General features: G+C 49.5%; 50 protein-coding genes and 2 riboswitches (1 of these 52 running past the window's edge). Of the genes, 13 read left to right on the top strand and 37 right to left on the bottom strand.

The features are described 5' to 3' along the window. The 5 genes from PCH05_RS12160 to PCH05_RS12140 all read right to left on the bottom strand — a co-directional run. Positions 1–1206 carry the 5' portion of a WD40/YVTN/BNR-like repeat-containing protein gene (locus PCH05_RS12160; RefSeq protein ID WP_127602663.1) on the bottom strand. Its footprint begins 87 nt before the window's first position, so only the first 1206 of its 1293 coding nucleotides appear in the window; it begins with the start codon at positions 1204–1206; the stop codon falls past the left edge of the window. Between the two features lie 175 nt (positions 1207–1381). Next, positions 1382–2767, bottom strand: a complete 1386-nt coding sequence (bcaP, locus tag PCH05_RS12155; RefSeq protein WP_127602662.1) for a branched-chain amino acid transporter BcaP — start codon at positions 2765–2767, stop codon at positions 1382–1384. Between the two features lie 248 nt (positions 2768–3015). Further along, positions 3016–3618, bottom strand: coding sequence for a nitroreductase family protein (locus PCH05_RS12150; RefSeq protein ID WP_127602661.1), 603 nt, complete (start codon positions 3616–3618; stop codon positions 3016–3018). 300 nt (positions 3619–3918) lie between these two features. Next, positions 3919–4596 carry an SOS response-associated peptidase gene (locus PCH05_RS12145; RefSeq protein WP_127602660.1) on the bottom strand — a complete coding sequence of 226 codons (678 nt, stop codon included), beginning with the start codon at positions 4594–4596 and terminating at the stop codon, positions 3919–3921. Between the two features lie 85 nt (positions 4597–4681). Next, a complete protein-coding gene (locus tag PCH05_RS12140; RefSeq protein ID WP_127602659.1) occupies positions 4682–5593 on the bottom strand; it encodes a tyrosine-type recombinase/integrase in 912 nt (303 codons plus the stop codon). A 398-nt stretch (positions 5594–5991) separates the two neighbouring features. Between PCH05_RS12140 and PCH05_RS12135 the strand changes: the two genes are divergently transcribed. The 4 genes from PCH05_RS12135 to mgtA all read left to right on the top strand — a co-directional run bounded on the left by PCH05_RS12135 (position 5992) and on the right by mgtA (position 11368). Then, positions 5992–6531, top strand: a complete 540-nt coding sequence (locus PCH05_RS12135; protein ID WP_127602658.1) for an NADPH-dependent FMN reductase — start codon at positions 5992–5994, stop codon at positions 6529–6531. Between the two features lie 174 nt (positions 6532–6705). Continuing rightward, positions 6706–7326, top strand: coding sequence for a sporulation-specific diadenylate cyclase CdaS (cdaS, locus tag PCH05_RS12130; protein ID WP_127602657.1), 621 nt, complete (start codon positions 6706–6708; stop codon positions 7324–7326). 32 nt (positions 7327–7358) lie between these two features. After that, positions 7359–7979: a diadenylate cyclase gene (locus tag PCH05_RS12125; RefSeq protein WP_127602656.1), complete on the top strand. Its 621-nt coding sequence runs from the start codon at positions 7359–7361 to the stop codon at positions 7977–7979. Between the two features lie 231 nt (positions 7980–8210). After that, a riboswitch (M-box (ykoK) riboswitch) is annotated at positions 8211–8384 on the top strand. Positions 8385–8731: 347 nt separating this feature from the next. Further along, the gene (mgtA, locus tag PCH05_RS12120) at positions 8732–11368 is read left to right on the top strand and encodes a magnesium-translocating P-type ATPase (protein ID WP_127602655.1); all 2637 of its coding nucleotides are present in this window, start codon (positions 8732–8734) and stop codon (positions 11366–11368) included. Between the two features lie 109 nt (positions 11369–11477). Here mgtA and PCH05_RS12115 read toward each other — a convergent pair whose 3' ends face one another. Continuing rightward, positions 11478–12173, bottom strand: a complete 696-nt coding sequence (locus PCH05_RS12115) for a Crp/Fnr family transcriptional regulator (RefSeq protein WP_127602654.1) — start codon at positions 12171–12173, stop codon at positions 11478–11480. 107 nt (positions 12174–12280) lie between these two features. Here PCH05_RS12115 and PCH05_RS12110 point away from each other — a divergent pair, with 107 nt between their 5' ends. Then, complete coding sequence (locus PCH05_RS12110; RefSeq protein WP_164766632.1) at positions 12281–12934, top strand: HAD-IIB family hydrolase; 654 nt, start codon at positions 12281–12283, stop codon at positions 12932–12934. Between the two features lie 149 nt (positions 12935–13083). Here PCH05_RS12110 and PCH05_RS12105 read toward each other — a convergent pair whose 3' ends face one another. Then, the gene (locus PCH05_RS12105) at positions 13084–14421 is read right to left on the bottom strand and encodes a right-handed parallel beta-helix repeat-containing protein (protein WP_127602652.1); all 1338 of its coding nucleotides are present in this window, start codon (positions 14419–14421) and stop codon (positions 13084–13086) included. A gap of 240 nt (positions 14422–14661) precedes the next feature. Between PCH05_RS12105 and PCH05_RS12100 the strand changes: the two genes are divergently transcribed. Then, on the top strand, positions 14662–15327 hold the full coding sequence (locus PCH05_RS12100) for a DUF1697 domain-containing protein (protein WP_246049508.1): 666 nt from the start codon (positions 14662–14664) through the stop codon (positions 15325–15327). 98 nt (positions 15328–15425) lie between these two features. Here the strand turns inward: PCH05_RS12100 and PCH05_RS12095 are convergent, their stop codons facing one another. From PCH05_RS12095 to PCH05_RS12080, 4 genes are all read right to left on the bottom strand, one after another. Then, a complete protein-coding gene (locus PCH05_RS12095) occupies positions 15426–16598 on the bottom strand; it encodes a copper amine oxidase N-terminal domain-containing protein (protein ID WP_127602651.1) in 1173 nt (390 codons plus the stop codon). A 230-nt stretch (positions 16599–16828) separates the two neighbouring features. Beyond that, complete coding sequence (locus PCH05_RS12090) at positions 16829–17662, bottom strand: carbohydrate ABC transporter permease (RefSeq protein WP_127602650.1); 834 nt, start codon at positions 17660–17662, stop codon at positions 16829–16831. 20 nt (positions 17663–17682) lie between these two features. Then, the gene (locus tag PCH05_RS12085) at positions 17683–18573 is read right to left on the bottom strand and encodes a carbohydrate ABC transporter permease (RefSeq protein ID WP_127602649.1); all 891 of its coding nucleotides are present in this window, start codon (positions 18571–18573) and stop codon (positions 17683–17685) included. Positions 18574–18663: 90 nt separating this feature from the next. Next, a complete protein-coding gene (locus tag PCH05_RS12080; protein ID WP_174806258.1) occupies positions 18664–20115 on the bottom strand; it encodes an ABC transporter substrate-binding protein in 1452 nt (483 codons plus the stop codon). 501 nt (positions 20116–20616) lie between these two features. Between PCH05_RS12080 and PCH05_RS27905 the strand changes: the two genes are divergently transcribed. Next, on the top strand, positions 20617–25563 hold the full coding sequence (locus PCH05_RS27905; RefSeq protein WP_127602648.1) for a S8 family serine peptidase: 4947 nt from the start codon (positions 20617–20619) through the stop codon (positions 25561–25563). A 123-nt stretch (positions 25564–25686) separates the two neighbouring features. Here PCH05_RS27905 and PCH05_RS12070 read toward each other — a convergent pair whose 3' ends face one another. The 6 genes from PCH05_RS12070 to PCH05_RS12045 all read right to left on the bottom strand — a co-directional run bounded on the left by PCH05_RS12070 (position 25687) and on the right by PCH05_RS12045 (position 30781). Next, entirely contained in the window at positions 25687–26034 is a 348-nt protein-coding gene (locus tag PCH05_RS12070) for a hypothetical protein (RefSeq protein ID WP_127602647.1), read from the bottom strand. A 67-nt stretch (positions 26035–26101) separates the two neighbouring features. Next, the gene (locus tag PCH05_RS28090) at positions 26102–26458 is read right to left on the bottom strand and encodes a thioredoxin family protein (RefSeq protein WP_127602646.1); all 357 of its coding nucleotides are present in this window, start codon (positions 26456–26458) and stop codon (positions 26102–26104) included. Positions 26459–26695: 237 nt separating this feature from the next. Continuing rightward, complete coding sequence (locus PCH05_RS12060) at positions 26696–28288, bottom strand: amidohydrolase (RefSeq protein ID WP_127602645.1); 1593 nt, start codon at positions 28286–28288, stop codon at positions 26696–26698. A 179-nt stretch (positions 28289–28467) separates the two neighbouring features. Then, on the bottom strand, positions 28468–29358 hold the full coding sequence (locus PCH05_RS12055; RefSeq protein ID WP_127602644.1) for an aldo/keto reductase: 891 nt from the start codon (positions 29356–29358) through the stop codon (positions 28468–28470). 106 nt (positions 29359–29464) lie between these two features. After that, a complete protein-coding gene (locus tag PCH05_RS12050; RefSeq protein WP_127602643.1) occupies positions 29465–30241 on the bottom strand; it encodes an SDR family NAD(P)-dependent oxidoreductase in 777 nt (258 codons plus the stop codon). Between the two features lie 33 nt (positions 30242–30274). Further along, positions 30275–30781, bottom strand: coding sequence for a GNAT family N-acetyltransferase (locus PCH05_RS12045; RefSeq protein ID WP_127602642.1), 507 nt, complete (start codon positions 30779–30781; stop codon positions 30275–30277). 167 nt (positions 30782–30948) lie between these two features. Here PCH05_RS12045 and xerS point away from each other — a divergent pair, with 167 nt between their 5' ends. Next, positions 30949–32028, top strand: coding sequence for a tyrosine recombinase XerS (gene xerS, locus PCH05_RS12040; protein WP_127602641.1), 1080 nt, complete (start codon positions 30949–30951; stop codon positions 32026–32028). Between the two features lie 71 nt (positions 32029–32099). On the opposite strand, the gene mobB is transcribed toward xerS, so the two are convergent. From mobB to PCH05_RS12000, 8 genes are all read right to left on the bottom strand, one after another. After that, entirely contained in the window at positions 32100–32639 is a 540-nt protein-coding gene (gene mobB / locus PCH05_RS12035; protein ID WP_127602640.1) for a molybdopterin-guanine dinucleotide biosynthesis protein B, read from the bottom strand. 5 nt (positions 32640–32644) lie between these two features. Then, on the bottom strand, positions 32645–33919 hold the full coding sequence (locus tag PCH05_RS12030; protein ID WP_127602639.1) for a molybdopterin molybdotransferase MoeA: 1275 nt from the start codon (positions 33917–33919) through the stop codon (positions 32645–32647). Positions 33920–34117: 198 nt separating this feature from the next. Continuing rightward, positions 34118–34888: a DUF4247 domain-containing protein gene (locus PCH05_RS12025; RefSeq protein WP_127602638.1), complete on the bottom strand. Its 771-nt coding sequence runs from the start codon at positions 34886–34888 to the stop codon at positions 34118–34120. A gap of 94 nt (positions 34889–34982) precedes the next feature. Next, a complete protein-coding gene (locus tag PCH05_RS12020) occupies positions 34983–35495 on the bottom strand; it encodes a DUF4178 domain-containing protein (RefSeq protein WP_127602637.1) in 513 nt (170 codons plus the stop codon). A 49-nt stretch (positions 35496–35544) separates the two neighbouring features. Then, positions 35545–35949 carry a DUF350 domain-containing protein gene (locus PCH05_RS12015; protein ID WP_127602636.1) on the bottom strand — a complete coding sequence of 135 codons (405 nt, stop codon included), beginning with the start codon at positions 35947–35949 and terminating at the stop codon, positions 35545–35547. A gap of 118 nt (positions 35950–36067) precedes the next feature. Beyond that, the gene (locus tag PCH05_RS12010) at positions 36068–36736 is read right to left on the bottom strand and encodes a PspA/IM30 family protein (protein WP_127602635.1); all 669 of its coding nucleotides are present in this window, start codon (positions 36734–36736) and stop codon (positions 36068–36070) included. Positions 36737–36781: 45 nt separating this feature from the next. Next, positions 36782–37183 (bottom strand): prenylated flavin chaperone LpdD, encoded by a 402-nt coding sequence (lpdD, locus tag PCH05_RS12005; RefSeq protein WP_174806257.1) that lies wholly within the window; start codon positions 37181–37183, stop codon positions 36782–36784. 152 nt (positions 37184–37335) lie between these two features. Continuing rightward, positions 37336–38358 (bottom strand): NADH:flavin oxidoreductase/NADH oxidase, encoded by a 1023-nt coding sequence (locus tag PCH05_RS12000; RefSeq protein WP_127602634.1) that lies wholly within the window; start codon positions 38356–38358, stop codon positions 37336–37338. 214 nt (positions 38359–38572) lie between these two features. Between PCH05_RS12000 and PCH05_RS11995 the strand changes: the two genes are divergently transcribed. Then, on the top strand, positions 38573–39394 hold the full coding sequence (locus tag PCH05_RS11995) for a polysaccharide deacetylase family protein (protein ID WP_127602633.1): 822 nt from the start codon (positions 38573–38575) through the stop codon (positions 39392–39394). 80 nt (positions 39395–39474) lie between these two features. Here the strand turns inward: PCH05_RS11995 and PCH05_RS11990 are convergent, their stop codons facing one another. The 5 genes from PCH05_RS11990 to PCH05_RS27675 form a co-directional block, all read right to left on the bottom strand. After that, positions 39475–40131 (bottom strand): 3D domain-containing protein, encoded by a 657-nt coding sequence (locus PCH05_RS11990; protein ID WP_127602632.1) that lies wholly within the window; start codon positions 40129–40131, stop codon positions 39475–39477. Positions 40132–40138: 7 nt separating this feature from the next. Then, positions 40139–40290, bottom strand: a riboswitch (cyclic di-AMP (ydaO/yuaA leader). A 282-nt stretch (positions 40291–40572) separates the two neighbouring features. Beyond that, positions 40573–41295: an amino acid ABC transporter ATP-binding protein gene (locus tag PCH05_RS11985; RefSeq protein WP_127602631.1), complete on the bottom strand. Its 723-nt coding sequence runs from the start codon at positions 41293–41295 to the stop codon at positions 40573–40575. Continuing rightward, positions 41292–41942 (bottom strand): amino acid ABC transporter permease, encoded by a 651-nt coding sequence (locus PCH05_RS11980; protein ID WP_127602630.1) that lies wholly within the window; start codon positions 41940–41942, stop codon positions 41292–41294. Before PCH05_RS11980 ends, PCH05_RS11985 begins: the two co-directional genes overlap by 4 nt. Before the next feature lie 98 nt (positions 41943–42040). Then, positions 42041–42583, bottom strand: coding sequence for a transporter substrate-binding domain-containing protein (locus PCH05_RS11975; protein WP_246049505.1), 543 nt, complete (start codon positions 42581–42583; stop codon positions 42041–42043). Positions 42584–42588: 5 nt separating this feature from the next. Next, positions 42589–42855: a hypothetical protein gene (locus tag PCH05_RS27675; protein WP_246049504.1), complete on the bottom strand. Its 267-nt coding sequence runs from the start codon at positions 42853–42855 to the stop codon at positions 42589–42591. Between the two features lie 591 nt (positions 42856–43446). On the opposite strand from PCH05_RS27675, the gene PCH05_RS11970 reads away from it, so the two are divergent. Then, positions 43447–45198 carry an alpha-glycosidase gene (locus PCH05_RS11970; protein ID WP_127602629.1) on the top strand — a complete coding sequence of 584 codons (1752 nt, stop codon included), beginning with the start codon at positions 43447–43449 and terminating at the stop codon, positions 45196–45198. Positions 45199–45272: 74 nt separating this feature from the next. Here the strand turns inward: PCH05_RS11970 and glgA are convergent, their stop codons facing one another. Both glgA and glgB read right to left on the bottom strand, forming a co-directional pair. Further along, complete coding sequence (gene glgA, locus PCH05_RS11965) at positions 45273–46706, bottom strand: glycogen synthase GlgA (RefSeq protein WP_127602628.1); 1434 nt, start codon at positions 46704–46706, stop codon at positions 45273–45275. Further along, positions 46703–48805, bottom strand: coding sequence for a 1,4-alpha-glucan branching protein GlgB (glgB, locus tag PCH05_RS11960; protein ID WP_127602627.1), 2103 nt, complete (start codon positions 48803–48805; stop codon positions 46703–46705). Before glgB ends, glgA begins: the two co-directional genes overlap by 4 nt. A 185-nt stretch (positions 48806–48990) precedes the next feature. On the opposite strand from glgB, the gene PCH05_RS11955 reads away from it, so the two are divergent. Continuing rightward, positions 48991–50211: a glucose-1-phosphate adenylyltransferase gene (locus PCH05_RS11955; protein WP_127602626.1), complete on the top strand. Its 1221-nt coding sequence runs from the start codon at positions 48991–48993 to the stop codon at positions 50209–50211. Positions 50212–50291: 80 nt separating this feature from the next. Here the strand turns inward: PCH05_RS11955 and PCH05_RS11950 are convergent, their stop codons facing one another. The 5 genes from PCH05_RS11950 to PCH05_RS11930 form a co-directional block, all read right to left on the bottom strand. Next, on the bottom strand, positions 50292–51734 hold the full coding sequence (locus PCH05_RS11950) for a HAMP domain-containing sensor histidine kinase (RefSeq protein WP_127602625.1): 1443 nt from the start codon (positions 51732–51734) through the stop codon (positions 50292–50294). After that, on the bottom strand, positions 51731–52429 hold the full coding sequence (locus PCH05_RS11945; RefSeq protein WP_127602624.1) for a response regulator transcription factor: 699 nt from the start codon (positions 52427–52429) through the stop codon (positions 51731–51733). The genes PCH05_RS11950 and PCH05_RS11945 overlap by 4 nt, the downstream gene beginning before the upstream one ends. Beyond that, a complete protein-coding gene (locus PCH05_RS11940) occupies positions 52422–53753 on the bottom strand; it encodes a hypothetical protein (RefSeq protein WP_127602623.1) in 1332 nt (443 codons plus the stop codon). Before PCH05_RS11940 ends, PCH05_RS11945 begins: the two co-directional genes overlap by 8 nt. 40 nt (positions 53754–53793) lie before the next feature. Then, a complete protein-coding gene (locus tag PCH05_RS11935) occupies positions 53794–54519 on the bottom strand; it encodes a phosphonate ABC transporter ATP-binding protein (RefSeq protein ID WP_127602622.1) in 726 nt (241 codons plus the stop codon). A 71-nt stretch (positions 54520–54590) separates the two neighbouring features. Then, positions 54591–55778: an MFS transporter gene (locus PCH05_RS11930; protein ID WP_246049502.1), complete on the bottom strand. Its 1188-nt coding sequence runs from the start codon at positions 55776–55778 to the stop codon at positions 54591–54593. 118 nt (positions 55779–55896) lie between these two features. Here PCH05_RS11930 and PCH05_RS11925 point away from each other — a divergent pair, with 118 nt between their 5' ends. Then, entirely contained in the window at positions 55897–56814 is a 918-nt protein-coding gene (locus tag PCH05_RS11925) for an ArsR/SmtB family transcription factor (protein WP_127602621.1), read from the top strand. A gap of 14 nt (positions 56815–56828) precedes the next feature. Next, positions 56829–57596, top strand: a complete 768-nt coding sequence (locus tag PCH05_RS11920; protein ID WP_127602620.1) for an HAD family hydrolase — start codon at positions 56829–56831, stop codon at positions 57594–57596. Positions 57597–57671 lie beyond the last annotated feature (75 nt).

Here is a 57671-nt window from a genome sequence, read left to right as displayed (position 1 = left end):
GACCCTTGGCGAGGAAAACTGCAGCTTGACTACCTCCGGATATTCCACGAGCTTTTCCTTAATGACCTCGTTATCGGAAACGAGAGACCATGTTTTCCCCTGATCCAACGTATGATAGATCGTGCTGCCGATCAGTGCCCAGCCCTCGTTCGGCCCAATAAATGTGGGGAGAATATCCTGATTCAGCCCTTTACTGACACCGAGCCCGAAGTTGGCAAATTTCCATGTGGCTCCGCCGTCCCCGGTGAAATAGCCGTTGTATTTGGTTTCGTTTCCGTTTTTGCAGCCGATCGAAATCCAGCCGTTTTGGCGGCCAGCATCGAAAAACTGCGGACGGTCTGTCGTGTAATTCACGCAATTTTTCAGCTTTTCCCGGTTAAAGAACGACGGTCCCGATATCCATTTGTTTCCTCCGTCGAGAGTCTGGTACAGCTTGGGCTCTCCGAGCTCCTGGACCATCGCATAGCCACGTAGGGGATCTACGAAGGATACCCCGATGGTATAGCCAAGATGAGGGATCGGACTGGCCACGGTAGACTTTTCCGGATTATATACCGTATTTTGCATGACAACATTCCAGATAGAGCCGCCGTCATCGGTGCGGTACAGAACCTTCAGCTCTTTCCCCGTCGTGGAATCCGCCGTGGTCATCATCCAGCCGCGTTGCGGCGTGTTGAACGTAATGGCGGAAACTCTGTTTTTTTGGGGAATGGATGAAATATCCCAGGTTTCCCCGCCGTCACTCGTATGAAGAACGATCGTTTCAGCCATTCCTGACGGATCGCGTACAATCCAGCCGTTCATCGGATCTGTAAAATAAATATCTTTGCCATAACGCGGATTTGCAGGAAACTGCACATTCGCCGAAGGCGAAATATTGACCCAGGTCTGCCCGTTATTTTTCGTCATATACATGCGGAGTTCATTACGCGTCAATCCCCATGCGATGCCCTTCGTCTCGCTCAGGAGCTGAAAATCGGTAAGCTTGGTCTGGATTTGATATTTACCTGTATCCTTTGTGTTCGTTTTCACTGTATCCGGTGCTACCACGGTCAAAGTCTGACCTTGATCGGCTGTCTCTTCAGCCGTATCCTGCAACGCAGGAGCATTCTCGGGCGTTGCCGTTTGTTCCTCACGGGAAGAACAAGCACTCAAAAATATGCAGAACAATAATAAGATCGAAGCAAGCTGTTGATACCTTTTCATTCATGTTCCTCCTCTCCCTGAGGACAGCTTGTCCTGCAAAAAGAAAACCTCCAATTCAAATCATATAACATAAAGAGGGGTTTGCGCCAGTTCATGCTGGGGAAAGGAATGAAATGCTAAGTATTATCTTCATTTAGATTTACATAATTATATTTACGTAACTCATTTTGACATTCTACGACTGATCATGGTTCAGCAAGCTATGCCTTCTGCCGTACATAAAATAAATTAACAAACCGACTACCATCCACACCCCAAAACCGATCCAAGTCATCGCCTGCAGATTGATCATTAAATAAAGGCAAGCCGCCGCACTCAACAAAGGCAAAAAAGGTACCCAAGGCACTCTGAATCCGCCTTTCTTATCCGGATTGTTCTTTCGAAGCGCGATAATTCCAAGGGAAACGACCCCAAAAGCAAACAACGTTCCGATGCTGGTCAAATTGGCCAGCTTGCTCAGCGGTACGAATCCTGTCAGCAAAGCGATCAGCGTTCCCGTCACCCAGGTGCTCTGCGTTGGCGTCTGAGCTTTGCCGCTGACACGGGAAAGCTTGCTCGTAATCAACCCGTCACGGGAGATCGCAAAGAGAAGCCTAGTCAAACCGAACAGCATGACGAGCAGAACGGTTGTCATACCGGCAATCGCCCCCACCGATGTCAGGCCAGCCAGAGCATTCTGATTCACGAATCGCAAGGCAAAAGCGACCGGATCCCCTACATTCAGGGAAGTATAAGGCACCATCCCCGTCAGCACCAGCGACACCAATATGTAAAGCAGCGTGCAGATCGCAAGGGAGGCGATAATGGCAATCGGCAGGTCACGCTGAGGTCTTTTTACCTCTTCAGCCGCCGTGGATACAGCATCAAAACCGATATAAGCGAAGAATACCGTGGCCGCCCCGTTAATGACCCCACCCACGCCAAAAGGAAGAAACGGGGACCAGTTATCCGGCTTCACGTAAAAGGCGCCTACACCTATAAATAACAGCACGACAACCAGCTTGACGATGACCATAATGCCGTTGAATCGCGCCGTCTCCTGAACACCCCGGTTCAATAAATAGGTAATGACGAAAATAATGACCATCGCAGGCAGATCAACAATCGACCCTCTTGAAGCGTCATAAGCTCCGGAAATGGCAACCGGCAGATGGATTCCGAAACCATCGAGCAGTCCGGTAAAATAGGAAGACCATCCGCTTGCAACAGCCGCCGCAGCCACGCCGTATTCCAGAATCAAGTCCCAGCCCAGGACCCAGGCGATAATCTCTCCAAACGCAACATAGCTGTATGCATAGGCGCTTCCTGAAACCGGAACGCTGGAGGCAAACTCCGAATAGCACAGTGCCGACAGCACGCATGTCAAAGCCGCAATCGCAAACGAGATGATGAGCGCCGGTCCTGCATGTACTGCCGCTGCCACACCTGTCAGGACAAAAATGCCCGTCCCTATGATGGCCCCGACTCCCAGCGCTGTCAGATCCAGAGCACTCAACGTTCTTTTCAGCTTACCATCCGTTTCGTCCAAGCTTCCAACCGTTTTTTTTCGAAAAATATCCATAATGTCCTCTCCTCGTTGTCTCTCTCTTTTCCTTTAAACGGCTAAAGCAATTTAGTTTATGGGGTTTAATTATGAGCTTCGAGTATTTTGATGTCAATTTATCATTTCATGGAAAAATATTACTTATTCCGGTAAGTTCGCGCTAATGAACATGATCTCCACAACGTGAAAAACCTCCCAGAATCTTCGCGGCCTCATACGGCGTAAGAAGTTTTTGGGAGTTGTATCCATGACAAAAATAGATGTCGCTATTGGAACACCTTGACACGTTCTTCAATCGGCATGAATTCCTTCTCGCCTGCAGGCGCCGTCGGTTTGCCGAATGGCATTTGAGCGATTAGCTTCCAGGAAGACGGGAGCTTCCATTCGGACTGTACCTGCTCGTCGATCAGCGGATTGTAGTGCTGCAGTGAGGCTCCAAAGCCTTCCTCCTCCAGCAACGTCCACACGATCAGCTGGATCATCCCCGAAGTCTGGTTAGCCCATACAGGGAAATTATCCTTATAGAGCGCGAATTGCTCCTGCAGATTTTTCACGATGTCCATGTCCTCGAAGAACAACACCGTGCCGTAGCCGCTTTTAAAGGAGTCGATTTTTTGTTCGGTATTCTTGAACGCTTCATCGTTATTGACAACCTTACGCAGGGTTTCCTTCGTCATATCCCACAGCTTGTCATGATTCGCTCCGAGCAGCAGAACCACGCGGGAGGTTTGCGAGTTAAACGAAGATGGCACGTATTTGACCGTCTCTTCGATGATTTGCTGAATGTTCTGGTCGGTACTCACGTTTTCTTTGCTGATCCCATAGATGGAACGTCTCTTTTTGAGTGCCTCGATGATGTTATTCGACATCCCGTTCTTCCCTCCGTTTTCTGAACTGATGATCATATGTTAATAAGGACCGGATTTAGGTCGCCAAACATTAAAATCCCCCCGTATCGAACCAAATATGCTTCACCCTGTCTCGCCTTGGCTTCCAATATAAAACGGTTCTATATCGTTGGAGAAACGAACAGAACCGTGATCTTCTTCAATTATTCAATTTTGTACGGATCCAATTTCCCCGTTATATCCTCGGCAGTTACGCTTGCAGCTGAATGAACCGGGTGGCATGGCCCCGGATAAACTCGCCGGTTCGCTCCATAAGCAATCTCAACGCTTGACCCAGGCAGTGCGCAGGTCCATTTCCCGGATACACTCCAAATGGTCATGATCGTCATTGTCGATGAGCGGCGTGACCGGATAAGCCTCCATCTCGTCGTCATCATATGTTTGAAGCAGCGAACGAAGCGAATGGAATGACGTATTCTCCTCATTCAGCCAATCCTTAATGGCTTCCTGAGGCAGTATAGCCGGCATGCGTGTTTCCTCAAAGCCTCCGATCAGACGATTCGCATTCGCCATGACCAAGGTACAAGTGCGCAGCGGCTCGCCTTTATAATCCTTCCATATTTCATACAAACCCGCGACGCCGAACATCCCGCGATTTTTCAGCACCACACGCACCGGATGCATCTTTTTGCCTTCTCTTTTCCAATAATACAACCCGTTGCATGGGATGACGCAGCGCTGCCGCTCAATCATTTTGCGGTATGTCGGGTTTTCTTTCACGGTATGCAGATCCGCATTCACCGCGTCCTTTCCCCAGTAGGGAATAAACCCCCAGCGGAATTCATCCAATACGCGTTCTCCATTTTGCTGAAGCAGCACGGGAGCCGATTGGGTAGGGCTGATATTGTAGCGGTTCTTGTAATAATACATCACGCGGTCCACCTGAAAATGCTCTAGCACGACCGGCAGGTCTTCAGTCATTGAATAACGCTGGCACATGCAGCATCACCCTCCTCTATGTGACATTAATGTCCGCATAAAACAGGAAAATTATGCATGAACGCATTCACGGTCCCGAGTTGGATTAAAACGGAAGCACAACCTCAAGCCGCGAAATGGCTTCTTCTTTTTCTCTGCTGGTGACATGCGTGTACACCGTCGTCGTTTGGATGGACGAATGGCCCAGCAGCTCCTGTACCGTTCGCAGATCGGCTCCTTTACGCAGCAGCATCGTAGCAAAAGAATGGCGCAGCTTGTGGCAGGAGTATGGAAGACGCTGCCGCTCCGGCAGATCGGATTGGTAGCGGTCGAACGTGTCGGCGGCGATTTGCTGTATGTTGCGGATCGAAAGACGCTGCCCTTTTTGTGATATGAACAGCGCGTCTTCTTTTCTGCGCCAAGGCGTGATTCTCTCTTCGAGTGCCCGGTCCAGCATCGCTGCGACAGCGTCCGGTACCGGGAGCGTCCGCCACTTCCTGCCCTTACCGAACACATCGAGGGTATGCCTGTCCCTGTTATAATCCGTCAGATTCAACGTGTGTACCTCCCCGACCCGCAAACCCATATAGGCCATGAGCAAAAATACGGCTGCGTTCCGGTAGCGGTACTTGCCCTCGATGCTTTTCAAAAAAAGCGGCAGCTGCTGCTCGTCCAAATATACCGGGGTGCGGTTCTTGTCGGTCTTGGATTTTTTGATGCCGGCAGCCGGGTTGGTTCCCGCCATCTCCAGCTCCATCAACGCTTTGAAAAAGCAATTCACGGCCGCATGCTTCCGGTTACGCGTCGCATCGCTGACTCCCTGCTCCCTGACGGATGACAAATACGACATGACATGGATTTTTTTGACCTGCTCCAGCTTCTTGCCACCGAGCGAATCGAGAAACTGCGATACATCGCCGAGGTAGGATTTTTGGGTGTGCAGCGTAAAGCCCGCATCCTTCATCCAGATCAGAAACGCCTCGATGAATTCTTCATAGCTGTCATTCACTGTTCTCATACTGGAACCCTCCTCTATGCAGAATGAGCAGTATTTTTCATGCGACATCGCCAAAAAACATTTTTTGGCATAAACTGAAACATTTTGGGGTTCAAGCCCCTTCAAAAAAGGTGCATAACCCGACATCCCATGAAATAAAAGTCGTTTTAATTAAAAACTGCGTATAATTTATGTTATGCGCTGTTTTTTAGCCTGCTTTTATTGTAGCACAATCGCCCTTCCCTTGGGAAAATGATGCTTATTCGCCCCCACTATGGATAATCTTGTTCTTTGCTCAAAATCCATAAAAAATTTCTATTACAAACTTTTCGTAAGTAGATTGACAAAGCATACTAACTGTTATTATTATAATTACAGCAACCTACTTAATCATGAGATTCGTCGAGGAGGAAATAACGATGTCCAAATTAAATATCGGCATTATCCTGGGCAGTACGCGTCAAGGTCGCTTGAGCCCGCAAGTCGGTGAATGGGTGAAACAAATCGCCGATGGTCGCGGAAACGCGAATTATGAAATCGTAGATATCGCAGATTACAAGCTTCCATTCTTGGGAGAATCCGATGCTACAGAGCAGGCAACAGCTTGGAACACCAAGCTCGCAGGCTTGGACGGCTTCGTATTCATCGTGCAAGAGTACAACCACAGCATCACCGCTTCCCTCAAGAACGCACTCGATTTTGCGCGTGATGCCTGGAACAATAAAGCAGCCGGGATCGTGAGCTACGGTTCGGTCGGCGGTGCCCGTGCGGCAGAGCATCTGCGCGGAATTTTGGGGGAATTATCCGTTGCGGACGTCCGCATTCACCCAGCGCTGTCCCTATTTACCGATTTTGAGAACGGAACGGTTTTCAAGCCGGCGGATCTTCATCTGGTTAATATCAATGGAATGCTTGACCAAGTGCTCGCCTGGAGCGGCGCTTTGAAAGTCCTTCGCTAAAATAAACGAACAGAAGCTGCCCATCCGTTATTTTCTTGACTCCGGGCAGCTTCTTTTTTGTGCAAATTACATATATGGACTTCGGAGCAAGCCCCCACTTTGTGGGGGTTATTTTATTTCAATAAATGGTTCCATCCGTGGGAATAACTATAGAAAGACAAGGAGGGTCACTTGATGGAGCCGGAAGCGCAATGCCGGGACTTAACGCCCCAAATGCATGAAATAAAGATGCGGTTAGAGAACATATCCAAGGACACCAAGACGCTCATCGCCTCCTTGGATCAAGAGGACATCGATATTCTGAAGGATCTTAAAAGCCTCTCAAAAAAAATGACCGACACAGCAAATATGGCATCCTCTTATCATTTAAATCGTTTATTGAATCCTTACACCCATAAATGCAATGTCATATTCAAAGCCGTGCAGCAGCTAAGCTCCAAACGCAAAGGAGCACTGATCGTCATCCAGAGGGACAATCCGATTGAGGATTTGATTACGAAGGGGATTCCCCTTTATGCCGAAATTTCTACATTGCTGCTCGACTCGATATTCCATGTGGGTACCCCGCTCCACGACGGATCCGTATTAATTCAAAACGATATCATCGTTTCGGCAGCGAACATCCTCCCCCTCACCCGCAAAACCTATAAACATGTGAAGTTAGGAACCCGTCATCGCGCTGCCATCGGTTTGTCGGAAAAATCGGACGCATTGATCTTTGTCGTATCCGAAGAGACGGGTAAACAGGCTTTTGCCTACCATGGTTCGTTATATACGTTCCAAGTTCCAACATGAACCTAACACACCTGTAGGAGTGAATATTGCACATGGATCGAAACTATTGCACCGGAGAGTTCCCGCTGCTGCGGAATGACCTGACGGACAAGCTCACGCAAATGGCTGCCCTTTTAGAACAAGACATCGCTACGCTCGAGCATAATGATATTCAAATCCTGAATGATATCGACACGATCACCAAAGGATTGTCAGAGCTCGAATCCATTACATCCACCTACTTCTTGAACTGCCTTCTATCCGAGTATACGGACCACAGCAAGGAAATCTCCCGGTCCATCCATAAAATGAGCCTGAACGGCCAGGAAGCGCTGATCGTACTGGAGAAAAACGACCCCGTATCACCGCTGGTCAAAGACGGGACGCCAATGAACGCCAAAATTTCCAGCCAACTGCTCGAGTCTATTTTCCATCCGGAGAGCCAATTATCGCATGGAGCGGTGCTCATTAAATCCGATATGGTCGTTTCCGCCTCGAATGTGCTGCCCGTCTCCAGTCAAATCTTTTGGGACCGCTTCTACAATGTCCGCGAGCTCTCTGCCCTAGGGTTGTCCGAACTGTGCGATGCATTAATCCTGCTCATCTCCAAAGACAAATCGACGCTGTTTTGTTTACATGGGAACTTGTTTCCTTTTTCTACGAGCTCTCCATAAAACAGGAGGAGATCTCTTTTTACACCTTGTTTGCAACGCAGACAATCGCGAGGAACTGCCTTGATTTGTTGCCGCGCGCTCGGATATGTAGAACGCAAGGCGGCTACCCTGTTGCTCTATCCGCCAACAGCCATCCCTGCCCATGTCACCTTTTTGAACGAGCGTGAATAGCTTGTTGTAAAAAAGGATTGACATCTTTAACCGCAGAGGTGTAGTATTTCCCTGTAAAACATATGACCTCGTTAGGTGAGGCTCCTATACAAACAGAGGCCACTGCCCGGAAACATCGAAAGATGCCAATGGGTAGAACAGGAACTGCCGGATTAAGGCTTTTCTTAAGGTGGCTAAGGGATATGCAATCTCTTTACGTTGTGTAGTGCTAAAACTCGACTAGGGGGAACCGTGAGCGCTAGGCGTGCTCTGTCTTTTTTTGCACGCGCTTGATCAAGATCCCTCTAGGAGAAACCTGGAGGGATCTTTTATTTTGAGAGGAGTGATCATTCACATGGACAGTATACCCCGTAGGATAAGAACCGAATATTTGCAACCATGTCCTGTGAAGAGCAGGAACTCGTTGTCCTCGATCACCCAACCTAGCCGCAAGAAGAAATTTGTCCGAAAATACCGACCGGACAGGTTTATTTAAGTGCGTCTTCGTCCGGTCGCATCCATGCATAACGAGTTCCGAAGCCGACGGCTCTCCTGCGGGAGAGTTTTTTTATGTCCAATTTTCAAAGGTGGAGGAATGTAACATGAGAAAAAACATCAAAACTATGGTCCAATCCCAAATGGAAATCAACCAACGTCTGATCGACGCATCCTACTGCTTGCCCGAGGATCTGTTGAGCGAGCTCGGCACTTCCCTCTCCGGTCTGAACGACACGGACGTCAAGGATAAACGGAGTGAATACGGCGACAACCAGATCGCTCATGAAAAACCGCCAGCCTGGTATATCCAGCTCCTCGGCAGCTTCAAAAGCCCGTTTATTCTCATTTTGCTCGCGCTTGATATTTTTTCTTATTTGACGGAAGACCTGACGGGTGTCATCGTCATCAGCACGATGGTTTCCATCAGTGTACTCATCTCGTTTACACAGGAATTCCGCTCCATCCGGACGGTCGAGAAACTGAAGGCACTGGTGAAAACGACTGCTACGGTGACCCGCAATGGATCGAAGCAAGAAATCGATATGCAAGAGCTGGTACCTGGAGACATCGTTCATTTGTCCGCGGGAGATTTGGTACCGGCCGATGTGCGGCTGCTGTCATCCAAGGATCTTCATGTCAGCGAATCTGCACTTACCGGCGAAGCCCTCCCGGTTGAAAAGCAGGATGCGCAAATCGCAGGAAACAAAGTAACCATAATGAAACGTCCGCGTCAAGCCAGTGCGCTGGAGCTCGGCAATCTGTGTTATATGGGCACGAATACCATTAGCGGCGCGGCCTCTGCCGTAGTTATCTCGACCGGAGCTTCCACGTATATTGGCTCCATGGCCAAAACGCTGACCGGCAAACGGCCCGTCACGAGCTTCGAAAAAGGCGTCAACAGCGTGACGTTCGTGCTCGTCCGTTTCATGCTCATCATGGTTCCTGTCATTTTTCTGATTAACGGCTTTACCAAAGGAAACTGGTCCGATGCACTCCTGTTTGGATTATCCGTCGCCGTCGGACTTACGCCTGAAATGCTTCCGGTCGTCGTCACGACCAACCTGGCGAAAGGCGCAGCCGTCATGTCCAAAAATAAGGTTGTCGTCAAACGTTTAAACGCCATCCAGAATTTCGGGGCAATGAACATTCTATGTACCGATAAAACCGGAACGCTGACCCAGGATAAGATCATTCTCGAAAAATATATGAATGTTCATGGGGACGAGGATTTGAAGGTGCTCGAATACGCTTACTTGAACAGCTATCATCAAACCGGTTTGAAAAATCTGCTTGATGTGGCCGTCCTGGAACATGTGGAGCTGACCGAGGTGCTCGGTGCGGAGAAGCATTACAAGAAAATCGATGAGATTCCGTTTGACTTTAACCGCCGCAGAATGTCGGTCGTCCTCGGGAAAAGCGGCAATGGCCACGTTCTTATATGCAAAGGAGCTATCGAGGAAATTTTGGATGTATGCACGCATGTTATGAACCAAGGCCAGATGATCGAATTGACGCCTTCTCTGATCGAAAAAGCAAAACAAATGGTGCATGAGCTGAACCATGACGGTCAACGTGTTATCGCCGTTGCGATCAAAACCGTTTCTCCGAAGGAAGAGCCTTATGGCAAACAGGATGAGTCCAACCTCACCCTGATCGGTTACGTGGGGTTTATCGATCCCCCGAAGGAAACAGCCAAAACCGCCATACAGGCATTGAAGCAAAACGGCGTCGATATCAAAGTGCTGACAGGCGATAACGCAGCCGTAACCCAAAAAGTATGCAAGGATGTCGGACTGTACGTCGATCGAATTGTGCTCGGGAGCGAGATCGATCATTTGAATGAACGAGAACTTGCCGATTTGGCGGAGCAAACGACCGTGTTCGCCAAATTGAATCCGCTGCAAAAGTCCAGAATCGTAGAAGCGCTGCAATCCAAAGGGCATACGGTCGGGTTCATGGGAGACGGAATGAATGATGCCGCGTCCCTCCGCCAAGCGGATGTTGGCATTTCGGTCGACACGGCTGTGGATATCGCCAAGGAATCGGCGGACATTATTTTGCTCGAGAAAAGCCTGATGGTATTGGAAGCCGGTGTGATTGAAGGCCGCCAAACCTTCGGCAATATCATCAAATATATTAAAATGACCGCAAGCTCCAATTTCGGGAATGTATTCAGCGTGCTGGGTTCTAGCGCATTCTTGCCCTTCCTGCCCATGCTGCCTATTCACTTGCTGATTCAAAACCTGTTCTACGATATTTCGCAGCTGTCGATTCCTTGGGATCGTATGGATAGAGAATTTCTGAAAAAGCCCAGAACATGGGATGCCAAATCCATCGGCAGATTCATGCTGTATATTGGGCCGATCAGTTCAATTTTCGATTATGCCACCTTCTTTTTGATGTACTTTATTTTCTCGGCCAACACGCCTGCGGCTCAATCCCTGTTCCAATCCGGCTGGTTCATTGAAGGGCTTCTGTCCCAAACCTTGATTGTACACATGATCCGCACCGAGAAAATTCCATTTATTCAAAGCCGAGCCAGTCTCCCCGTGCTTCTGTTAACTAGCTTGATTATCGTTGCCGGAATCTTCATTCCTTTCAGCGTATTCGGAGCCAGCGTAGGACTGCAGCCATTGCCTCTCTCCTATTTCCCTTGGCTTGCCGGCATCCTGCTCGGCTACTGCTTCCTGACGCAAATGATCAAGAAATGGTATATCCGAAAGTTCCAAGAGTGGCTGTAAGCAGCATAATAACGACTTAAGCTGTCTTATGGATGCATTGAATCCTTTTGCGCTCAAAAACGTCCTGCCTATGAAAAGGCAAGATAATCATCGGGGGTTCATACCGCCGCTATGATTCATAGCGGATGCCATGGGATCGTTTTTGAAGCTCTTTTGGATCAATGATCACAATGGATTCCTGCTCCTTGCAAATGATGCGCTGCTCCGTTAATTTTTGAATGATGCGATTTAAGTGTCTGGGGGTGGTACCGATAAGATCCGCAATTTCCTGCGTGTTCGTCGTCCTCATTTCTTTACCGAAATCATCGGCCTCCTGCAGCGTACTCAGCAGATAGCTGGCAAATCGATTTTCGACCGCAGCCAGCAAGTTTACGCGCGAAGCCGTTGTGCATGTCTGAAGTTTATAGGTGGTATGTGAAAGTAATGTTAGCAGAAACTTGGGATCGTTTAGCAAATGCTTATATATGTATTGAAAAGAAACCGCAATGCAGTGTACTGGCTGAACAGCTTCAACCTGGGATTGAACGGCGACTCTTTGGATGAGCTCGATATCTCCCATAATCGCGAAAGGCTCGCAAAATCGCAGCAGCAGCGCCTTTCCGGTCTGCACGCTGGAGGATATTTTTACTTTTCCACCAACCAGATACAACAGTGCATCCATCGATTCGCCTTCCTCCAGGATCCGCTCTTCTTTCTCGTAGCTGCGGAGCTCAAAAGGAATGCCGTCCAAGGATGTAAAACATTGCTGTATATTGAATTGCTGCATATAAGATTGCAATAGAAACGTATCATGAACGATCTTCACGGCGAAAGTTCTCCTTTTGCGGACATCCGTCCTTTTCTTAGCTTCAATGGCTGCTTATGATAGATTCAAAAACAGCAAGGATGTGCAAGATGAATTTTGTATTCGATTTGGATGGAACGATTTGTTTTCAGGGAAAAGTGCTTAGCCACGCCATCATTGAGGCCTTAGATGCACTAGCTCACTACGGACATGACATTATATTCGCTTCTGCACGCCCGATCCGTGATTTACTGCCCGTGCTGCCCCCGCATATGCATGCTTATCCGATGGTGGGCGGCAACGGTGCACTTGTTGCCAAAGACAAGCATATCATCTCCACAGTTCACTTTAAAGAAGAGGTCATGAACAAAATCCTCTCCATCATTCATTCGCATCAGCTAGCCTATTTGATTGATGGTCCATGGGATTATGCCTATACCGGAAGGGAAGATCATCCGATCCGGAAAAATATCGATCCGGAAAAGAGGGCGAACCTCGTCCCTCTCGCCTCTTTAACCAGTACCGTTAAAATCGTTCTGCTCGATATGCCTGACCGGAAGACCATTATGAACGAGTTATCAATGCTTCCGGTGGTTGTGCATGAACATGGAGATGAAGGCATACTCGATATAAGTCCTCAAGGTATCGATAAGTGGAACGGGTTGGTCAAACTAGGTATCCAAGAACGCTCGTATATCGCTTTCGGAAATGATGCCAATGATATATCCATGTTTCAGCATGCGCTGACATCGGTAATAGTTTTTGCCGTCGGCCATCGTTAATTGCGTCGCATATATCCCGTCAACGACCTGCATGTTGCAGACGGCACAAATGTCAACCTCCTCGTTGATCGGCTGAGCCGTATATTTCTTTTCTCCGCAAGCGCTCGTCATCATGACTATTGCCAGTATGGCGGCCGGCATCCATTTTTTCATTTTCGAATTCCCCCTCTTATGATGAATAAAGCTGCCGTGAGCAGCAGCATGCCAACAGTGAAGACTGCTGATCGTTCCCGGCCGTCCCGCGCGTAATCCGCTTCCAAGTTCAAATCCATTCGCATCAGCGGAGCGCTGTCCCGTGCCGTCGTTCTGCCGGGATCCGCAAACAGATTGCTAAGAAACGTCATGCTCGGCGATTGAAAAAAAAGCTGGTAGGCAGCATTTTTAGCGATAAATTGCTGATAGAACGGATTCATCGCGTAAGGAATTTCGCTTCGTCCGTCATGGTTCAAGTCCAATCCTTGAAAGGAATCCCAATAATTCTCCATAAAACGGTTGCTGCTGCTTCCTTTTTCCATGGATTCAATCACGTTCGTGACAAAACCGTTATGGAGGAACGTGTTTTGATCCGCATTGATCACCTGAATCCCGACAAAATTGTTGAAAAGCCCATTATCAGCCACCCGGTTGCCCGTCGATTTCTCGATGTAAACCCCGACCCGGTTGCCCTCAACCACATTGCGTTCAACCAAGGAATCCTGCACGTCATACAGCAAAATACCCTGCGCATACACATTATTCGATTGCTTTCGGAAGGAATTATCGGAGACTACCGTGTTTTTGACGACCATCACCATGGCCCCGGTAAAATTATGCTCCCCCACGTTTCCGATAACTTGGGATTCATGGATGTACATACAGTGAATCCCGTACCTTGAGTAGGAAATCCGGTTTCCTTTCACCGTTTCGCTGCTCCCCTGCTCCATGTAGATCCCGTCTTTCATATACTCGATCTGATTGTCGGTAATTCGGGTATCCGGGGCGTTGTACAGATCAATCCCGTTTCTTTTCTTTTCGGGACGGTCGGCGTTTGGATCAAACCAGGCGATCTGATTGTCGTGTATGACCGTTCCGCCCGCATCCCTTACCATGATGCCGTAACCCATCGTCCGAATGGATAAGTTCTCCAGTCTGGACTTACTGCCGTGGACTTCGACGGCTGCCGATTCAAGGGCTCCGTGATGCGTAATCTGCAGTCCGGTGATCTGTACCCCGTCGGCGCTCAACGTCATGGCAGACTTATCCGAATCGTTCACAAGCGTGGTGGAACCGTCGCCTCGAATGGTTATTCGCTTATTCACATTGACCGGCCCGGCGTACGTGCCGGCAGCAAGGCGTATGGTATCTCCTTCGGCAGTACGATCGACCAAGGTCTGAAGCGATACCGGTTGCTGTTGCTCGGCTGACTCCGCCGAAGCATCCCCGGATAGCCCGGCACAGCAGATGAGCAGCAGCGCTGCAAAAACGATCCATGCCCTGGACAGCGGCAAAACCTCCCTTATGTTCTATCACAGCGTATTTTATAAAAAATGCCTTGAATCTTATATAGCCCATAATAGCTAAACCGTTTTAAGCGCTTGGACAATTGTGGCAGTTTTGTGAGGGGAAATGGAAAAAGCCTGCAAATCCGAATGTTCCAGATTTACAGGCTTGGACGCATAAAGGTGATGGTATTAACGGGGAAATTTTCCGTTTGATATCCAGGCTAACTCTACGTAGATGCTTTTACGATGGAAAGTATTTTTATAGTTAAGTTCACCTCAATTGCCCGCACAGGTGTAATGATATATAGTAATATCACTCAGAGCATTATCATATTCCCTGTTAGGATGGAGTTGAATCTTGGGATGACGGCCGTATACGCTGTATTACTCCGCGGAATCAATGTGGGCGGACATAACAAAATCAAAATGGCAGAACTGAGGAAGGTGCTTGAAGAAGCGGGCTGCGAGCAGGTTCAAACCTACATTCAAAGCGGAAACATCGTTCTAAAGTCAAAGCTTGATCCCTTTATGCTTCGAGAACAACTTGAGGAAATCATTCAAACAGCTTTTGGTCTTTCCGTGCCTGTTGTTGTACGCAGCAGCGAAGCGTTTGATGCGATTATGCAGCAAAGTCCGTTTGAGGAAAGCGCTTTGCGGGAAGGGGAATCGATTCATGTCTCCATGCTCGCAGGCACTCCAAGTGAAGAAGGTCTAGCACGACTAGCAGCGGCTGAGCGCGGTAATGATGAATACCGGATCATCGGCTCCGATGTGCATCTCCTGTTCCGGCAAAGCATCCGGGATTCCAAATTAGCCGTCAACCTCGCGAAGCTTGGCGTTCAAGGTACGGTTCGAAACTGGAATACAATGAAAAAGCTACATGCGATGCTGAAGGAATACATAATGGATTAGCCCGCCGCTCCATATACTTCATAGGATTAATGAACCGTTTGTTTTCAACGTCAAAGAACCCGCTGTCCCATTCTGGACTATAGCGGGTCCTTCTCGTTTTATTTCATTACATATTTCAATTGACGGTCCTTGCCGCTAAATGGACTATGATAAGAGAAGTTGAGTGTTCCAACAGGACTTTCCCCTGCAAAATTCAATTCATCCCCGTAATAAGGCACATCATTCCGTTCCGAGTACTCCTGCTCTTCCGGAGTCAACAGCTCCTTATACAGGAGGGTCGCCGAGTTGTCTTTCAGGTTAATCAGGGTGAGCAAGCCTGTTGTATTCGGACGAATCAGCAGATAATTGTCACTTATGGCCAAGACCGAGTAGACTTCATCCTTGCCCCCAAGTTCTTGCAAATTGTACTCTTTTGTCACCTTACCGTTTTCATCCAGCAGCGTCAGCGTTTTTCCGTCGTGCAGGGCCGGTTTGCCGTTATAAGTATACACGTTCCTTTCGAAACGCTGGAAATACTTCGCTTTGGTCTGCTTCACGATTTGTTTATTTTTGATAAAAGCCGTGTAAACCGCTGTGTGAATGTGCGGCTCCCCGTAATTATCCGTTACATAGACCATGATGCCGCCGCCATTCAGGTATTGGGCCTCGATGTTAACGAATTCTTGAAGGTCGACGTTCAGTTTGCCGGAAGCCACCGGTACCGCTTCGAAAGGATAGGCAGTATATATGTCTCCGGTTTTGCGGTTCAGCCAAATCGTGAGGTTGACGCCTCCCCCTTTCACATACTCGGCCGAATGGGTGATCGCAACCGTTCTTTTCGAACCGTTCCAGTCGACACCCGCACCGATTGCTTCCGAGAAGAAGCGCAGCGGGACATAGACGCGTCCGTTCACGATTTTCACAGGTGCTGTCAATTTGATTTGTTTGCCATTCACTTCCGCTTCCACAGCCCCGGGCTTTACTTTGATCACGCGTTCGGGATAGGTCATTGACACCGTCTTGCTGGATGCATCCCAATAAACGATCGTACCCAGCAGTTCGCCGATATCCCTTAATGGCAGATACACGGAGCCCCGCTCCATGAAGGGTGCCGAATCCGGCGTAAATTCATTTCCGTTTAACGTCACTGAAATCGATGCCTTGTTTTGTTGAACGCTTGCGGAAGATGCCGCAGCAGCTGGAGCCGTCCCGTTAAATAACGGAGTCGTTGCCAGCAATACGGCAAGTCCCCATACGGCAGCGAAAGAGGCTGCACGGGATGTTGTTCGCATGTTTCGATTCCTCCTAATCTTTTTTGCCAGTATGATTCATGTCATGAAGAAGGGGGTCTTTCTTAGTTTAGACGTCTTCTTCCGCTCAAAAGTTTCAGAGATGATGATGTGGAAGGCAATACACCGCGCAGATTGCTGGAAGCACTAGGGCACAAAAAAGCAGACAAAGGAATGATTCAAGTCCTCTGCCTGCTCATTATTAATTACATACACCTGTCGAATCACATGACTTAGCCCTTCGTTCCCCCTTGCATGCTGAAGCCTTTGGACATGAAGCGCTGCGACAAAATATACAGCACGATCGACGGCATCGCATACATTATGGAAAATGCTGCTAATTTTCCGTAATCCACCATCCCGTATTGCCCGAAAAATTGATACAGCTTTAAGGATGCTGGGAACTTCTCGGGGGTTTGCAGCAAAATGTATGGAACGAAGAAGTTTCCCCAGCTGCCGGAGAAGGTAAAGATCGCGACAGTACAGATTCCGGGCACCATCAGAGGCGCGATAATTTTGCGGATGCCAGCGAACACCGATGCCCCATCGACCCAAGCCGCTTCCTCCAAATCTCCGGGTACCGAGTCCATGAAATTTTTCAGCATCCAAATCCCGTACGGCATCGACGAAGCGACATAAAAAAGCACGACCCCTACGTTGTTATCGTACAACTTCAAGGTTAGAAAAAGCTGGTACACAGGTACCATGACGGCCGTGATCGGCAGCGAGGTCATAAACAAAATCGTCAGCATGAACGGCTTTTTGTATTTGAGCTGGTACCGGGATAGCGGATATGCGGCAAGCAGCGCCAGAATGACAACGATAACGGCTTGGCCGAGCGACATCAACAGCCCGATCACAAACGCACGCTGGTTCTCATGGCTGCTTAAGACATCGATATAGTTTCCGGCGGTCACATGCTTGGGCATTTTAAGGGATTGCATCGCATTGGGATCGACAGAAGCCACCAGTACCCACAGCAGCGGCAGTAGAAAGCAGATCCCGATGACCGATAAGATGACATAAGGAAGGATCCGGTATATGAGCTTGCGCTGTTTCGTATTCATACGAAATCTCCTTTATGTAATTACTCTTTTAACGAGCGGATATAGAACAGGCTGAGCACGATGCCGATCAACAGCAGAAGCAGCGAAATGGCTGTGCCGTAACCCAGTTGGTAATTGACGAATGCCTGGTTGTACATAAAAATCGGCAATGTCGTGGTTGACGTTCCCGGCCCCCCGCCGGTCATTGCATAGATCAGTCCGAATACGCCTAAGGTTTGCAGCGTGACAAGCATCATGTTTGTCGTGATCGTTTCCTTAATGTAAGGGATCGTAATCCGGAACAAAATTTGCAGACGGGATGCTCCGTCCACCACAGCTGCTTCTTCAATCTCATTCGGAACATCATCCAAGGCCGCCTGGAAGACAAGCATGGAAAATGCGGTGCCATGCCAGATGTTGGCGAGAATGATCGTCAGCATCGGTACAGTATACAGCCAGGTGACAGCAGAAATACCGAAGAAGGATAGGATCGCGTTCAGCGTCCCCTCATCGCCGAAAAAGCTGTACAAGCACAGGGCGCATACAATTTCCGGCGTCACCCACCCTGCCAATACGACCGTTCCGATCACGCGGCGAAATACTTTACTCTTGTGCTTCATCAGCAGCGCAATCAAAAACCCGAGCACCTGCTGGCCAATAACTGCCGATCCGATCAAAAAGATAAGCGTATTCCAGATGCTGACCCGGACCGTGGGATCCTGAAACATTCTTGCATAATTATCGAATCCGACGAACTTCAGCTCCTTGGCCGCCTCGCCGGTCAACGCGAGATTCGTGAAGGAATAAAAAAAGGTCAGCAGAATCGGATAAATAAAAAACAGCAGCATAATGGCGATGGATGGCAGCAGGAAATAGAGCCAGGTATAGTTTTTTCTTTTTAAACGCGGCGTTGACACCGTTAGTCCGCCCATGCACGCCTCTCCTTTCTCACTGTGAACAAAAGAACACCGCATGCCCGCGCCTCACACCAGGTTGGCGGGATCGCGGGCATGCAGGCCGTTTTATTTTTGAAGCGTATTGTCCTGTCCGACGATCCGGGTGATGTCCTGCGCATATTTCTTGGCGGCATCCGCCGCTTTGGTTCCCGTAGCAACCGATTCAACCATCGTTTGAATTTGGGTAGAGACCTCCGGATATTTATCCTGTGCCGGTCTGAACTCGGCATTTTTCAAATACTCGGTGGAAATTTCATTAAACGGCATTTTGGTGTATTCCGGATCCTTGGCCACGTCTGCACGCACCGTAATGTTTCCGGAGGCAATCACCAGCTTTTCCGTGTTATCCTTGTTTAGAGCGAATTTGATAAAGTCCCACGCCTCATCCTTATGCTGTGCATTGGCCGGAATGGACAGTGCCCAGCCGCCGGCCAGCGTAATGGAACCCGGAGCCTGCCCTTTGTTCGTCGGCATCGGGGCAAATCCGAGCACATCCTTGTATTCCGGCCATGGCGCAGCCCCGCCATCCAGATAATTGCCGGGAATCCACGAACCGTCTAGCGAAATCGCGAGCTTGCCTTTCGGCAAATATTCACGCGTTGCCGTGTTGCCTGCCTGCCCGTTTAATACTTTGGACAGCGGCGGACCCAGCTTTTCTTTGGTGATTGTTTCAATGAAAGTCAAGGCGTCAGTGATGCCTTGGCTTTTCGTAATCCATTTCTTGCTTGCATCGTCATACAGTCTTTCCCCTGCTCCATAGAGAAGCATTTCATACGTCTGCATCGACGTGGCTTCTCCCGTCGCTTTGCCCAGGTTCATCCAGATCGGTACGACGTCACTGCCTGCCTTGGCCTTGATGGTCCGGGCTGCGTCGAGAACTTCATCCCAGTTTTTAGGCTGCCAGTCTTCCGGCAATCCCACTTTCTTGAAAATCTCCTTGTTGTACCATAGCCCCCGGGAATCCGTGTTGTACGGAACACCGTATACCTTGCCGTCGCTCGCGGTCACGCCCTTCTTCATCGCCTCGATGAACGATCCGTTCGTCCAGTCCTCCCAGCCTTTCAGCCGCTCATCCAGCGGTTCGAGAAAACCTGCGCTCGCATCCGAATTCAGCATGAACGTGTCTTCGGTCACGATATCCGGAGCGGTATCCTTGGATTTCAGAGCCAGCGCGATCTTGGCAAAATAGTCGCCTTCCGAAGCCTGGATCGGAGTCGGCTTAATCTCCACATCCTTATTCGAATATTGCGCCGCCACATCTTTAATCCATTTGTACAGGGTGCCCTTCTCGCCTGTGCCATCGTCACGGTAAGTGATCGTAATCGTTTTCTTGGCGGTTGTACCTTTGTCGCCGCTGTCCTTGGACGGAGCAGGTTCACTGGTTCCCGAGTCTTTGGGTGTCGTTGTGCCCGAATCCGTGCCGGAGCTGGTGCTGGAGCTCGAGCTTGAGCAGCCCACCGTCATCGCCAGCAGCAGCGCCGAAGACATGAGCGCCCATTTTCTTTTTGCCTGTTTCATCTTTAACCCTCCTTCAGTCGAAAGCGTTTGCACTCATCTAATCCATATTTCAGCTCAGAGGCAAATATTCGATAATGCGCAGAAGAAGAGAGACTACAAATAACGCATGGTATTTTTGCAAATTCCTTACATAATGTCTGGAATTATGAATTTATATCCATCTTTTTATAAGAATTTATGCTGAATTATAGATATACAAATCGGGTTCATTATAAGTCCTTCCTCCCATCTATCTTCTGCGAAAGCACGATATCATTGGCTTATCGCCTTCCATTTCGGATTATTCAAGGGGTTGCGTGACCATTCCATGAATCTCGACACGATTTTACGACAGCAATCTTTCCCGACTCGTTCTTTAGACCGCCTTACTTTTGTCTCATCCCATCTAAATGTTAAAAATGTAAAATGATTTTGTATTTTACTACTGTTCAATTAACTGTATGTAAAGGGGGACCGCTTCTATATTCATTGGAGATTAGATGAACTACGGAGGATATCTATTTGCTAAAAAGCACATCGATCATTCGTAAGTCTTCGACCCTGCTGCTGAGCACGATTCTCGCCGTCGGAATTACATACCCCCACCCTGCTTTGGCTGCCTCGGGATCGGACAAGCTGCCGGATCACCTGAAAGCCCAAATCGAAGCTCTTCTCAAGCAAAACAACCTTAACGGCAAGGAACTGGATGCTCAAGCCAAGTCACTCTTAAAGCCATCGCAATTCTCCGCCCTGTCGGCTGCTGCCGAAGCGGGTCCGCAAAACTATGTCGGGTCTTCGGACAGCAGCGAGCCGGTACCGGTCATTGTCCAGCTGAAGAACGATCCGCTCAAGGTATACGAAGTCAGTCCTTCGGCGCGTTCGCGCTCTTCCCTGGGCAGCTACAGCAGCATTTTGAATCAGGAGCATTCTGCGTTCAAATCCGCGGCCATCGCTAAAACGGGTGCCTCATTCAAACGCGAATACTCTAAAGTCTTTAACGGTTATGCTCTGACGCTGCCGGCAAATCAGGTGGATAAGCTGCTGACGCTGCCTAACGTCAAAGCCGTTTTCCCGAACGAAGAGGTTCATGCCCTCCCGATCGCTGATGGTCATGACGTTGAGGCAAATATGGATGAAAGCGCGCCGTTGATTGGTGCCAATGACATGTGGGACTCGGGTTATAAAGGCCAAGGTATTAAGGTCGGCGTCATTGATACCGGCATCGATTACAATCATCCCAGCTTGAAAGGCGCCTATAAAGGCGGCTACGATTTCGTGGATAACGACGACGATCCCATGGAAACCTTGCCCGTTCCTGGAAAAGGCCCCGTAAACGGTAGCTCCTATGAAACGCTGCATGGTACCCACGTATCCGGCACAGTAGCCGGACAAGGAGATCCCGAGCATCCGGATGCCGGCAAAGGCTGGGTCCGTGGCGTCGCTCCTGAATCCGAGCTGCATGTGTATCGCGTTCTGGGTCCTTATGGCAGAGGAAGCACCGAAAATGTCATCGCTGGCATCGAAAGAGCTGTGAGCGACGGCATGGACGTCATCAACCTCTCCCTCGGATCCAAAACGAACAATTCCTACTCGCCGGACGCCATAGCCGCGGATAACGCAGCGTTGTCGGGCGTCACGGTCGTGCTATCCAACGGCAACGAAGGTCCGAATCCAGAAACAGTCGGCAGTCCGGCCGCTGCTCAGCTGGCTATTTCCGTAGGCGCTTCGACACCGCCACTGCAAACGCCAATTTTTAAATCAGCCTCTGTCGGTATTGTATACGCTCAACTGGCAGCCGGTTCGACTAAACTGGAAACCGCCGGCGAACAGCTTAATCTGGTTATCGCAGGTTTGGGTAAACCTCAAGACTATACAGGACTTGATGTGAAGGACAAAACCGTATTGGTTCAGCGCGGTGAAATTTCTTTTGCCGATAAAACCGTAAACGCGGCCAAGAACGGGGCCAAAGCCGTCATCATATACAACAATGCCACCGGAGAAATTGGTGGAGCGACCATTGAAGGCGCAGCTCAGGTCATACCGACGTATACCGTCAGCAAGGAGCTGGGGGAACAGTTGCGTGATGCCGTCAAAGCCGGAAATAGTCAGGTCACATTTGAATACAAAGCAGAGAAGGATCTTCTTGCCGACCTTAGCTCTCGAGGCCCTGCACTTCCTAACTATACGATCAAGCCGGATATTACCGCTCCGGGCGTCGGAATTCGTTCTTCTATTCCGGCATTCGAGGTAGGTGGAGATTACTCCAAAGCTTATGAGGATTTGCAAGGTACCAGCATGGCGTCACCGCATGTCGCAGGTTCGGCAGCACTCTTGCTTGAAAAGACACGCAAGGAAGGTCTGAATTTACAACCTGACCAAATCAAGGCGCTGCTGACGAATAACGCACTGCTGATCAAAGATCGAAATAATCATCAGTATAATGTATACGAACAAGGTGCCGGCCGTGTTGACATTAAAAATTCCGCTGAGGCCCAAGCCATTGTCAAAGTAAAAGAAGAACTACCGGTACAGCTTCAGGATAAGACTCGCGTAGCTGCGTACTCGGGCAGTTTGTCCTTCGGGCAGCAAGGCGCTGGCTCAACCGTGACAAGAGAAATTTCAATTGATAATATTGCGCACAAGGACCAACGCTACGCCGTTTACACTAATTGGAGCAGCAACAGCTCCTTGTCCCTCGTACCGGACAGTTGCGATATCCATATCAAGTCAGATCAAGATTCGGTATCTGTAAACGTAACGCTTCAAATTCCAGAAGGAACTGATGAGGGGATTTATGACGGACAACTGGAGTTTACCAATGTTACAACTGGCCATCAACTGCACGTTCCATTTAGCGTTTATGTTGGCAAAAAGTACGATCTGGATGCGATTACGAACCTTGAAGTGGATCCAATCTACCTTTCTACCGCTGAAGGTGGTAAAGGTACTGAGGTTTATTATTCAGTGAATAAAAAACTCAAGGATTATGTCTTCGCGTTGGTATCATTTGATGAAGAGGATCATGCGGAAGTGGCAGGTGTCGTTTATAACGACAAATTTGATTCTTCCAAAGACCCTTTCTATTATTCGTTTGATTGGGATGGATCTTATAATAGTGAAAATGGTTTAGAAAAAATCCAATCTGATGGGGTATATGCGTTGATTCCTGCAATATATGAAGGTAGCGAGGATGAGCCTACGCTTATTTTGGATTCATTAACGGAGTTTGTCGTCGACAACACGCCTCCTAAAGCTATCTTGCCGGAAAACGTAATGATATCATCTGAGAAGCCAGACATCGGAATCCTTCAGGGGTCCATTGAGGAAGATCTGCTCATTGATCTTCTTTATGATGGAACCAATCTATCTGATCTCGTCCATGTTAAAGCCAAGTCCGGACTAAAATCCGATGAAAAATTGAAGGAATACAATGGCACAATCGACAGCAAAGGAAATTTCAATGTCGAAGTTCCGTTAAATATCGGTGAAAATAAAGTAGAACTTTTCGTATATGATGACGCTGGAAATGGCTCTGCCGCACCAGCTAAAACATACGAAGTGGATATCTACAAGCCAGTGCCGGAAGATACCAAGGTAATCTGGCATCCTGAGAAAAAAGAGGTCATGGCAGAAGAACCTATCCATATCAACGTTGGTTTTGGAGGAAAACCTGCGGTCAAAACCATTAGCTTTGATGTCGAATACGATGCCAGACTTATTGCAGTTGAACCTTCTCCGCTTCACAAAGGAGTAGAAATCATTTCAGCTGACAACACGGCTGCGGAGCCAGGTCCTGATTCCAAAACCAACTTGGTACATTACGAATTCAAAATGGATCCCCCTGCAAATTTGGATGATTTTGCAAAGCTTACTTTTAGTGGTACAGAGCCAGGCGACTACTCATTTACTCTTAAAAATGTCGTAGTAAAAGACGAAAATGACAAACAGGTTACGGCCGCTGTATCATCACCTGAGGTAATCAAAATCATCCCTAAGCCAGCTGACAATGGCTCCAGCAATGGAGGAAATGATACGCCTCCAGCAGGGCAACCGGATTCTGCTAACCCTAGCCCTGAGCCGATAGATCCTGCTGGTTCTACAGATCCACAAACAGAACCTGGAGAACTGCAATCGAATGCTCACGGAAATACCGCAGTACCTGCAGCATTCGAGGAAACTGATCCTGCAGCAGTATCGGGTAATGAACACGTTATTCAAAAAATATTTGCTTCAAGCTCCAACGAACCGACAGCTGAAACCATCGTTAGGGCTACGCTCAGCCCTTGCCCGAAACCAAATCCGGATCCGGGTACGGACCCAGGCACAGATCCTGGAACGGATCCGGGAACTAGCCCTGGCGGATCCTCTTCGAGTGGAGGTTTCACTCCTGCCCCTGCCCCGTCCACGCCAGCAGGAACCAAACAAACTTCCGGCACGTTGACGGAAAAAGGCAGCGGCGATCAAAAGACGGCAGTTCTGAGCATCGACTCCGCTTATATCACTGGTCAACTGAACAATGTCAGCAAATCGGTTATCATCGATGTTTCGGACGTAAAAGCCGAAAACTATCACCCATTAAGCATTCAGTTCAGCAGTGCGCTTGCCGACCAATTGATGAAAAGCGGCAAACCGCTGAGCATCAAAGGAAATGGTTTTGAAATCAATATCCCTGCGGGAGAAATCAAGAGCTTCGTGACGAAGGATGGCTTTAATCTGAGCCTCAGCTACAGCAGCAGCCCTGCAGGTGTACCGCAGGCGCCGTCCGGCGGAAATGTAAAATTCGTTTCGGGTGCCCTGACTATTGCCGAACCTGCTTCCGCATTGACCACTCCGGTATCCATTACGCTGTCGATCGATCCATCTAAAGTGACGAACCGCAGCAAGGTTGGGGTCTTCTCGCAAAGCAACAGCGGCCAATGGAACTACTTCGCCGCAGGTTCGAATGGATCAGCCTTCGTTAGGTTCCAAACTGCGAAGCTTGGCGCATTCGGAGCGGCGGAAGTATCCAAATCGTTCGCGGATCTTGCGAATCACTGGGCCAAAAACGAGGTCGAGGTGATTGCTTCCCATTACTTGGCGAACGGCAAAGATACGACCGATACGTACAAGCCGAATGATCAAGTAACACAGGCTGAATTCCTGTCCTTGCTCGACCGTCTTCTCGGTACCGGCAAGACATGGACCGACCGCGCAGCAGAAACGGGATCCAATCACCCACTGACTCGCGAAGAGCTTGCCATTCTGCTTGCCAATGCACTTGGCGCCGAAGGGACAGCGTCTGCTTCAGAGCTTTCCTTTAAAGACCAAGGCAGCATTTCTCCGGATGCCAAAGCCGCGATTCTGTATGCCGTGCAAAAAGGCTATCTGAAAGGCAATCCGGATCAGACCTTTAATCCGAAAGGCAAGCTGACCCGGGCAGAAGCAGGCGTCATACTGTACCGCGTACTTCAGGATTTGCAGTCGAAATAAAGGGATGTCGTAGCGTTATTATCTCTAGACAAAAACAGCAGGCCGCTGAATACCAGCGGACCTGCTGTTTATTTATGACTGCTTTTGTATTCTCCCATTCTCTAAATGCTGCTTTAATAACCTTTATTTTTTATCAACCTGAAGCAGCGTTACCTGCTTCACATCATACGTATTCTGCAGTCGATCCTCTTGGATCACGCCTAGCTTGATGAGACCAGCGATTTTCGATGCATCCGATTTGGACAGCAGACGCCACAATTCCAGATCTGGCAGAGCCTCATACAGCTTGGCGTCATCATACTCCTTACGAGACTGCGAAATCAGCTTTACACGAAACGGGCCGGCCGCAAATTCCGATGTTTTCTTCTCCGTGCAAAAGGCCAAGATCTGCTCTCGAAGCTCTTTCAGCTCCTGCTCGGTCTCTCTTTGCTTCTCCTTAAGCTGGTAATATCTTTTGACGATCGTATCCATAACGTCACTCTCCCTCTTCTACATGTATATGCAGATCAAGGGTTGTATTAGGACAGGGACGGGGAATCTATGGATTCAAAGCTTCGCTCCATCCCTGCAGCTGCTTCCCCACATCACCCATAAGAATGAATCGGGATTGGCGGAAGACTTCCTTCCCTTCCACGAACAACAGCAGCGTCGGCGCTGTAAAAACGAGATATTCACCGGATAAATCCGGCGCTTCCTCCATGCGGATATACATACCCTGCACTTGCGGATAGATCGGCAGCAGATCTTCGAGCTTCGCCATGACGCTGTCACAGACACCGCAATGATCGGTTTTTATCAGAAGCAGTAAAAGCGGATGTTCCTTGGTACTGTTTTTTACTTGCTCCAGACTCGTTATATGCTCCGTGGTAAGCACCTCCCTGCTTGTTCGCCTCATTTCGGCTAATCTCTAACTTGAATCCATAAAATAAATAAGTTTACATAATTATATTTATGTCTTCTATGGACGTTTTGAGACGATATTTTGTTGATAGAATCCTCGATAGGTTGAGTTAGGCTGGAATGAGCGAGATGCGTTTAAATGCTTATTCTATTGTGAATTTTTCATATATTGAAATTATCATCTGTAAAAAGGTTATCTCCTTCTTTTAGAGCATAATCTTCCTCTCAGATTTTATTTTCCTCCAAAGACGATGTTCCCGTTAATCACTGTCATTTGAATGATATCCTGCAGCAGAACCTCTGGTCCTTGGTGAAATGGATCCTCTTTGAGAACGGTAAAGTCCGCGGCGTGCCCCTTTTCGATCATACCCCGATCGTGTTCATGATGAATCGCATAGGCGCTTCCCCTTGTATACAATGAGACCGCTTCGAATAGGCTAAGTCGCTCTTGTTCGCCATACACTGTGGCTTGGTGCGGCTTGGTGCGCGTGACAGCGGCATGGATGCCCTCCAGCGGCGATACTTTCTCGATCGGTGCGTCGGAGCCGCCGGCACATGGAATCCCTTGCTCCAGCAACGTTTTCCAAGCATAGATCAGGAGCCCCTCTGCCTCCCCTACCCGGTCCAGCACCCATGGAAAATCGGATGTCACGAAGCTGGGCTGGATGTCCGTGATGACGGGCAGCTTCTTCATTTGTTCCACCAGCTCCGGGCGTAAAATCTGACCGTGAATCAGCCGATCTCTTCGGCCTTCCGGACAAGGGTGCTTCTCGAAGTAATGCAAGACCTTCTCCGCCGCTCCGTCTCCGATCGCATGCGAAGCCACGGCCATGCCGAGCTCCCTTGCCCGGATCACCAGCTCTTCCAAAGCTTCATCGCTATGTACGGCAACGCCGGATGTCGAGGGATCATCCGCATATGGCCGGCTCAGCAATGCCGTTCTGCCGCCAAGCGCCCCGTCCGCAAACAGCTTCATTGCCCCGAATTCGATCAGCTCCGATGCAAACTCCGCTCCTCGGCCTGCTTCGAGCCATTCGTCCAGAGCCAAATGGTGTACCAGCAGATGAGCTTTGAAAGCTTTGTTGCGGTCATGGATAACCTTGTGAAAAGCACGCATCGTGCGAACGGAGCCGCCGTAATAGCTCAAATCCTCGGTATGGCAGCCTGTCAGGCCCTTGGACCAGCAATCCTCGATAGCCGCCGTGAGCGCCGCCTCCAAATATTCTTCCGTCACGCCGGGTACCGCAGATAACATTCTCTCCTGGGCTTGTTCTTTTATGATTCCATTGAGTCTCCCCGACGGATCCCTTTCCAGTACGCCGCCTGCCGGAGCATGCGAATGCTCGTCGATTCCTGCCGCCTTAAGCGCCGCGCTGTTTGCCGCAAGGACATGCCTGCACACTCTTCTTAACATGACCGGGTGCCTGGGCGCGGCAAGATCCAGCAGACTTCGCTGCGGGATCACACGCTCGGCCCAATCATTCTCGTTCCAGCCTTCCCCGATGATCCACATCCCATCAGGAAGCAGCTCGGACTGGATCCGTACGGCCTCCAATACCTCCTCCACACTGCTGCAGCTTCCGAGCTGGAGCTTCAAAAAGGTCTCGCCGTGGCCGATTAAATGCATATGGCTGTCTACCCATCCGGGAAACATGACTCCACCGGCCAAGTCATGTATTTCGGTAATGTGTTGCTCATAGGTTCGCGCCAGGATGGCCGCGTCGCCGATATCCTTGATCTTACCTTCTTCGGTGTATACCGCTTCTACCGTATGATGTTCTTGCTGCATGGTATAGATGGTGCCGCCCTGCCATAACGTTCCCACGTCTTCTCCTCCATTTTTGTTATTTTCGTTACGAATCTATTTATCATGATTGGTCCATTTCATTACCGGTTAAACATCAACTTTCACCGAAACTATTGTGAATTTTTCATATGTTGTAATTTTATAAAAAAGCGTGGCCTTTATGGCCACGCTTTTTGCGGCTTGCTCCCCCCCGGGACTTAAGTTTTTCCCACCCAGTCAGTGCCGGCGACTTCCTTCCAACGCGCACGGATTTCCTCATACGCCTGCTCAGACAAGGTGCTGGTCTGCAAAATCCTGGCGTTTTCGGCCCATCTTCCGGGCTTCTGCGTTCCGACAATGGACGTGTCGACACCGGGAATGGTGAGCGAGAAGCGCAGCGCCTCTGCGATCGCCTGTTCATGGTCCGAGAGAAAGTCATATTGAAGCTCTTTGAGACGCTGCCAATATACATAAGGATACGCCTTTTCCGAAAGAGTCTCATATGTCCATGCCACATTGGCGACCGGCCGTTTGGCTATAATGCCCATCCCCCGTTCTCTGGCCTCAGGCAGCGTCAGATCAATGGCCTCCTGGTCTGCGATGTTCAGCGATATCATCAGGCTGTCGAACAAGCCGGTCTGGACGGCATACAACGCGTCAGTGCGGTCACCGCTATAACCGATAAAACGCGTCTTTCCCTGTTCCTTGGCCTTTTGCAAAACCTCGATCACAGCCCCCTGCCGCAGGATCTTTTCCGAACAGCTGTGCAGATGAATCACATCCACGTAATCGGTCCGTAAACGTTTCAGGCTGCGGTCTATGCTTTTCTCCAGCATCACCGGATCCCAGTCTTCTTCTTCAAATCCGGTGGCGTGGCCGCATTTCGTGAATAAGTAATAATCATTCCGCCGGGCGCCTAAGGCTTTGCCGATCAGCTCTTCGCTATCCCCGTAGCATTCTGCCGTATCAATCACGTTAAGTCCGGCATCCAGCGCCTGATTCAGCAGCTCCTCCACTTTGGACAAATCCTTTTCCTGCCCGATTTCGGCGCCGCCAAAACCTAAGATGCTCACTTCCATCCCCGTATTGCCAAACATGCGTTTTTCCATCTGTTAAGCCTCCTTATTCATAAAATATCTCCGTATGAACCAGGTATCTCTCAAGCAGCTGCGCAAAAATATATTACCCCGCCCGGGGGGAGTAAACGAATAAAAGCTAAAAGCCGTATATACTCATCCCGCCATCAACAAGCAGCGTTTGACCCGTCATGTAGTTGGCCGCATCCGATGCCAGGAACACGACAGGACCCACGACCTCTTTCAGGTCCCCGATCCGCTTCAGCGGCGTGCGGTCAAGAATGTCCTGCATGTACTGTTCGTCGCTCAGGATCTTTTCGGTGAGGGGCGTCCGGAAATACCAGGGTCCAATCGCGTTGACGAGAATCCCGTATTTCCCCCATTCCAGCGCCAGTACCTTCGTCATTTGGATCAGCGCCGCCTTCGTCGATCCGTAGACAACGCCGGTACGAAGCGCGGTATGGCCGCCAACCGAAGAAATATTGATGATTTTGCCGCCGCCATGCTCCTTCATGTAACGTCCGGCCGTTTGGGATGCGATAAAAGCGGACTTCAGATTCGTCTGCACAATCGTTTCCCATTGGTCGTCGGTGACCTCGAGTGCCGGCGTGCGGATGTTCATCCCCGCGTTGTTCACGAGCAGATCCAGGCGTCCCGTTTCGGTTATCAGCTGCTCAAAAGCACCCTCGATTTGTTTCCTGTCGGTGATATCGGCCGGAATGACATAGGCTTGGGCCTTCGTGTTATGGCGGATGATATCCGCCGTTTCCTCCAGATCCGCCTGCGTCCGAGACACTAATGCCACATTGCATCCCGCTTCAGCCAAGCCTATGGCGATGGCCCTGCCTATCCCGCGGCCAGCGCCGGTCACGAGGGCGGTCCTTCCCTCCAGCGTAAAGGTTGGTAAGTATAACATACGACTCTCTCTCCTTGCTATGCCAAATGCAAACTAATTAACGGCATTTATTTTTTGTGAGGTGAAATATTGACTGATATGTCCGCGAAAAGGATTTATTTTTTCCTCGTATTGCTGATCTGTATATGTACCGATGACCTTTCGCCAAAAAGCCTGCGCGGGCGTATTGCTCTGCACCTGGGTAACTTTCCAGCGTCCCTCGAACCGGTCGAACAGCTCGCGGGCAGCCCAGCTGCCGAGGCCCGTTCTGCGATATTTTTGCATGACGAAAAATTCGGTCATATAATAATCGCCTTCTGCCGGATCCGCCAACCGGTCTACAAGCGCAAATCCCGCAGGCGAATTCCTGCATGTCATTAGAAATGGATGCTTACCCAGTCCCTTTTTCCAATAATCATCCAGACCCGGATACTCGGGAAAAACGCCATCCTGATTGACGTCCAGATTCTGATACAGCGTAAAGTCGTATAAATACAACTGCATTAAGCCGCTAATAACCTGCTTTCTCCGCGCGGGAACCAGATCGATTCTGAAATCCATGAGTTCACCTCATTTATGTACATCGTATCATATCCACTATATAACTTTGAACCTTGAGGAGCAAGGTTATACATTTCATCGCACCCCGGTAGTTTCCCAGCAGTTTATAGACCAATATGGTAAAATATACGGGATAGACCATTCCATTGCACTCGAGGTGATGCCCCGTGAACGTACAAAAAGAATTCGACCGGATCAAGCTGGATGACAAGGTACTGGGCATGCCGTGGTTTGTCCAGCAATTCATCGACTACAAGCTGCCTGACCTCTCCCCTTCGACGCTGCTCGAATACGTCAGGGATTATGAGACCTTCTTCAACTGGCTGCGCGGCGAAGGACTATCCCAAGCGGAGAACAATACGAAGGTTACCCTGCAAGAACTTGAGGTGCTCCGGATGGAGAATGTGGTGAGTTACCGTATTTTTCTCACGACGAAACGCGAAGGCGCGAATTCTAGAATCACAGTATCTCGTAAACTCTCTTCGCTGCGTTCTCTGTTCCATTATTTAAGCCAAATCGCGGAGGACGAAGAATTCTATCCTCTCCTGAAACGCAATATTATGGCCAAAATCGAAATCAAGCGCATTCATAAACCGAAAGACACCGCAGCCAAGCTCAAAGGCAAAATTCTCGAAGAAGAAGAGCTGCTGGAATTTATCGGATATATTCTCGAAGGATACGCCAAAGACGTGGAGAAGAACAAGCAGGCGCTATACGCCCATGAGCTGAACAAAGAACGGGACGCCAGCATTACCAGCTTGATTCTTAACTCCGGCCTCCGGGTTTCGGAAGTCGTTAACCTGAATGTCGATGACATCGATATGAACAATAAAATGCTGTATGTCTACCGCAAAGGCAATAACGATGAAACCTTCAAAACCCCGGTGTATTTCCGGGAGCAGGCCAAAGACGATCTCGCAGCGTACCTGAATTTGCGCAATACGCGTTATAAGGCACCGAAAAGGGAAAAAGCGCTGTTTCTCGCTTTGGCGAACGGTCAATCCGAAGGCAGCCGCATGACAAAACGCGCCATTCAGGCGATGATCATCAAATACGCCAAACGATTTGGCAAGCCTTATCTTACCGTTCATAAGCTGCGTCATTCCTTTGCCACCGATTATTACTTGCAGAACGATATCTACAAAACCAAAGAACAGCTTGGGCATGCTTCTACCGAAACTACGGAGGTCTATGCCCATCTGACAGATAAGACGATGTCCGAGGCCATTGAACGGCGTACGGATTAGTTATGAAATCAAAACTCCTCTTCATGCAAGCAAAAGCGGCTTTCTGCGAAAGAAAACCGCTTTTTTGTCGATCAGATCTGCTGCTTCAGCCAGCCGTAGATCCGCTCCAATTCATCGATCTGAAATAGGTTTAGCCCTTCCATCGTTTCCTTCCCGACCGCAGCCAGTACATCCCCAGCGTTCCTCCAGGCTACGACGGCTTTGACGGATGACAGCGCATGAATCAGTTCAACATCATCCGACTTGCGGACCATGACCAACTTGGAGTGGTCTTCCTGTTTAAAGCCTTCGACCAGGATGACATCATAGCCGGCAAAATCTTGAATGATAACGTCCAACGGAAGAGACTCTTCGCGGATGACTGCCGTTTTCCGGGGAGAGACGAGCGCAATGGCTTCCGCGCCGGCCTCACGGTGCCGAAATGAGTCCGTACCCGGATGATCCATTTCGAAATCATGCGCGTCATGTTTGATGACGGCCACCCGGTATCCTTCCGTTTTCAGCTTCTCCACCAACGCGCAAACCAGCGTTGTTTTGCCGCTGTTCTTATATCCGACAATTTGGCAGACGAACGGTCTGCCAAAGCTGCGTTGATCCGGTGTATTGTTCAAGCTGCTCACAGTGTACTCCCTTTCAACAGCAGGATCTTCACCTTGTCTCCAGCCGGCGTAACGCCCTTGGCAGGCGGAATGACGATCAAGCAGTCGCTGTCTTTGATTGTCACCATGACGCTGGACTCGTCCACCTTCGCCGGTATCGCGTACACCATGCCGTCCCTAACTTCAACCCGGCCTCTGACGTATCTGGTAAAAGCATTCACTTTCGTATAATCCTGATCAAGCACAGCGGTCCATTCGGTCAAATACGGTTTGTCACTTCCAAGCGTGCGCTGGATAAAGGGTCTCACAAACAATTCAAAACCGACAAAGCAGGCGCCGGGATTGCCGGAAAGCGCAAACAGCAGCTTACCGTCCTTCACTGCGGCCGTCGTCACGCTCCCTGGCCTCATGGCGATCTTGTTGTAGAGCATATCCACATGATCGCTTCGCACCAAATCGCCCATAATATCATAGTCGCCTACGGATACGCCGCCGCTCGTCACCACGGCGTCGTATTCCTGCATCGCCTCCTCGACCTTAGATTGGGCCAAAGACAGATCGTCCATGACCGCTTCCAGGATAAAGGGCTCCCCCCCCGCCGCTCTCACCTGGGAGGCCAGCATGTACGTATTGCTGTTGCGAATCTTGCCCGGCTGAAGTGGCTCATCGACGGTCAGCAGCTCGGAGCCGGTAGAAAAGATGGCTATGCTCGGCTTTCTGTACACCGTTACCTGATGTACGCCGAAGGAAGCCAGCACGGAAATTTCTCCGGCTTGAATCTGCCGGCCCGGACGCAGCAGCACCTCGCCCTCCTGTACCTCGAATCCGATCGGAGTAATGTTCTTACCTGTTTCAATTCTGCGCTTGAGTCCGACCTGAGTTTGACCATCCGTTTCCCGCAGCTCTGTCATCTCGAGCATCACAACCGCGTCGGCTCCCTCGGGCACTTGAGCACCCGTCATAATGCGGGCAGCCGTTCCGGCCGAAATCGGCTTGTCCGATACCGATCCGCAAGGAATTTCGTCGATTACATCCAGCCAGATCACAGACTCCGTGCCGCATGCCTCCGTATCCGAGGAACGGATGGCATAGCCATCCATGCCAGAGCGGCGAAACCGGGGAAATGGATGGGGCGCCTGCACCGGTACGGCTAAATATCGGCCATGACTATCCTGCAGGGGAATTCGCTCCGTTGGTCCCGGCTTGCCGAATGTGGCTAGCAGCTCCTGCGCGCTGCTGACCTGCAGCGGCTTGCGGTGAAATTTATCGTAATCATCCTTCATTTGCTTCATGTTTTACGCACCTTCCTCTATCTCATTGCAACCATCACATGACACCTATACCTATATCATGACATAAAAAAACGCACGAATCCATGTTTCGTGCGCTGCTTTATGAAATGAACGACCGTTTCATCCGGCTTTCCCTGGCATTCGTTAACCTGCAAGAGAAGCATTTACGCCATGTTTCGTTTATTATTTATATAGTCGTTATCTTCGTGATCGGCGGGTAATTTTCCCCGAACCGATCCTCGTTTTCGGCTTGGTATATGATTTTTTCGGTGAATCGAACAAGCCGCCTGATCCGGTCTTGCCCCGGGAAATACTTCCCTTGCTTGAATTCGAGGAATCCTTTTTCCGATCGAAAATGCTTCCGCTCGAGCCTACGCTCGTGTCACTGTTCTTGGTTCCGCGGCGGAAAATGGAACCCTTCTTCTCCACCGTGAGCGGAGGAGCTATTTTTTTATCGCTGGTGGTTGGTGCGTGATACGTGCCTTGCTTCGGCTGGTAAATATCGCGGCTCGCGTATCCTCGGTATCCACCGCTCCCGCCGCCAAAAGAATCAAACAGATGGCCAATGATAACAGCTGTCAGGTACCCTTTCAGGAAACTTGAATCGTAGTTACGCTGCACGTATTCCTGGGAGTCTACCTCAATCAGCGTATCGGTTTCCTTCTTAGGATCCTTTTGTAAATGATAATATTCGTTGCCGTAGACGAGAAACATTCGTTCCGGATCCTCTTTGGATATCTGATCCGGCTTTTTCTCGTCCGACAGCTCTTTCGCCACTTCCGGAACGGTCTGATCCGCAGCCCGGTATACGTATGAGGTCGCGCTTCCATCCCGGTTCACCGATTCCAAAGGATAGGTTTCCTTCACATTCGGGGAGCCGATGCCGCAGCCGCTCAGCAGTGACATGACAAGGCTGAGGACCAGCGCGATTTTCAGGCTGAGCAAAGACCGTCCCTGCCGTCGTTTCATAAGATCACTCCTACTATAAATGAACTAAAGTTGTGCCCTTCTCTTTGAATTCATGACCGTGCAGAAGAAGCAGCTGCTCTTTCTTTAGCTCAAATTACGCATGGTTAGCCCGAATGACTTTTACATCTCCCGTAAGCACTTTCTCTCCCTCATACAGCATGAACCGTCCGTTCTGCCATTCGATCCGCACGAGGCGATAATCATCAGACTGATACTGCCAGACATGCTGCTCGCCACCCTGCAAGAAAGGCGTTTTACCGTTTACGAGCACATGGCCTTCATATTCTTCCTCCAGGAAAAAGGTTCTGTCATCCAGATCAAGCTCTGTCGGCACCTCGCTCGGATTATCGAGTCTGCCGTCCAGCGGGCTGTATAGTGCATACTGCAGCGTTTCGCGTTCTTCAATATGCAAATACATGATCGTATTTCCGTCTTGCAGGGTTAACACCACCGCATTACGGCCGCGGTTATGGACCCTCCCCGTCACTTCATAAGTGACAAGCGAAACTTCGCAAATATCGCCAGGCATGAGAGCCAGCATGCTTTTTTCAGCTTTCGGCGGCTCAGGCTTGGCAAACAGGTTGCCGATTCGTTTCAATACTCCCATATGTCATGACTCCTTATGTTCCATACTTAGTCTGTGATGAATTTCAGCATTATAGGCAGGCGGTAATAATTAACGCGCCGACCATATGAAGCGAACCGGCGAACAAACCGTAGCCCACTTTCCCCTGCTGCGTGCCGACATCCAGCTCCAGCTTGGCCCACAATCGGAGCAGCACTCTGACGATGGCCTCAAGCACAAGCAGAATCAGAAAAGAAATAATCGACACCATAACGGCGTCCAGTAAATTGTTGGACGTTCCGATGGATACCGAGAGGATATACCCCTGTGCCAGAAGCTTCAAAACAAGCCTCGTGGTCACGGCCATGTTTCCCGCCTTCACTTCCTCAAAATCCTTGTACTTTGTGAACAGGGAATCCACAAACATCAGAATAAAAAGGAGAATAGCTCCGGAGCCGGTCCAGACCAATATCCCCATAATCGTATTAAAGTCCATGCAACGTGCCTCCACGATATTCAGCTTTTTATCATATACACGAGCAGCAGCGAAGAAGGATACAAGAATGTACTCCCCTTCGCTGCTTCTACAATCTACGCTTTATCGTCCAAACTTATTACTTGTTTTCGTATTGCTTCATCAGCGCAGCCAGCTCGTCTTCGACGGCTTTATCCGTGCCAAGCTTCTCGAATTCGTCGTCAAGGGATTTGCCTTTGGAGGACATTTCGTTGCTTGCCTCGGCTTGCGCCTCCATTTGCATCATTTTCTCTTCCATGCGCTTCATGCCGCTCGAGGCGCTGTCCGAACTGAAGCCCTGCATTGCTTTGTTGATTTCGGTTTGTGCTTTGGCCGCATTATAACGGGCCACCAGCGTTTCACGCTTGTTTTTCATTTCGGTCAGCTGTTTGCGCATTTCGTCCAGCTTATCGCGAAGATTATCCGCGGATGCCTTGTTTTGATCGTAGCTTGCTTTGTATTCCGCCATTTTTTGTTCAGCGGCGTTTTTCTCTTCCAGAGCGCGGCGGGCAAGATCAACGTTTTGCGCTTGCGCTGCCGTATGGGCTTGCTGTGTACGTTTTTCAACTAGAGCTTGCTGTTCTTCATAGAGCTGCTTGAATTTTTTCTCGATTGCGATTTGCGCGGCAACCGCTTTTTCGGCATCTTCCAGGTCTTCCGTCATGTCGCGGATATATTGGTCAGTCATTTTTACCGGATCTTCCGCTTTGTCGATAATCGCGTTAATGTTGGACATTGTCAGGTCACGTAATCTTTTAAAAATAGCCATTTGGAATTTCCTCCTAGGAAAAGGTTTAATGTGTTCTTATGATATTCATTTACGCAGCTTTTTTGAAGTCGTTTCAAAATTCACAAAAAAATTTTCGCGGAGGGCAGTAGCTTTGTCCGCAAGAAACTGGTTGAATGCGGAATGAGCCTCCGTGACAATCTCTTGAATTTCGCTACGCTCAAGATCATCAAAATGAATGCCTGCCGCAATGGTGACGGTCACACCCAGCATGCCGGCTGCTTTAGAAGCCATCTCTGAAGCCAACTCATGCTCCCGGTGCCCGGGCACGTCGGCCGTCTGGACCACCGTCTCTCCGCTGCTGCCTTCACTCAGGTAGGCAGTTGCTACAGAGCCGATATGAGCTTCCCCGCCGGTCACGATGACCAGAAGATCTCTGCCAACAGGAATCTCTTGGATACGAATCCCCCATTTGCTCCCGGATTCCATTTTTTCGCCTCATTTCTCTATATCATTACCCAATTTGAGTCGATCCTGCTGTCCTTTCATACCATGTTATAGGATATGAAATTGCGTGTACAATACGTGAACGTCAAACAGGCATCGACATAAAAACTGTCCATGCCCGTTCACATATCTGCTTAAAAACCGCGCAGGTACTGCTTAGGTATTTTCTCGTTTGCCTGCAGCGCCTGGGACGCATGCAGCGCCCAATAAGGGTCCTTCAGCATGCCTCTCCCCACGGCAACCAGATCCGCCTTCCCGCTGAGAACAACCTGCTGCGCGTCTTCAAAGTTCTCCAGTCGTCCGACAGCGATAACAGGAACGTTCAGCATGTTCTTGATCTCGTCCGCAAGCTCCACCTGGTATCCCGGTCCCGCCTTCGGGCCGCCGTTAGAGCCGATATGCCCTTCACCGCCTGATGAGATATGGAAAACATCAACGCCTGCATCCCTGTAGCGTTCACATACTTTGGCGATATATTCAACGTCGTATCCGCCGTCTACATACTCTTTTGCGGAAACCCGCATGATAACCGGCATGTCCTCCGGCACGACCTCGCGAACCGCCTTGACCACCTGCTCGCCAAAAAGCGGCAGGTCCTGCCCGTATATGTCATCGCGCCGATTTGTCAACGGAGAATGGAACTGGTGGATCAGGTAACCGTGAGCGCCATGGATCTCCACCGTATCGAATCCGGCCTCAACCGCACGTCTTGCCGCCTCTTTATAAGCTTGTACCATTTCACCAACCTCATCGGTGGATAAAGCGCGCGGTATTTTATATTTCTCATCGAACCGGATCGCGGAAGGGGCTACCGGTGGCTCGGCATCCTCCGCTTTCCTTCCCGCATGCCCCAGCTGAATGCCGATCCGCGTGCCGTAGGTATGTACCTCATTGACAATATTGCGGTATGCAGAGATGTGTTCGTCGCTCCATATTCCCGTATCCTGATTCGTGATCCGCCCGTCCGGGTGTATGGCCGTCATTTCAATAATGATCAGACCTGCTCCGCCTACTGCCCGGGAAACATAATGCACATAATGCCAGTTATTCGGTATGCCATCCTCAGCCTGTACCGAGTACTGGCACATCGGAGGCATGACAATCCGGTTTTTTAAAGATAATCCCTTGAGGACAAAGGGCGTGAATAAATCCGCCATGCTTTTCTGTCTCTCCTTTCAGTAAGCGAGTGATATGCAATCCCTCATGGTTGAAACAAGGTCATAAGAGAACATTTTTATTATACACATTTTACAAAGAATTATGGAAATGACGCCTGTTTCGCAATCCGGTCATAATATCTGCCAATTCGGGACATAACAGTATAGACTATCCAATTTTCGTCGTACAACCGTGGAAAGGAGCCGCTACCACATGATAAAAACCTCTTTCGGGAAAGTATGCGCCGTTGCGCTTGCAGTATCCCTGTTAGGATCCGATTCCGCCGTGTATGCTGCAAAATTCGAGCCCGTTCCTGCTCCGCATTCCGTCAAGGAAACCAGCGGTTCGGAGAGATCGGAGAAAAGACAGGAAAAACAGGTGTTGACGCTGGGCCAGCTGATCAAGAAATACCCGGATACGTTTAAAATCCACGGTCCGCATGTCAAGCAAATCGCGCTGACCTTCGATGATGTTCCCGATCCCCGTTTTACGCCGCAAATTCTTCGGATCCTATCGGAGAACGGCGTCAAAGCGACGTTTTTTGTCGTGGGCAGCCGTGCCAAGAAGCATCCTGATCTCGTTGCCCGGATCGTTCGCGAAGGGCATGCCATTGGGAATCATTCCTATAACCATCCCCAGTTCCATAAGCTGACGATGGCCGAATATACGGATCAAATCATTCGAACCGAAAAAATTCTCTACGGCATTACCGGATACAAACCCAAGCTGATTCGCCCCCCTTACGGAGACATTACCGAAAACCAGCTGCGCTGGGCCAAACGGGAGGGCTATAAAATCGTCAACTGGAACGTCGATTCCCTCGATTGGAAGGGCATCAGCAAAGAAGCCGTCAAACGGAACATTATGACGACAGCCGGAGCAGGCTCTATCATTCTCCAACATGCCGGCGGAGGCAGCTCATCGGATTTATCCGGCACGATCGGCGCATTGCCCGAAATTATCCGTGAGTTGAAAAAGAAAGGCTATACCTTCGTTACGCTGCCCAAGCTCCTGAAAGTGCAGAAGGATAAATAGCAAAGAAGCCTCTGTCATCCTAGGATGGCAGAGGCTTTTGTTTGCGTATTCGCATATGAGGGTAAATACATTATGTCGGGTTATTTAATGAAATAAAGTTCAACGTCCTGGAAGCCGAAATCGCTAACCGTTTGCTGGCTGCCTGGAACAAAGATGTCAATGCGGTTGCCTTTGATGGCGCTGCCTGTGTCTCTGGCCGTAGCAACGAACGCTTTTTTCGGAAGACCCGGGAAGCTGTGTCCGGTAACCAGTACCTTCGTTCCGAGCGGAATAATGGATGGGTCTACCGCGATGGTACCGAGTTCAAGCGGATTGCCGAAATAGTCAACCGCACCCCATTTTCCATTTTCGCTGGCTGCTGCAGAGTAAGCCGTTGCTTTCACATTCAGGGTTTTATTATAAGTAAAGGTTTTTCCCCATGCTTCTACGATTTTCTGATCCGAATCCACGTTCAGCGAAGCGGCCGTAATCGTTGCCGGTGCGGAATCCGCGTATGCCTTCATGGTTTCGCCAGGAATATTCAGCTTTAATCCTCCATAGATGTTGGTCGCTTGTACGTTTGGATTTGCTTTCATTAGTTGAGTCATATTGACGCCAAATTGTTTGGATAGCGTATAGAACGTATCGCCTTCCTTGGCCACATGCACGGAATCCGCATGAATAGGTACAGCTTGTACCGCCAAAGTAATACCAAGTGCCGCTGCAAAAATTTTCAGTCCCTTAAATCTCTTCTTCATAGTTCCTCCTTAGAATCCTTCATGCCTGCGAGGTTAGCTGTCGGGTTCGGATTGAGGAGACAACCCTGCGCTGATTGCGGTTCACCCCAAGTGACATACTCTTCACGGCAAAAATGTTCCCCCGCACTTTGTGTATCAAAGTTTTGGCTCATTCAATATATCACAATTTTGTAACCAGTGCGCATGAAAATGTTACCATATTGCAACTTTTGAACCCGAGTCTTCACGTATCATCGCGTAGTAACGATCTTGGTTTTTAAAAATAGGCATCTGCAAGCGGAATAATAGATTACAGAGATTACATTTTATTCATACAGGTTAACAATAATATCATTATGTAAACTATAACCAAGGTTCTTATCTCCGCTGATATCCCTGCTCACTGACAGCAAAAAGCTCCGAAAGGGTATATGCCTTTCGGAGCTTTTGTTCTCATTATATTTAGAGGACTTTGCCGAGAAAATCCTTCGTCCGGATATTTTGCGGATTGCCAAACACCTGCTCAGGTGTTCCTTCTTCCACGATCTTGCCGCCATCCATAAAGACGATCCGGTCTCCGACCTCGCGGGCAAAGCCCATTTCATGCGTCACGATGACCATCGTCATACCGCCTTCAGCGAGCTTCTTCATGACTTCCAGCACTTCACCGACCATTTCCGGATCCAGCGCCGACGTCGGCTCGTCAAACAGCATTACATGCGGCTGCATCGCCAGCGCGCGGGCAATCGCGATACGCTGCTTCTGACCTCCGGAGAGCTGCGTTGGATAGGCATCCCGCTTGTCGGCTAAGCCAACGGTCCGAAGCAGCTCCAGCGCAATATTCTCTGTCTCCGCCGCAGGCATTTTTTTCACTTTTACCGGAGCCAGCATAATATTTTGCAGCACCGTTTTATGCGGAAACAAATTGAACTGCTGAAATACCATGCCCATTTTCTCGCGGGTAAGGTTAATATTATGTTTGCGATCCGTGATCGATTCGCCTTCAAAAGTAATCTCGCCGCTCGTCGGGGTTTCAAGGAGGTTCAAGCATCTCAGAAACGTACTTTTCCCCGATCCGCTGGGTCCGATCACGACGAGGACTTCCCCTTTGGCAATCTCAATGTCGACGCCCTTCAGGATTTCCAGCTTTCCGAATGATTTATGCAGATCCTTAACGGTGATCATTCCGTATTCAGCCTCCTTTCGAACAATCCGAGCAGCTTGGACAGCGTAAAGGTCATAATAAAGTAAATGACCGCGATAATCAGAAGCGGTTTGAGCGATTCATACGTAATCGTCGTCACGGCCTGTGCCTGATACATCAAATCCGTCACTCCGATAAAGGATACGATGGATGATTCTTTAATAATCGTGATGAATTCGTTGCCGATGGCAGGCAGCACGCTTTTCACCGCCTGCGGCAAAATGATGTACCGCATCGTCATCGCTTTGCTCATCCCAAGGGAACGGGCTGCTTCCGCCTGTCCGCGATCCACTCCCTGGATTCCTGCGCGAAACACTTCGGCAAGGTATGCGGAGCTGTTGAGCGATAACGTAATCGCCCCTGATTCGATTGCGGTCAGCTTAATGCCGAACGATACCAAGCCGTAATGAATGATAAACAGCTGTACCAGCATCGGCGTTCCCCGCAGAAACTCGACCCACACGGTTCCCACAAAACGCGTCAGCCAAAACCGCGACATCCGCAGCATGGAAATGACCATGCCGAGAATGAATCCGCAGATGACTCCTATTGCCGCAAGCAGCAGGGTATATTGGATGCCGGTTCCGAAATAGGAACGGTACGTCCAGAATGTTTCAAAGATATTCATGAAGTCTTTCCATCCTCCTTCAAAGGTAAGCAATCAAAAAAATAGCGAAATGACATCCGCTATTTCTTTGCAAAACTTTTGTTCATCGTAGGGTTACATTATTTTTTCGCTGCCAAATCGCTGGCTTCGGAAACAAATTGATCGATTTTCTTTTCGGAATTCAGGCGATCCAGCGTTTTATTGATTTGGTCGACCATCTCTTGGTTGCCTTTCTTCACGCCGATGGCGTAACCGTCTTCTTGATAATCGGGTACAGCATCCGCGATGGCAAGACCCTTGACGTTTTTAAGAAACGCTTCCGCCACAGGCTTTTCCATGATTGAAGCGTCGACGCGACCGGAATTCAGCTGCATGATGATGTCGTTAATTTTGCCAAGGCCGGTGATTTTCGCATTTGGAATCGTTTTGGCGATATCCTCTTGGATCGATCCCGTCTGAATGCCGAACGATACTCCTTCAAGAGACTGCATCGTTTTGTATTTATCCTTATCCTTTTCGCGTACGACGACGGCCTGCTCCGCTTTGTAGTAGTTATTGGAGAAATCCACTTCCTTCTTGCGGTTCTCGTCCGGTGTCATGCCCGAAATGACAAAATCAACGCGTCCGCTGGACAATTCCCCGAGCAGAGCCTTGAAATCCATATCCTTCACTTCCAGGTTTGCACCCATATCCTTGGCAATTTCTCTTTGGCGATATCGATGTCGAAGCCTACGATCTGGTCTTTGCCGTCAATCATTTTATGAAATTCGTAAGGAGGGAAATCAGCGCTCGTCCCCAGTACGATCGTCTTTGCGTTAGCCTGGTTCGAGCCGTTATCCGCAGTGGAGGCCCCTTCTTTATTTTTTTCTCCGCAGCCCGCGAGCATGCTTCCTGCCAGCATCAGGCATACCGTTAAAATACCCCATTTTTTCATCATCTATCTCTCCTGTCCTTATTCTCTTCAATGTAGTGCTTAGTATGAGCATGATGATGACTTGTCATCACCTTTCGAAAGCATGTTTTATACTACAACACAATGCATGAATATGCAATGTAATTTTCATACAAAATGAGGTATTTTCAATAAATTGTCAACTATTCAGTAAAAAGCTTCTTTTATTTTTCCATTGGTTTATTAAAACTCTTTTTGATGCCGATTTTTTTCAGAATTCTCATATGTAATTTGATTATATTCTTTCCCATCCAATAGCTTATAACATTAATAATTCTACCTTGTGCAAGGAAATACCCGTCAGAATAAACAACCATATTTTTCCTTTTACATTTGAATCCTTTTCCGATGAATTGCTACACGGACATCTTGATTAAATATGCGGTTTGCATTGTTTATGCATTTTTATAGATCGTTCCCGTTCACAAGTGCCGAAAATTCATCCCTATAAGCATGTCCCATCGCTCAAAATGAGCATAATAATGTCAAATCATTCGAAAAGCCTGGCGGCCTTGGTTCATCATCTGATGTTCCCGGTTATTAAATAGCTAGACATTATCTGGAGGTGTAGTCATGCTGCTCGAAGCACTATATCATGTACCCCGCGACAAGTGGGCATATGCTTATGATCCCAAAACCATTCATTTGCGTGTCCGCACCAAGAAAAACGACGTGGACTCCGTGGTCGCCATGACCGGAGACAAATACGACTGGGATTCGACTTACTTTGAAATTACGATGGAAAAGGCGGCATCCGACGAGATGTTCGACTTCTGGGAGGCGTCTGTTCTTCCGAAATACAAACGTTTGAATTATGCATTCCGCGTCACGGCGGGCACGGAGTCGGTCTATATGACGGACAGTGGAATCTATCATGATTGTCCAGCTCCACCGGGCGGTTATTACGAGTTCCCCTACATACATGAAATCGATGTATTCAAAGTGCCGGATTGGGCAAAAGATGCGGTCTTTTATCAGATCCTGCCTGAACGTTTTGCCAACGGAGATCCTGGCAATGATCCGGAAGGAACGGAGCCTTGGGGTGGACAGCCCAAGACCGACAATTTCTTTGGAGGCGACCTGCAGGGCGTGCTGGATCACCTGGACGATTTGCTGGACCTCGGCATCAATGCGATTTATTTTACCCCGCTCTTTACGTCGCCTTCGAACCATAAATACGACATCGTAGATTATAAGCAGGTCGATCCTCATTTCGGGGATAACGCTCTGCTCAAACGAGTCGTCGAGGCATGCCATGAAAAAGGGATCCGCGTGATGCTGGATGCGGTGTTCAATCACTGCAGCGAGAATTTCCCGCCTTTTCAAGACGTGCTCAAACATGGCGAAAAATCGAAATACGCCGATTGGTTTCATATCAACCAGTTTCCTGCCCGGGTAGAAAACGGAATCGCAACCTACGATACCTTCGGATTTTTTGGCAATATGCCGAAATTCAATACGGCAAACCCGGAAGTGAAGCACTACCTTTTGGATGTGGCCGAATATTGGATTAAGGAAATCAAGCTGGATGGTTGGCGTTTGGATGTAGCCAATGAGGTCGATCATCATTTCTGGCGCGACTTCCGCAAGGTTGTCAAGAATGCCAATCCGGAAGCTTATATCGTCGGCGAGGTATGGAGCGATTCGCTCTCGTGGCTGTCGGGAGACCAATTCGACTCGGTCATGAACTACCCTTTTGCCGACAAGGTGCTGGAATTTTTCAACGGCGGCATGGATGGCGCCACCTTCTCGGACCGCATGAGCTCGCTTCTGATGCGATATCCGCAGCAAACGAACGAAGTCGTCTTTAACATGCTGTGCAGCCATGATACGCCCCGTTTGCTGACGCGCGTAGGTGGCGACAAACGCAAACTGAAGCTCTCCGTCGTCTTCCTGTTCACCTATATGGGTACTCCCTGCATATTCTACGGGGATGAGATCGGCCTTACGGGTGATGGCGATCCGGATTGCCGTAAATGTATGATCTGGGATACGGACAAGCAGGATCGGGAGCTATACGATTTTTATAAAATCATGATCAATCTGCGCAAGAAGCATAAGGCGCTTCGCGAAGGCCGATTCCGCTTTTTGAAGGCTGATCCGGGCACGCCCTGCATTATCTACGAACGCGCGGATGACTCGATTCATTTTACGATTTGGATGAATAACACCGACCAGAAGCAAACCCTATCCCATCCGATGGTCACCACCGATTGGCGGGATGCTTTGACGGACGAGAAGGTTGCGCCTGTGAACGGCATGATGAATGTAACCCTGGATCCCTTTGGATACCGGATTTTGTATCGGAACTTGAAGAAGGCTTAATTTTCAATTGAAAAAAGGAGCATTCCAAAGTCCATGAGACTTGGAATACTCCTTTTATTGTGCCGGGTTGCAGTTTATTGCGTCGTAATCTGCTTGTAGATATCGCTGTATTCTTGAGCCGATACGTTCCAGCTGTAATCCCCGCTTGTTGCATTCTTCACGATCTTGTTCCAGTGCTCCGGCTGACGGTAAAACGAGATCGCCCGGCGAATTGTATGCATCATGTCATGGGCGTTAATGTTCGTAAAGGTAAAACCATTGCCCTGACCCGTAAATTCATTGTAGGCATGCACAGTGTCGTTCAGACCGCCCGTTTCCCGGACCACGGGAATGCTTCCGTACCGCAACGCAAGCAGCTGGCTGATCCCGCAGGGCTCAAAGTTCGAAGGCATGAGGAAAATATCGCTCGAAGCATATATTTTCCGGGATAACGTGTCGCTGAAGGTGATTTGCGCAGACAACTTATGCGGGTGGCGCTGCTCTGCTTCCCTGAACCAATGCTCGTATTGGCTGTCGCCGGTACCGAGAAGGACAAACTGCATATCCTCGAAGGTCAGCATCTCATCAAGCACTCTCACGACCAGATCAAGACCTTTGGAATCGACCAAACGTGTCACCATGGCGACCAGCGGTGTATCGGCTGATACCGGAAGCCCCAGCTCCTCCTGCAGCCGTACCTTGTTTTCTTTTTTCTTCGCCATGCTGGAACGGTATTTAACCGCTATTTGAGAATCCGTCGCCGGATTATAGCTCTTCGTATCGATTCCGTTGACAATTCCGCTCAGCTTGGGTCCCAGAGACTGCAGCAGGCCGTTCAAGCCATAACCATAGTGATCTGTCTGAATTTCTCTGGCGTAGGTCGGGCTGACCGTCGTCACATGGTCTGAATACACAATTCCGCCCTTCATGTAATTGACCTTCCCGTAATATTCCAGTCCGTTCATCGTGAAATACCGATTGTCCAGCTCCAGCAGTTCACCCAGCACCTCATACGGAAAAATGCCTTGATACAGCAAATTATGAATCGTGAACACGGTCCGCATTTCATAATAAAACAGGTCATAGCGATAGTGCGCGTCCAGCAAAACAGGAATCAAAGCCGCATGCCAGTCATGGCAGTGTATGACATCCGGCTGAAAATCGATCGCTTTCAGGATCTGCAGCACGCCCCGGTTAAAGAATGCGAAGCGTTCGCCGTCATCCCCGTAGCCATATACCGCGTCTCGTCCAAAATAGTATTCATTATCGATAAAATAATACGTAATGCCGTCATATACCAGCTTCTCCATTCCGCAGTACTGGCTGCGCCAGCCTACGGGAACATAAACCTCGCCGAGATGCTCCATCTGATCCCGGAACTGCGCGGATATTCCGCGGTATTTGGGCAGAACGACACGAACATCGTGTCCGCTTCGGGACAAGGCCTGCGGCAATGCGCCGATCACATCGGCCAGTCCTCCGGTCTTGATGAATGGAACTGATTCTGCTGCTGCAAATAGTACCTTCATGCTTTGTCTCCTCCTTCTACTGCATTTCTTGCCGCCATCGATGCTTCCGTTTTTTGGGATGCAGTCTTTTTGGATACAGTTTTTTGGGATGCAGTTTTTTGGGATGCAGTTTTACTGCGAACCGTTGCTGCATTTTTGGATTTCTTGCCTGGTTTTTCCGCGATTTCTACAGCTTTATCTTTCTGCCGGACAGCCGCTTCGCGTTTCAAGACAATGAAGCTAAGCGGCGGCAGGGTAAGCTCCAAACTGTTCAGCTGGTCATGCCATGGAACCTTTTCCGTTTGAATCGGCTCCGTCACGGAGGCGCCTTGCCCCCCGTATTGCTCATCCTCGCTTTGGAAAACCGGCACATACTTCCCGGCACGCGGCACTCCGATACGGTAGCACAGGCGCTCCACCGGCAAAAAGTTAATGAAAATGATCAGCGTATCACCGGCTCTTTTTCCTTTTCTCAGATAGGATATGACGCTCTGCGACGAATCATGGGGACTGATCCACTGGTACCCTTCCATCTCATGATCCTTCTCCCACAGGGCACGCTCTTCCAGATACATGCGGTTTAAATCCGACGTATATGCCTGCATCTGCCGGTGACTATCATACTGCAAGAGCAGCCAATCCAGCTCATACTGGTCCCGCCATTCAATGAACTGCCCGAATTCCCCGCCCATAAACAGCAGCTTTTTGCCCGGATGGGTCATTTGATACCCAAGCAGAATTCGAAGCCCGGCAAACTTCTGGCCATAATCTCCCGGCATTTTACTGAGCAGGGATTTTTTGCCGTGAACGACTTCGTCATGGCTTAAAGGAAGCACATAATTCGCCGAATAAGCGTACGCGATCGGAAACGTCAGCAGATGATGCTTGGATGGCCGATCCTCGAACGGAGCTTCCATATAATCAAGGGTATCGTTCATCCAGCCCATGTTCCATTTGTAATTGAACCCGAGCCCGTCTTCATCCACGGGGGACGTGACCCCCGGCCAGGCGCTTGATTCTTCAGCCATCATCAATGTATACGGATAATAATTAAAAACGGCTGTATTCAACTGCTGCAAAAAAGATATGGCTTCAAGATTTTCCACGCCCCCACGCTCATTGAGATGATACTGGCCTTCCTTCTTCTCAAAATCCAAGCGCAGCATGCTCGTCACCGCGTCTACCCGAAGACCGTCAATATGGAACATTTCCAGCCAAAACAAGGCGTTGGAAATGAGAAATGAGCGCACTTCAGGCTTGCCGTAATCGAAGCTCAGCGTACCCCAGCCGGGCTTTTCAGCTTTCAGGGGATCCGCATATTCAAATAAAGGCGTTCCATCAAACATCCTCAGTCCATGCGCATCCTTCGTAAAGTGAGCTGGCACCCAGTCGATAATGACGCCGATGTCAGCCTGATGGCAAGCATCTACTAGGTACATAAAATCCTGCGGCGTTCCGAAGCGGCTCGTCACCGCAAAATATCCCGTTAATTGATAACCCCAAGATAAATCATATGGATGCTCCGCCAGCGGCATGAATTCGACATGCGTATAATGCATCTGCTTTAAATATGGAATCAGCATATCGGCGATTTCGCGGTAGCTGTACAGGGTTCCGTCTTCCTTCTGCCTCCAGGTTCCCAGATGCACTTCGTAAATGTTCACGGGTTTACCGTAAAGCGCCTTTTTCTTCCGCCGCCAGGCTGCATCCTTCCAGACATAACCTTGCAAATCCGTTACCACCGAAGCCGTTGCGGGACGCACTTCGGCGCTGAAGGCATAGGGGTCGGCCTTCAATAACCGCTCCCCGCCCGGTCCTTTTATGTCGTATTTGTAAAAAGTACCTGCCCTTATGCCCGGGAAAAAGCGAGTCCAAATGCCGGAATCGGGTATCTTATGTAGTGAATCGTCATCTCCGTTCCAACCGTTAAAGTCGGATGCCAGACCGACCTGCCGGGCATGCGGAGCCCAAACGGTAAACCGGACGCCTTCCAGACCATCTTCCACAGCAGGATGAGCGCCCAATATTCTGTAACTGTGGTAGGAGGTCCCTTCATGGAATAGGTATATATCCTCATCAGTAGGCGGCTGTCCGGGTAATGCATGAATTTTCGCCAACATGATCACCTGCTTTATAGGTATAGTGCACTTAAACCATTACCCCATTGTAGCCAGTTTAAACGCAAAAATGACTTCTGAAAAATAAATTTGTAATTTTTCAATTATTTTTCAATATACTCGTTTCAGATGGTCCGGCAACCGTTTATGTATGTACTACATTGACAAATTTTTGGGAGGGAAACAACATGTTTAAGAAAGATTGCATCGCCATGTTGCTTGCCGGAGGTGAAGGCCGCAGACTCGCACCTCTGACATCGAAACAGGCAAAGCCGGCCGTACCTTTTGGCGGACGCTACCGAATCATCGATTTTCCTCTCAGCAACTGTGTAAACTCAGGCATCGACACCATTGGTGTCCTGACGCAGTATGAGGCAGAATCGCTCCACAAACATATCGGTGAAGGCGAGCCTTGGGGGCTCCAAAGCCAAGGTGATGACGGTATTACCCTGCTGCCTTCTTACAATACAGGATCCGCAGAATACTTAGGAACAGCTGACGCTATTTATAAAAACATCGCATACATTGATCGGCAGCAGCCCGAGCATGTGCTTATTCTTTCGAGCGATCATATTTACCACATGGATTACAACAAAATGCTTCAATTCCATAAGCAGCAGGATGCAGAAGCCACCATTTCCGTTATGGAGGTTCCATGGGAAGAAGCAAGCCGATTTGGCGTCATGAGCGTGGATGACGAGCTGCGTATCACTGAATTCGCCGAAAAACCGGCTGAACCGGAAAGCAATCTCGCTTCGATGGGCATTTATTTGTTCAAGTGGGACTATTTGCGCCGCCACCTGCTCGAAGATGCAGCCAATGAGGCTTCCAGCCATGACTTTGGCAAGGATGTCATTCCTAAAATGCTGGAGGAGCAAAACCAGCTGTTTGCCTATCGCTTCGACGGATATTGGAAGGATGTCGGCACGGTTAACAGCCTCTGGGAAGCCCATATGGACCTTTTGTCCGGAGATACCGACTGCAAGCTCCATAACAGCGAGTGGCCGATGTTTACCCGTCCGTGGCGTACAAAAATCAGCGCGCATAAATCCAGACCTGCCGCCGCGACGGGCTGCATGATTTCGGAAACAAGTGCCCTGGACGGATCGGCCTACCAGTCCGTTGTCTTCTGCGGAGCAGAAATCGGCCGCTATTCGGAAATCAAAGACAGCATCGTGATGCCAAATGCCAAAATCGGGCGAAACGTCCAGATTGAGCGTGCCATCATCGGTGAAGGAGCTGTCATTAAAGATGGCGCAGTCATCAAGGGCACGGCTGATCAAATCGTTGTCATCGGGCCGTACGAAACGGTATTGCCCAAACCCACGGTTCGTACCCAGCCTTCCCGCCTGCTGCAGGAAGTATACGAAAAAACCGGCCGACTCCGCGCCGAAGGCTTATCTTCTTAAGATACTGCCAAATGGGGTCCCATATACAAAAGAGCGAATCCGCTGTTTGCGGTTTCGCTCTTTTCATGCTGTCGGTTTTTTTATGATGACGCTCCGGGGAGCTTAGGCAGTTCCATAGCGTCGGCGGGAGAAGCATCTTCCAGCAGCCGCGGCAGTCTTACGACGATCGTCGTCCCTACGCCCAGCTCGCTTTGTATAAGCAAAATCCCGTGATGCAGCTCAACCAGCTGCTGCGAAATGGCCAATCCAAGCCCGGTACCTCCATTCAACGGATCCACCTGGAAGAATCGATCCTTCACCTTTACCAGATGATCCTCGCTGATACCGATCCCTGTATCATGTACCTGTACGACCACGTTGTTGCCCTCGAAGGTTACAATCAAGTCAATCGCTGAATTTTCATGTGAAAACTTGATGGCGTTGTCCACCAAGTTGAGAAACACCTGCTTAAGACGGTTGGCATCTCCCTCCACAATCGGTTTGTCGACCGAATCGATCCTTAGCTCGATGGATCTCTTTTCGGCTTTGGTCCACAGATTCAGCATAATTTCCTGCAGCAGCTCTTTGAGATCGACCCGTGCGAAAGACACCTTCATTTCGTTCTGCTGCAGCTTGGAGAAATCCAGAATTTCTTCGACGAGGCCGATCAAGCGCTCCGTTTCCTTCGTGATGATCTCCATGCCGATCTTGGTCTCCTCCGGATCATATCCGCCGGAGTTGATTGTCTCGCTCCAGCCCTTGATGCTCGTGAGAGGTGTCCGCAGCTCATGGGATATCGAAGAAATGAAGTCGTCTTTCACCTGGTTGCTGCGTATAATCTCCTGAGCCATATAATTCAGCGTCGAAGCCAGCTCACCAAGCTCGTATTTGTAATTGCCTTTAATCCGGATGTTGAACTTTCCTCTGGCCATCTGCGCCGAAACAGCCGTGATGGTATTGAGCGGCTTCACGATGGAATTCGCAAGTCCCAGGCTGAATGCGAGCACGAGGGCCAGCACCGCCGCAGCCACCGCCGTCGCGATCATCGTTACGTTGAACAGCTTGTCATTCACCCGCTCCAGCGAAGTGACGTATCGGACGATATAAGCATCCTGCCCGTTGTTCTGTTCCATCTTGGACACGGCCATGACGTTTTCACCGGTATTCGGCTGCCTGCCGACCCATCGTCCGATATTTCCGGATTGGGCCTGCGAAATATCGCTTGTCTTCAAGGATTCATCAGGCTGAAATTCCGAGGAGTTAATCAGCACATCCCCTTGAACATTCAAGATCTGCATTTCGGTAAAACTCAGCTTATAAACCGTGAGCAGACTGCCGAGATCGTCCTTCCCGTCATTCATGGTCGTGCTGAATTTCTGATAGTCCTCGACCTGTTTGACATGGTTCGTAATATGGCTGTAGATGCTGTCATAATAATAACTGCGTATAGCCAGTAAAAAAATGACTTCAGCCAGCAGCAGCGTCGAGAACACGACGATAAAGTAGTGCATGACGATCTGCCGGCGAATGCCTTTCTTGATCATTGTCCCTGACCCTTCCATTTATACCCGTGACCCCAGACGGTCTGGAGAAACTCAGGCTCAGAAGGATTATCCTCAATCTTTTGGCGGAGACGGCGAATGTTCACGTCAACGATCTTCGGATCGCCCATGTACTCCTTGCCCCATACGTGATCGAGAAGCACGTCCCGACTGAGCGGCGTATTTTCTTTTTCCAGGAAAAATTGTACCAACGAAAACTCCGTTGGCGTAAGCTCGATGCTGTGTCCGTTCTTCTTGAATTGCTTGGAGATCAAATCCAGCGCAAACGGACCGGAATGGAAACTGACTTTGGCCGATGTTTCCCGGTGAACGTTGACCCGGCGCAGCAGGGATTGAATCCGGGCAATGAGCTCGGTCGGGCTGAACGGCTTGCTGACATGGTCGTCGGCTCCGACCGAAAGTGCATACACCTTATCCTGCTCCTGGACCTTCGCGGTCAAAAAGATGATGCCGAGGCGCTCATTCGTTTCACGAATGCGCCGGCACACCTCGAAGCCGTCGATGCCTGGAACCATGACGTCCAATAGAGCGATATCAATGTCCGGCGTACTCATAAGAATGTCAAGCGCCTCATTGCCGTTCGATGCCTCCAGCACGTCGAATCCATTGCGCTTCAGGTTGATGACGATAAAACTGCGGATGGAATCTTCGTCTTCCAATATCAATACTTTACTCACTTTGCTTGTCCTTCCTTTCTATCGGCGGTACTTCATTCTTCGCTTTGTTCTTGTTATTGTTATCGAGGTCGAAATCTACGTTCTTCTTGTAGGCTACAACCTTTTCGTTTGTCCTGTACAGGTACTTCCAGTCGTCATGCTGCTTTTCCCATTCGCTGAGGGAGAAGAATTTGATCTCGGCAACCGTTTTACCCGTGTCGATCATCACGAACCGCAAATATTTGTTGACCTGGGATTTGGTGTCCACCGTAATTTTGTTATGCCACTGCGGAGGGAAAAATCCAAAATCAAAATCATACTTCAGATCATGATACTTCTCAATCACGAATTTAAGCCCGCTTTTCCCATCCCATTGATAATACGAATAAAAATAAGGGATCTCGTCCTGGTTCTTGAAGAAGGACCATCCGATCGGCGGATTAAGCAGCGGTATTTCAATGATCCCGTCTTTATTGACGTCCTCGCTGTAAACCCTGTAGTTCCTGTAGGTCTGCTGTTGATCCGGTAGCACAGATTTCAGCTTGCCGTCCTCCATGATGATGACGCTCGTAAACGAAGCTTCGCCGACATTCGATAACATGGCGTCCAGGACAATGCCTTCGATACTGTTACCTTCTTTATCCACATACACCTTACCTGCGACAACATTGTAATAATCGTAAATATACGGCTTCATTTCGAGCCTGTCCAGCTCCATAAAGCTGCCGTCCTCATATTGGAAGGTGGTGATATAGTTGCTTTCTCCCCGCTTCAAATTGACGATCGTCAGATCGTTGATATGATCCTTGTTCATATCGCTGATCACGTAGTTCGTATAAGGCCGTTCCAATACTCTATCGAGCGATTTGCCGTTGTAGCTGTAGATGAATACCTCATTGTCAATCTCTTCGTTGCCTATGGAAAATCCAGCTACAATATCCACTTTGCCATCGTTGGTCATATCCTTGAAGTACAAAGATTCCAACACTTTGCCTGCTCCGTCAAAGGTAATCTGCTTAACCCAGGTATCATTGACCTTTTTGAAAATCATGCCATGGATACCAATGATCTGGTCAGGCGTTTCATAAAATACGACGGCTTCGCTGACCCCATCATTATCGAGATCGACGAAATGGATAATGTTCGTGTCGTCTTCCTCATTAGAACGGATCAGGTTGGCGTCCTCAGGCAGCTGGGCCATGACGATGGAACGAAGCGATTCCTTTTCAGCCGACAGCTGCGGCGTTCTCATCATCAGGACCGGGTCACTGATAAACGAGCAGCCGCTCAGCAGCAGCATCAGGAAAAAGGCGGCAGGGACATATATCCAGTAGCGTTTTACCAAAATGAATCACTCTTTTCTATTCAAAGCCTGGCTGAAGGCTTTATAGCATATTTCGTTCGCGAACCGTGAGCCGGCGTCCGGCAATATCGAATCCGAACCCTCCACCGGTGAGTCCGATGATGCGCGTGGCGTACCGTTCCGCAAGTTCCAGGGGCAGCACTGTCACAACGCTGACCCGTTCCTCTTCACAGAGCTTTTTCAATGTTTCCATCACGCTTTCCTGCGATTTGGGATCCAGGCCGATGACAGGCTCATCTGCCAGAATGACTTTGGCCCCGTGCACGAGCGCACGCGCAATCGCGATTCTCTGACGCTCGCCGCCGCTAAGCTTGTCGCATTTTTGATGCGCTTTTTCCAGCAATCCAAGCTGCTCGATCACGTCCATGGCTCCCATATAATCATCCGAACGCACCATGCCGGTAGCCATCCGCCACAGCGGAGTCTGGCCGGATTGTCCGATCAGCACGTTTTTTAAGGCGGTTCGGTTCTGGTTCAGCTGCGGGTTCTGTTCTAAGTATGCCCATTCACGCTTAATTTTCCGTTTTCCGGCAAGCGGGTCCTTCAGAATATCAACTCCGTCAACCACGAAAGTGCCTTTATCCCACTTCTCTTTCAGGGCAAGGCAGCGTAAAAACGTGCTTTTTCCGCTTCCGCTCGCACCGACGAGAGCGATCAGCTCCCCGCGCTGAAAATCAAGTGAAATGTCCTTGAGCACAGGTATTTTATCGACTCCGACGGACTTGGTTAAATGCTGAATTCTAATCATGACATTTCTCCTCTGGTCTCTCGTTCTCTTCCTCTCTTCCTATCATAAAGCATTCGGTTTCAGGAGTACAGCTATAGGCTGTCCGCCTCTACCGAAGTTTTCTTCCTTACGGCAAAGCCCAAAAACCCAAACGCCATGAAGCCGAGGCCAAGCACGATAAACAGGCCGGCGTTCCAGCCATACTGCATCAAGGTGCCGCCGATATTCGGTCCAGCGATGCTTCCTATATTAAAATGAAAGGATGCGATCACGTTGGCTGCTGGAAGCAGCAGCTTCGGCAGAATATCGGCTGCATACGCAAGTCCGAGCGAGAAGAATGATCCGATCATCCCACCGGCCAGCATCAGCAGAAGCATAATTCCAATCGTTGAAGTTCCGGCCGTCGGAATGAGCGCAAACGAGAGTCCGCCCAAGATTCCGCAAATCATGAGAATCTTTTTTCTTCCGAAACGGTCGCTGAGCATGCCGAGCGGCAGCTGCAGCACGAGTCCGCCGATGCCGATGAACGGCAGCAATAAAGCGATCTGATGCTCGGTGAGACCTACGCGCAGTCCGTACACAGGGAAATTGCTGTTGATGCCCGACTCCATGTACCCGTATAGCAATGCCGGGATCAGAGCGTACCATGCAAACGCATAGCTGCGGCGGAATCTTCTGACCGGACGTTGTTCGCCCTTCAGCTTCTCAGGCCGCAAATCCGGCAGCTTCAGCAGCACCAGAATCAGGACAAGCATCACCAGGACGGCTAATACGATAAAAGGAACGCTGTTTCCGTACTGAAGCAGTGGTATTCCCAGCGGCCCAAGGCTAAAGCCAAGACCGTAGGACATGCCGTAGATGGAGATATTTCTCCCTCTGCTCTCCTCCGGCGTGACGAGCAGCACCCATAGCTGCGCCGCATAATGGACCGCACTGTCGCCGATGCCGACAAGCAGGCGGAGAATGAACCATACTTTCACGCTAGGAAACAGCGGAAATAATAATACGGATACCAGGACAAGCACCAGTCCGGCGCTGACGAGCTTTTTAAAGCCAAGCGCGCCAAGCGTGCGTTCCGCCACAAGCGTCATGGCGAAGGATCCGACATAAAGAGCGGCCGCGTTCATGCCGTTCATGGATGACGAAACTCCCATTTGCTCCAGAAAAATGGATAGAACGGGCAGGAGCAGCCCCTGGCTGATTCCCGCCGCTACTATAACGATGAGTAATATGACATAATGAAAAGACGAGCTGCGATTCTTGCTGTGAATTTGTGACACGGTAATGATCCTCCTTCAAACTTCCGGGCAAACTACTTGAACATTATAGTGGACAACCCGACACTCAACAAGCCATAATGAAGAAGATGCACTGATTTCATGGGAGGTTATCGGTTTCATGAACTATGAAGTGAAAGTTGACGTTTCACCGATTTACGAACTGCTCGGCAGTTTTATGGTATATACATCCAAAAAATGGATAAGAAACCTGGACCTTGGGCCTGAATGGATCAGCGAGGTGAGCGCCAAGCTTTCCCCGGAAGTGTCGGCTTCCCTTTCCGAAGCGAGTCAATGGCCCTTCGCGGATTACGATGTGCTGTATGCCTGGGCCATTCACCGCAACAACGGGGACGCAGTACTTCCCTTCCTGGACTGCCTGAAGGAAACGCCGGCTGAAACGCTGCTCGAAGCCGCATTGCCTTACCTTCCGGAATTGACCCTAGAAGATGCGAGCCGGATCCGTGACGGTTACACCCCGCTGCTTGAACTGTGGTACGAGCATTATTTCATGCATGTGGAACCGGACATCATCCCGCTCATCGAAGAGGATGCTAAAGAAAAAGGCATGCTATTGACGAAAATGGACCCGATGGCCCTGGTCGAATACGCCTCCGGCGGACTCGTCATCGAAAATGCGCCGGAAGTTCAAACGATCGTCCTGTTTCCCACCGTGCATAACCGTCCCATCAATACGTACTGCTTTTACAAAAAAATGATGCTGATCCAATATCCCGTCGACGTGCCGGAAGAGGATGAGGACGAGCCGCCGACCTGCCTGCTGCGGATGACCCATGCCCTTTCCGATCCGAAACGGCTGCGCCTGCTCCGATATGTGGCAGAAAAGCCGCATTCCCTCAAGGAAATGGTACGCGACCTTGAGCAGCCGGAAGAATCGCTGAAGCATCATTTGATGATTCTGCGGGTGGCCGGCCTGCTGCGGATTCACCTTGGCGTAGAAGACAAGGAAAAATTCAGCATCCGTCCGGACGGTGCATCGGAGCTCCAGATGTTCCTGGAATCTTACATGCGTCTATAAGGAGTGAAGCCATGATGAATCATACGTTAAGACAGCATATTTTGTTTGACCTGGATGATACGCTCATCCATTGCAATAAATACTTCGGACTTGTGCTCGGTGAATTTTTCGAGCTGGTGCATCATTGGTTTGGTGCCCAGCAGTTGTCGACCGATGAGATCCGTCAGAAGCAAATCGAAATCGACGTCGCCCAAGTCAGCCGCACCGGTTTCAGCAGCGGCAATTTTCCGTACTCTCTGATTGAAACCTACCGCTTCTTCTGCCGGAAGTTCAATCGCCCGATCCATTTGGAAGAGGAGCAGCAGCTGAACACGCTGGGACTCAGCGTCTACGAGCATGAAGTGGAGCCTTATCCCGGCATGGTGGAAACGCTGGAGACGCTCCAGCGTGAAGGGCATCGGCTTTATTTGTACACCGGCGGCGAAACCGCAATTCAGCAGCGCAAAATCGACCAGATGAAGCTCAGCACTTACTTCGACGACCGTATCTACATTACGCAGCACAAAAACGAATCTACGCTTGAGCATATCATTCGCTCCGGTTCGTTTGACCGCTCCGCCACCTGGATGATCGGCAACTCGCTTCGAACCGACGTTGTACCCGCGCTCACGGCCGGGCTGCAGAGCATTTACGTCAAACAATCCAATGAATGGGTGTTCAATATGGTCGAGCTGCAGCAGGACCCCGGGAAATCCTTCTATACCGTCTCTTCCATCGAAGAAATACCGGACATCATCGATATAAAAATCAAGAAAGAACAACAAGAACGGTCCTTGACGTAAGGGCCGTTCTTGTTTGTATTTCATAGGCATATCCTGCTGAAAAATAAGAAAAACGTCTATCGACGTATCTTCAAA

It is taken from the genome of Paenibacillus chibensis, assembly GCF_004001045.1.
Lineage (GTDB): Bacteria > Bacillota > Bacilli > Paenibacillales > Paenibacillaceae > Paenibacillus_AQ > Paenibacillus_AQ chibensis.
Note: the sequence above shows the minus strand (reverse complement) of the source record. Positions and strands in the feature narration are given on the sequence as shown.

Excerpts from the sequence above, each read along its gene's own strand:
- bcaP (WP_127602662.1), bottom strand. The coding sequence starts at position 2,767 with ATGGATATTTTTCGAAAAAAAACGGTTGGAAGCTTGGACGAAACGGAT.
- PCH05_RS12150 (WP_127602661.1), bottom strand. The coding sequence starts at position 3,618 with ATGTCGAATAACATCATCGAGGCACTCAAAAAGAGACGTTCCATCTAT.
- PCH05_RS12145 (WP_127602660.1), bottom strand. The coding sequence starts at position 4,596 with ATGTGCCAGCGTTATTCAATGACTGAAGACCTGCCGGTCGTGCTAGAG.
- PCH05_RS12140 (WP_127602659.1), bottom strand. The coding sequence starts at position 5,593 with ATGAGAACAGTGAATGACAGCTATGAAGAATTCATCGAGGCGTTTCTG.
- PCH05_RS12135 (WP_127602658.1), top strand. The coding sequence starts at position 5,992 with ATGTCCAAATTAAATATCGGCATTATCCTGGGCAGTACGCGTCAAGGT.
- cdaS (WP_127602657.1), top strand. The coding sequence starts at position 6,706 with ATGGAGCCGGAAGCGCAATGCCGGGACTTAACGCCCCAAATGCATGAA.
- PCH05_RS12125 (WP_127602656.1), top strand. The coding sequence starts at position 7,359 with ATGGATCGAAACTATTGCACCGGAGAGTTCCCGCTGCTGCGGAATGAC.
- mgtA (WP_127602655.1), top strand. The coding sequence starts at position 8,732 with ATGAGAAAAAACATCAAAACTATGGTCCAATCCCAAATGGAAATCAAC.
- PCH05_RS12100 (WP_246049508.1), top strand. The coding sequence starts at position 14,662 with ATGGAAAGTATTTTTATAGTTAAGTTCACCTCAATTGCCCGCACAGGT.
- PCH05_RS12095 (WP_127602651.1), bottom strand. The coding sequence starts at position 16,598 with ATGCGAACAACATCCCGTGCAGCCTCTTTCGCTGCCGTATGGGGACTT.
- PCH05_RS12090 (WP_127602650.1), bottom strand. The coding sequence starts at position 17,662 with ATGAATACGAAACAGCGCAAGCTCATATACCGGATCCTTCCTTATGTC.
- PCH05_RS12085 (WP_127602649.1), bottom strand. The coding sequence starts at position 18,573 with ATGGGCGGACTAACGGTGTCAACGCCGCGTTTAAAAAGAAAAAACTAT.
- PCH05_RS12080 (WP_174806258.1), bottom strand. The coding sequence starts at position 20,115 with ATGAAACAGGCAAAAAGAAAATGGGCGCTCATGTCTTCGGCGCTGCTG.
- PCH05_RS12070 (WP_127602647.1), bottom strand. The coding sequence starts at position 26,034 with ATGGATACGATCGTCAAAAGATATTACCAGCTTAAGGAGAAGCAAAGA.
- PCH05_RS28090 (WP_127602646.1), bottom strand. The coding sequence starts at position 26,458 with ATGAGGCGAACAAGCAGGGAGGTGCTTACCACGGAGCATATAACGAGT.
- PCH05_RS12055 (WP_127602644.1), bottom strand. The coding sequence starts at position 29,358 with ATGGAAAAACGCATGTTTGGCAATACGGGGATGGAAGTGAGCATCTTA.
- PCH05_RS12050 (WP_127602643.1), bottom strand. The coding sequence starts at position 30,241 with ATGTTATACTTACCAACCTTTACGCTGGAGGGAAGGACCGCCCTCGTG.
- PCH05_RS12045 (WP_127602642.1), bottom strand. The coding sequence starts at position 30,781 with ATGGATTTCAGAATCGATCTGGTTCCCGCGCGGAGAAAGCAGGTTATT.
- PCH05_RS12030 (WP_127602639.1), bottom strand. The coding sequence starts at position 33,919 with ATGAAGCAAATGAAGGATGATTACGATAAATTTCACCGCAAGCCGCTG.
- PCH05_RS12025 (WP_127602638.1), bottom strand. The coding sequence starts at position 34,888 with ATGAAACGACGGCAGGGACGGTCTTTGCTCAGCCTGAAAATCGCGCTG.
- PCH05_RS12020 (WP_127602637.1), bottom strand. The coding sequence starts at position 35,495 with ATGGGAGTATTGAAACGAATCGGCAACCTGTTTGCCAAGCCTGAGCCG.
- PCH05_RS12015 (WP_127602636.1), bottom strand. The coding sequence starts at position 35,949 with ATGGACTTTAATACGATTATGGGGATATTGGTCTGGACCGGCTCCGGA.
- PCH05_RS12010 (WP_127602635.1), bottom strand. The coding sequence starts at position 36,736 with ATGGCTATTTTTAAAAGATTACGTGACCTGACAATGTCCAACATTAAC.
- lpdD (WP_174806257.1), bottom strand. The coding sequence starts at position 37,183 with ATGGAATCCGGGAGCAAATGGGGGATTCGTATCCAAGAGATTCCTGTT.
- PCH05_RS12000 (WP_127602634.1), bottom strand. The coding sequence starts at position 38,358 with ATGGCGGATTTATTCACGCCCTTTGTCCTCAAGGGATTATCTTTAAAA.
- PCH05_RS11995 (WP_127602633.1), top strand. The coding sequence starts at position 38,573 with ATGATAAAAACCTCTTTCGGGAAAGTATGCGCCGTTGCGCTTGCAGTA.
- PCH05_RS11990 (WP_127602632.1), bottom strand. The coding sequence starts at position 40,131 with ATGAAGAAGAGATTTAAGGGACTGAAAATTTTTGCAGCGGCACTTGGT.
- PCH05_RS11985 (WP_127602631.1), bottom strand. The coding sequence starts at position 41,295 with ATGATCACCGTTAAGGATCTGCATAAATCATTCGGAAAGCTGGAAATC.
- PCH05_RS11980 (WP_127602630.1), bottom strand. The coding sequence starts at position 41,942 with ATGAATATCTTTGAAACATTCTGGACGTACCGTTCCTATTTCGGAACC.
- PCH05_RS11975 (WP_246049505.1), bottom strand. The coding sequence starts at position 42,583 with ATGGATTTCAAGGCTCTGCTCGGGGAATTGTCCAGCGGACGCGTTGAT.
- PCH05_RS27675 (WP_246049504.1), bottom strand. The coding sequence starts at position 42,855 with ATGAAAAAATGGGGTATTTTAACGGTATGCCTGATGCTGGCAGGAAGC.
- PCH05_RS11970 (WP_127602629.1), top strand. The coding sequence starts at position 43,447 with ATGCTGCTCGAAGCACTATATCATGTACCCCGCGACAAGTGGGCATAT.
- glgA (WP_127602628.1), bottom strand. The coding sequence starts at position 46,706 with ATGAAGGTACTATTTGCAGCAGCAGAATCAGTTCCATTCATCAAGACC.
- glgB (WP_127602627.1), bottom strand. The coding sequence starts at position 48,805 with ATGTTGGCGAAAATTCATGCATTACCCGGACAGCCGCCTACTGATGAG.
- PCH05_RS11955 (WP_127602626.1), top strand. The coding sequence starts at position 48,991 with ATGTTTAAGAAAGATTGCATCGCCATGTTGCTTGCCGGAGGTGAAGGC.
- PCH05_RS11950 (WP_127602625.1), bottom strand. The coding sequence starts at position 51,734 with ATGATCAAGAAAGGCATTCGCCGGCAGATCGTCATGCACTACTTTATC.
- PCH05_RS11935 (WP_127602622.1), bottom strand. The coding sequence starts at position 54,519 with ATGATTAGAATTCAGCATTTAACCAAGTCCGTCGGAGTCGATAAAATA.
- PCH05_RS11925 (WP_127602621.1), top strand. The coding sequence starts at position 55,897 with ATGAACTATGAAGTGAAAGTTGACGTTTCACCGATTTACGAACTGCTC.
- PCH05_RS11920 (WP_127602620.1), top strand. The coding sequence starts at position 56,829 with ATGAATCATACGTTAAGACAGCATATTTTGTTTGACCTGGATGATACG.